The 54,822-nt window shown below is 65.5% G+C and carries 57 protein-coding genes (2 of these 57 cut by a window edge); 30 read left to right on the forward strand and 27 right to left on the reverse strand.

Annotated features, from left to right (window positions below):
- Nucleotides 1–752, reverse strand: the beginning of a protein-coding gene (locus BJ122_RS07650) for a glycosyltransferase family 39 protein (RefSeq protein WP_245407654.1). Its footprint begins 1,219 nt before the window's first position; only the first 752 of its 1,971 coding nucleotides appear in the window; the start codon lies at nucleotides 750–752; its stop codon lies beyond the left edge, outside the window.
- A 159-nt stretch (nucleotides 753–911) separates the two neighbouring features.
- The gene (locus BJ122_RS07655) at nucleotides 912–1,253 is read right to left on the reverse strand and encodes a PilZ domain-containing protein (RefSeq protein WP_110780513.1); all 342 of its coding nucleotides are present in this window, start codon (nucleotides 1,251–1,253) and stop codon (nucleotides 912–914) included.
- A 234-nt stretch (nucleotides 1,254–1,487) separates the two neighbouring features.
- Here BJ122_RS07655 and BJ122_RS07665 point away from each other — a divergent pair, with 234 nt between their 5' ends.
- The 4 genes from BJ122_RS07665 to tsaA all read left to right on the forward strand — a co-directional run bounded on the left by BJ122_RS07665 (nucleotide 1,488) and on the right by tsaA (nucleotide 4,215).
- A complete protein-coding gene (locus BJ122_RS07665; protein ID WP_110780593.1) occupies nucleotides 1,488–2,525 on the forward strand; it encodes a lytic transglycosylase domain-containing protein in 1,038 nt (345 codons plus the stop codon).
- A gap of 104 nt (nucleotides 2,526–2,629) precedes the next feature.
- Nucleotides 2,630–3,367: an AzlC family ABC transporter permease gene (locus BJ122_RS07670; RefSeq protein WP_110780515.1), complete on the forward strand. Its 738-nt coding sequence runs from the start codon at nucleotides 2,630–2,632 to the stop codon at nucleotides 3,365–3,367.
- Nucleotides 3,364–3,708: an AzlD domain-containing protein gene (locus BJ122_RS07675; protein ID WP_110780516.1), complete on the forward strand. Its 345-nt coding sequence runs from the start codon at nucleotides 3,364–3,366 to the stop codon at nucleotides 3,706–3,708. Before BJ122_RS07670 ends, BJ122_RS07675 begins: the two co-directional genes overlap by 4 nt.
- A 51-nt stretch (nucleotides 3,709–3,759) precedes the next feature.
- Nucleotides 3,760–4,215 carry a tRNA (N6-threonylcarbamoyladenosine(37)-N6)-methyltransferase TrmO gene (gene tsaA, locus BJ122_RS07680; RefSeq protein ID WP_027276817.1) on the forward strand — a complete coding sequence of 152 codons (456 nt, stop codon included), beginning with the start codon at nucleotides 3,760–3,762 and terminating at the stop codon, nucleotides 4,213–4,215.
- A 72-nt stretch (nucleotides 4,216–4,287) separates the two neighbouring features.
- On the opposite strand, the gene BJ122_RS07685 is transcribed toward tsaA, so the two are convergent.
- The 4 genes from BJ122_RS07685 to BJ122_RS07700 form a co-directional block, all read right to left on the reverse strand.
- Nucleotides 4,288–4,716: an HIT family protein gene (locus BJ122_RS07685; RefSeq protein WP_110780517.1), complete on the reverse strand. Its 429-nt coding sequence runs from the start codon at nucleotides 4,714–4,716 to the stop codon at nucleotides 4,288–4,290.
- Nucleotides 4,717–4,766: 50 nt separating this feature from the next.
- A complete protein-coding gene (locus BJ122_RS07690; protein WP_110780518.1) occupies nucleotides 4,767–5,993 on the reverse strand; it encodes a GNAT family N-acetyltransferase in 1,227 nt (408 codons plus the stop codon).
- Between the two features lie 76 nt (nucleotides 5,994–6,069).
- The gene (locus tag BJ122_RS07695; RefSeq protein WP_110780519.1) at nucleotides 6,070–6,831 is read right to left on the reverse strand and encodes a glycerophosphodiester phosphodiesterase; all 762 of its coding nucleotides are present in this window, start codon (nucleotides 6,829–6,831) and stop codon (nucleotides 6,070–6,072) included.
- Nucleotides 6,832–6,833: 2 nt separating this feature from the next.
- On the reverse strand, nucleotides 6,834–7,301 hold the full coding sequence (locus BJ122_RS07700) for a RidA family protein (protein ID WP_103010922.1): 468 nt from the start codon (nucleotides 7,299–7,301) through the stop codon (nucleotides 6,834–6,836).
- 156 nt (nucleotides 7,302–7,457) lie between these two features.
- Here BJ122_RS07700 and BJ122_RS07705 point away from each other — a divergent pair, with 156 nt between their 5' ends.
- A complete protein-coding gene (locus tag BJ122_RS07705; protein ID WP_110780520.1) occupies nucleotides 7,458–8,324 on the forward strand; it encodes a cell envelope integrity EipB family protein in 867 nt (288 codons plus the stop codon).
- A 48-nt stretch (nucleotides 8,325–8,372) separates the two neighbouring features.
- On the opposite strand, the gene BJ122_RS07710 is transcribed toward BJ122_RS07705, so the two are convergent.
- Both BJ122_RS07710 and BJ122_RS07715 read right to left on the reverse strand, forming a co-directional pair.
- A complete protein-coding gene (locus BJ122_RS07710; RefSeq protein WP_110780521.1) occupies nucleotides 8,373–9,671 on the reverse strand; it encodes a DNA polymerase IV in 1,299 nt (432 codons plus the stop codon).
- Entirely contained in the window at nucleotides 9,668–9,967 is a 300-nt protein-coding gene (locus BJ122_RS07715; RefSeq protein WP_110780522.1) for a DUF3572 domain-containing protein, read from the reverse strand. The genes BJ122_RS07710 and BJ122_RS07715 overlap by 4 nt, the downstream gene beginning before the upstream one ends.
- A gap of 128 nt (nucleotides 9,968–10,095) precedes the next feature.
- On the opposite strand from BJ122_RS07715, the gene BJ122_RS07720 reads away from it, so the two are divergent.
- Both BJ122_RS07720 and BJ122_RS07725 read left to right on the forward strand, forming a co-directional pair.
- Entirely contained in the window at nucleotides 10,096–10,461 is a 366-nt protein-coding gene (locus BJ122_RS07720; RefSeq protein ID WP_027276825.1) for a response regulator, read from the forward strand.
- Between the two features lie 8 nt (nucleotides 10,462–10,469).
- Entirely contained in the window at nucleotides 10,470–11,843 is a 1,374-nt protein-coding gene (locus tag BJ122_RS07725; protein WP_110780523.1) for a PleD family two-component system response regulator, read from the forward strand.
- 484 nt (nucleotides 11,844–12,327) lie between these two features.
- Here BJ122_RS07725 and rpmG read toward each other — a convergent pair whose 3' ends face one another.
- The 5 genes from rpmG to topA form a co-directional block, all read right to left on the reverse strand.
- Entirely contained in the window at nucleotides 12,328–12,495 is a 168-nt protein-coding gene (gene rpmG / locus BJ122_RS07730) for a 50S ribosomal protein L33 (RefSeq protein ID WP_110780524.1), read from the reverse strand.
- Nucleotides 12,496–12,610: 115 nt separating this feature from the next.
- Nucleotides 12,611–13,366 carry an NUDIX hydrolase gene (locus BJ122_RS07735; RefSeq protein ID WP_110780525.1) on the reverse strand — a complete coding sequence of 252 codons (756 nt, stop codon included), beginning with the start codon at nucleotides 13,364–13,366 and terminating at the stop codon, nucleotides 12,611–12,613.
- 30 nt (nucleotides 13,367–13,396) lie between these two features.
- A complete protein-coding gene (locus BJ122_RS07740) occupies nucleotides 13,397–13,831 on the reverse strand; it encodes a DUF983 domain-containing protein (protein WP_110780526.1) in 435 nt (144 codons plus the stop codon).
- Between the two features lie 2 nt (nucleotides 13,832–13,833).
- Nucleotides 13,834–16,200 carry a ribonuclease R gene (gene rnr, locus BJ122_RS07745; RefSeq protein WP_110780527.1) on the reverse strand — a complete coding sequence of 789 codons (2,367 nt, stop codon included), beginning with the start codon at nucleotides 16,198–16,200 and terminating at the stop codon, nucleotides 13,834–13,836.
- Nucleotides 16,201–16,204: 4 nt separating this feature from the next.
- Complete coding sequence (gene topA, locus BJ122_RS07750) at nucleotides 16,205–18,964, reverse strand: type I DNA topoisomerase (protein ID WP_110780528.1); 2,760 nt, start codon at nucleotides 18,962–18,964, stop codon at nucleotides 16,205–16,207.
- 249 nt (nucleotides 18,965–19,213) lie between these two features.
- Between topA and BJ122_RS07755 the strand changes: the two genes are divergently transcribed.
- A complete protein-coding gene (locus BJ122_RS07755; protein ID WP_110780529.1) occupies nucleotides 19,214–19,429 on the forward strand; it encodes a hypothetical protein in 216 nt (71 codons plus the stop codon).
- Between the two features lie 14 nt (nucleotides 19,430–19,443).
- Here BJ122_RS07755 and dprA read toward each other — a convergent pair whose 3' ends face one another.
- The 4 genes from dprA to BJ122_RS07775 all read right to left on the reverse strand — a co-directional run bounded on the left by dprA (nucleotide 19,444) and on the right by BJ122_RS07775 (nucleotide 23,644).
- A complete protein-coding gene (dprA, locus tag BJ122_RS07760; RefSeq protein WP_110780530.1) occupies nucleotides 19,444–20,589 on the reverse strand; it encodes a DNA-processing protein DprA in 1,146 nt (381 codons plus the stop codon).
- Nucleotides 20,590–20,736: 147 nt separating this feature from the next.
- Nucleotides 20,737–21,348, reverse strand: a complete 612-nt coding sequence (gene plsY / locus BJ122_RS07765) for a glycerol-3-phosphate 1-O-acyltransferase PlsY (protein ID WP_027276832.1) — start codon at nucleotides 21,346–21,348, stop codon at nucleotides 20,737–20,739.
- 36 nt (nucleotides 21,349–21,384) lie between these two features.
- Nucleotides 21,385–22,686: a dihydroorotase gene (locus BJ122_RS07770; RefSeq protein ID WP_110780531.1), complete on the reverse strand. Its 1,302-nt coding sequence runs from the start codon at nucleotides 22,684–22,686 to the stop codon at nucleotides 21,385–21,387.
- A 4-nt stretch (nucleotides 22,687–22,690) separates the two neighbouring features.
- Entirely contained in the window at nucleotides 22,691–23,644 is a 954-nt protein-coding gene (locus BJ122_RS07775; protein ID WP_110780532.1) for an aspartate carbamoyltransferase catalytic subunit, read from the reverse strand.
- Nucleotides 23,645–23,758: 114 nt separating this feature from the next.
- On the opposite strand from BJ122_RS07775, the gene BJ122_RS07780 reads away from it, so the two are divergent.
- A complete protein-coding gene (locus BJ122_RS07780; protein WP_110780533.1) occupies nucleotides 23,759–24,511 on the forward strand; it encodes a M15 family metallopeptidase in 753 nt (250 codons plus the stop codon).
- A gap of 28 nt (nucleotides 24,512–24,539) precedes the next feature.
- Here BJ122_RS07780 and BJ122_RS07785 read toward each other — a convergent pair whose 3' ends face one another.
- Both BJ122_RS07785 and ruvX read right to left on the reverse strand, forming a co-directional pair.
- On the reverse strand, nucleotides 24,540–25,466 hold the full coding sequence (locus BJ122_RS07785) for an AEC family transporter (RefSeq protein WP_110780534.1): 927 nt from the start codon (nucleotides 25,464–25,466) through the stop codon (nucleotides 24,540–24,542).
- A 3-nt stretch (nucleotides 25,467–25,469) separates the two neighbouring features.
- A complete protein-coding gene (gene ruvX / locus BJ122_RS07790) occupies nucleotides 25,470–25,964 on the reverse strand; it encodes a Holliday junction resolvase RuvX (RefSeq protein WP_110780594.1) in 495 nt (164 codons plus the stop codon).
- A 161-nt stretch (nucleotides 25,965–26,125) separates the two neighbouring features.
- Here ruvX and BJ122_RS07795 point away from each other — a divergent pair, with 161 nt between their 5' ends.
- The 17 genes from BJ122_RS07795 (at nucleotide 26,126) to BJ122_RS07875 (ending at nucleotide 42,404) form a co-directional block, all read left to right on the forward strand.
- Complete coding sequence (locus BJ122_RS07795) at nucleotides 26,126–26,347, forward strand: hypothetical protein (protein WP_110780595.1); 222 nt, start codon at nucleotides 26,126–26,128, stop codon at nucleotides 26,345–26,347.
- 94 nt (nucleotides 26,348–26,441) lie between these two features.
- On the forward strand, nucleotides 26,442–27,521 hold the full coding sequence (locus BJ122_RS07800; RefSeq protein ID WP_110780535.1) for an NAD(P)H-dependent flavin oxidoreductase: 1,080 nt from the start codon (nucleotides 26,442–26,444) through the stop codon (nucleotides 27,519–27,521).
- A 77-nt stretch (nucleotides 27,522–27,598) separates the two neighbouring features.
- Nucleotides 27,599–27,886 carry an Asp-tRNA(Asn)/Glu-tRNA(Gln) amidotransferase subunit GatC gene (gatC, locus tag BJ122_RS07805; RefSeq protein WP_110780536.1) on the forward strand — a complete coding sequence of 96 codons (288 nt, stop codon included), beginning with the start codon at nucleotides 27,599–27,601 and terminating at the stop codon, nucleotides 27,884–27,886.
- Nucleotides 27,887–27,913: 27 nt separating this feature from the next.
- Nucleotides 27,914–28,132, forward strand: coding sequence for a hypothetical protein (locus BJ122_RS07810; RefSeq protein ID WP_110780537.1), 219 nt, complete (start codon nucleotides 27,914–27,916; stop codon nucleotides 28,130–28,132).
- Nucleotides 28,129–29,607, forward strand: coding sequence for an Asp-tRNA(Asn)/Glu-tRNA(Gln) amidotransferase subunit GatA (gene gatA / locus BJ122_RS07815; protein ID WP_110780538.1), 1,479 nt, complete (start codon nucleotides 28,129–28,131; stop codon nucleotides 29,605–29,607). Before BJ122_RS07810 ends, gatA begins: the two co-directional genes overlap by 4 nt.
- Nucleotides 29,608–29,691: 84 nt before the next feature.
- Complete coding sequence (locus BJ122_RS07820) at nucleotides 29,692–30,792, forward strand: sensor histidine kinase (protein ID WP_110780539.1); 1,101 nt, start codon at nucleotides 29,692–29,694, stop codon at nucleotides 30,790–30,792.
- Nucleotides 30,793–30,928: 136 nt separating this feature from the next.
- The gene (locus BJ122_RS07825) at nucleotides 30,929–32,314 is read left to right on the forward strand and encodes a patatin-like phospholipase family protein (protein ID WP_110780540.1); all 1,386 of its coding nucleotides are present in this window, start codon (nucleotides 30,929–30,931) and stop codon (nucleotides 32,312–32,314) included.
- 74 nt (nucleotides 32,315–32,388) lie between these two features.
- On the forward strand, nucleotides 32,389–33,873 hold the full coding sequence (gene gatB / locus BJ122_RS07830) for an Asp-tRNA(Asn)/Glu-tRNA(Gln) amidotransferase subunit GatB (protein WP_110780541.1): 1,485 nt from the start codon (nucleotides 32,389–32,391) through the stop codon (nucleotides 33,871–33,873).
- 507 nt (nucleotides 33,874–34,380) lie between these two features.
- Nucleotides 34,381–34,545, forward strand: a complete 165-nt coding sequence (locus BJ122_RS07835) for a hypothetical protein (RefSeq protein ID WP_027276846.1) — start codon at nucleotides 34,381–34,383, stop codon at nucleotides 34,543–34,545.
- 929 nt (nucleotides 34,546–35,474) lie between these two features.
- Nucleotides 35,475–35,741 (forward strand): SEL1-like repeat protein, encoded by a 267-nt coding sequence (locus BJ122_RS07840; protein ID WP_110780542.1) that lies wholly within the window; start codon nucleotides 35,475–35,477, stop codon nucleotides 35,739–35,741.
- A gap of 148 nt (nucleotides 35,742–35,889) precedes the next feature.
- Nucleotides 35,890–36,336 (forward strand): cache domain-containing protein, encoded by a 447-nt coding sequence (locus tag BJ122_RS07845; protein ID WP_110780543.1) that lies wholly within the window; start codon nucleotides 35,890–35,892, stop codon nucleotides 36,334–36,336.
- A 474-nt stretch (nucleotides 36,337–36,810) separates the two neighbouring features.
- The gene (locus BJ122_RS07850) at nucleotides 36,811–37,395 is read left to right on the forward strand and encodes an NnrU family protein (protein ID WP_103010905.1); all 585 of its coding nucleotides are present in this window, start codon (nucleotides 36,811–36,813) and stop codon (nucleotides 37,393–37,395) included.
- 2 nt (nucleotides 37,396–37,397) lie between these two features.
- Entirely contained in the window at nucleotides 37,398–38,219 is an 822-nt protein-coding gene (panB, locus tag BJ122_RS07855) for a 3-methyl-2-oxobutanoate hydroxymethyltransferase (protein ID WP_110780544.1), read from the forward strand.
- Between the two features lie 162 nt (nucleotides 38,220–38,381).
- Nucleotides 38,382–39,035, forward strand: a complete 654-nt coding sequence (locus BJ122_RS07860) for a tetratricopeptide repeat protein (RefSeq protein WP_110780545.1) — start codon at nucleotides 38,382–38,384, stop codon at nucleotides 39,033–39,035.
- A 63-nt stretch (nucleotides 39,036–39,098) separates the two neighbouring features.
- Nucleotides 39,099–39,641, forward strand: coding sequence for a hypothetical protein (locus tag BJ122_RS07865; protein WP_110780546.1), 543 nt, complete (start codon nucleotides 39,099–39,101; stop codon nucleotides 39,639–39,641).
- Nucleotides 39,642–39,702: 61 nt separating this feature from the next.
- On the forward strand, nucleotides 39,703–41,085 hold the full coding sequence (gene der / locus BJ122_RS07870) for a ribosome biogenesis GTPase Der (RefSeq protein ID WP_110780547.1): 1,383 nt from the start codon (nucleotides 39,703–39,705) through the stop codon (nucleotides 41,083–41,085).
- Nucleotides 41,082–42,404, forward strand: coding sequence for a TCR/Tet family MFS transporter (locus BJ122_RS07875; RefSeq protein WP_110780548.1), 1,323 nt, complete (start codon nucleotides 41,082–41,084; stop codon nucleotides 42,402–42,404). The genes der and BJ122_RS07875 overlap by 4 nt, the downstream gene beginning before the upstream one ends.
- A gap of 178 nt (nucleotides 42,405–42,582) precedes the next feature.
- Here the strand turns inward: BJ122_RS07875 and BJ122_RS07880 are convergent, their stop codons facing one another.
- The 5 genes from BJ122_RS07880 to radA form a co-directional block, all read right to left on the reverse strand.
- A complete protein-coding gene (locus BJ122_RS07880) occupies nucleotides 42,583–42,999 on the reverse strand; it encodes a DUF2147 domain-containing protein (protein ID WP_103010900.1) in 417 nt (138 codons plus the stop codon).
- 104 nt (nucleotides 43,000–43,103) lie between these two features.
- Entirely contained in the window at nucleotides 43,104–43,847 is a 744-nt protein-coding gene (locus tag BJ122_RS07885; RefSeq protein ID WP_110780549.1) for an SDR family NAD(P)-dependent oxidoreductase, read from the reverse strand.
- Nucleotides 43,848–43,959: 112 nt separating this feature from the next.
- A complete protein-coding gene (gene purF, locus BJ122_RS07890) occupies nucleotides 43,960–45,477 on the reverse strand; it encodes an amidophosphoribosyltransferase (RefSeq protein ID WP_103010898.1) in 1,518 nt (505 codons plus the stop codon).
- Nucleotides 45,478–45,496: 19 nt separating this feature from the next.
- Nucleotides 45,497–46,126, reverse strand: coding sequence for a CvpA family protein (locus BJ122_RS07895; protein ID WP_027276857.1), 630 nt, complete (start codon nucleotides 46,124–46,126; stop codon nucleotides 45,497–45,499).
- Nucleotides 46,127–46,334: 208 nt separating this feature from the next.
- Nucleotides 46,335–47,798, reverse strand: a complete 1,464-nt coding sequence (radA, locus tag BJ122_RS07900; RefSeq protein WP_110780550.1) for a DNA repair protein RadA — start codon at nucleotides 47,796–47,798, stop codon at nucleotides 46,335–46,337.
- Between the two features lie 284 nt (nucleotides 47,799–48,082).
- Between radA and BJ122_RS07905 the strand changes: the two genes are divergently transcribed.
- Nucleotides 48,083–48,475 (forward strand): NifB/NifX family molybdenum-iron cluster-binding protein, encoded by a 393-nt coding sequence (locus BJ122_RS07905; RefSeq protein WP_110780551.1) that lies wholly within the window; start codon nucleotides 48,083–48,085, stop codon nucleotides 48,473–48,475.
- A 45-nt stretch (nucleotides 48,476–48,520) separates the two neighbouring features.
- On the opposite strand, the gene alr is transcribed toward BJ122_RS07905, so the two are convergent.
- Nucleotides 48,521–49,732: an alanine racemase gene (gene alr / locus BJ122_RS07910; protein ID WP_110780552.1), complete on the reverse strand. Its 1,212-nt coding sequence runs from the start codon at nucleotides 49,730–49,732 to the stop codon at nucleotides 48,521–48,523.
- Between the two features lie 266 nt (nucleotides 49,733–49,998).
- On the opposite strand from alr, the gene BJ122_RS07915 reads away from it, so the two are divergent.
- The gene (locus tag BJ122_RS07915) at nucleotides 49,999–50,568 is read left to right on the forward strand and encodes a TMEM175 family protein (RefSeq protein ID WP_110780596.1); all 570 of its coding nucleotides are present in this window, start codon (nucleotides 49,999–50,001) and stop codon (nucleotides 50,566–50,568) included.
- Nucleotides 50,569–50,587: 19 nt separating this feature from the next.
- Here BJ122_RS07915 and BJ122_RS07920 read toward each other — a convergent pair whose 3' ends face one another.
- Nucleotides 50,588–52,084: a replicative DNA helicase gene (locus tag BJ122_RS07920; protein WP_110780597.1), complete on the reverse strand. Its 1,497-nt coding sequence runs from the start codon at nucleotides 52,082–52,084 to the stop codon at nucleotides 50,588–50,590.
- Between the two features lie 393 nt (nucleotides 52,085–52,477).
- On the opposite strand from BJ122_RS07920, the gene BJ122_RS07925 reads away from it, so the two are divergent.
- Nucleotides 52,478–52,675: a hypothetical protein gene (locus tag BJ122_RS07925; RefSeq protein ID WP_110780553.1), complete on the forward strand. Its 198-nt coding sequence runs from the start codon at nucleotides 52,478–52,480 to the stop codon at nucleotides 52,673–52,675.
- A gap of 796 nt (nucleotides 52,676–53,471) precedes the next feature.
- Here the strand turns inward: BJ122_RS07925 and BJ122_RS19870 are convergent.
- Nucleotides 53,472–54,086, reverse strand: a complete 615-nt coding sequence (locus BJ122_RS19870; RefSeq protein ID WP_245407662.1) for a pentapeptide repeat-containing protein — start codon at nucleotides 54,084–54,086, stop codon at nucleotides 53,472–53,474.
- Nucleotides 54,087–54,548: 462 nt separating this feature from the next.
- On the opposite strand from BJ122_RS19870, the gene BJ122_RS07935 reads away from it, so the two are divergent.
- A protein-coding gene (locus tag BJ122_RS07935; RefSeq protein ID WP_110780554.1) for a TetR/AcrR family transcriptional regulator crosses the window boundary here: on the forward strand, nucleotides 54,549–54,822 show its beginning. The gene runs 332 nt beyond the window's last position; the window shows 274 of its 606 coding nt (coding positions 1–274); it begins with the start codon at nucleotides 54,549–54,551; its stop codon lies beyond the right edge, outside the window.

A 54,822-nucleotide genomic window follows, 5' to 3' on the forward strand; every position in this document is an offset into this window, starting at 1 on the left:
CCGATCAGCCAGATGAAATAGAACGTCACCAGGATCGAGGCGATCGCCAGCACGAAATGCGAGCCGATCCAGTGGAAGGTGAGTTGGTAGGCGATCTCCGTCAGCCACGGCTCAAGCGGCGGGTGCTTCCAGTAGCCCCACTGCATCTCCTTGCCGAACAGGAACATCTCGTAGCTGTCGAACGGCATGGCCGGGAAGCTGATGGTCGCGGCGAACCACAGCGCGCCATAGACCGCCATCACCCACAGCAGCAACCGGGCCGGCGAGTTGCGCAGCGCATCCAGGAAGGAGTCGCAGGTTTCCACAAATAGCGCGATGAAGCTGAATTCGCGGCCAGCCGCCGCACCGCCGCCCGGCGCGCTCGCGGCCAGCGCGGCCGGCCGGCTCTGGCCGCCGCCGGAGGTGCCAGTTGCCGGCTTGTTCTTGGCCGGCTTGCTCGCCGGCGCGGGCTTAATTTGCTGGGCGGGCTTGGCCTGCGGTGCGGGTTTTGCCTGCTGCGCGGGCTTATTTGGCTGCGCCGGCTTGGCTTGCTGCTGCGCAGGCTGCGCGGTCGTGGCGGGGGCAGGGCGTGGTGCCTCGGCCGCCGGACTGGCGTCCGCCGTGGTTTCGAGCTGGTCCGCCGGGACAGACGCGGGCGCGGCGACGCGCGCGGCCTGCTGGCCGCCACCCGTCCGCTTCTTCGGCCGGTTCCGCTGCTTCTTGCTGTGCTTTTTGATGGCTCGTGGTCCTTGGCGGTTCCGGGCGCCAGTCAACCGCCAGCGAGCCGGATATGGTCTTCCGGACCGAGGTTTTAGTGCATTCAGCGCAGCGACAAAATGATCGGCCGCGGCCAAGCGGCATCAAACCACCGCCGCTGCGGCGTTATGAACACCTGATGTAAGGGGAACCCGGGATCGCCCCAGGCTCGAGGCTCAATTGCCGAGCAGCACGTTCAGCCGGCGCTGCAATTCGCGCTTCTTGCGCTCGCTGCGCCGCAGCCGCTCTTCGAGGTCGGAGGCGTCGCCGCTGGTGTCAAACGCGACCCCGGCAACATTGTTGCGCAGCCACACGATGCGCGCCAGGAACGAGCGGCCCTTTTTGGCGATCTGCAGCCGTAGGGTGTCGGGCAGGCCGGAGGCGCTGCCGAATTCCAGCCGGGCACCGTGTTCGGAGATGTTGCGCACCACGCAATCACGGGTCGAGCCCTGGTCATTGACCGAGGCCACGGCACCCAACATCACCTTGTCTCGAGATTGCTGCCGTCGCTCGGTCATGCGGTCGCGCTCCACGGTCGAGACGCCGAATCTACTCCGGTTTGCGCCAGAGAGAAGCGGCGTCGCATCGGCCGTTGAGATTAACGTAAACGGCCAGACGGGCGTCACCAGCTACCGCAAGCGGCGCGGCGTGATGTCATCTGGCGGGCAGCCGGCCGAACTGTTTGGCATGGCGGTCCGGGCTTGCTAGGCATCAGGCCGTCGGGCGACGGTGTTGGACGCAAGTGCATGCGCATGACAGGCGACGTGCTACGGGCCGTGTTGATCCTGCTGGCGCTGGTGCTGCTGCCGATTGGCGCGGCGGCCGGCGAGGCCGTGCCGGAGGCTGCGCCGCCTTCGCCGCCAGCGGTACCTGCCGTGCCAGCTGCCGAGGCACCTTCTGGAGCGCCATCCGCCGAACCCGCGAATACTGAGCCCATCCAAGCTGAGCCCACCAAGCCTGCGGATCCGCAGCCGCCAGCCGCCGCGCAAGCCAATACCCGCGCGGCGATCTGCCTGATGATCGAATCCGCGGCCAAAGCGCATGATCTGCCGCTGGAGTTCTTTGCCCGGGTGATCTGGCAGGAGAGCCGCTTTCAGCCCGGCGCCATCGGCCCGGTGACGCGCAGTGGTCAGCGCGCCCAGGGCATCGCGCAGTTCATGCCAGGCACCGCGAGTGAACGGCGGCTGCTCGATCCATTCGATCCGGTGCAGGCGCTGCCAAAATCCGCCGAGTTTTTGGCCGAGCTGCGTGACCGCTTCGGCAATCTCGGCCTCGCGGCCGCGGCCTACAACGCCGGCCCGCGCCGGGTTCAAGAGTGGATCGCCGGCACCGGACCGATGCCGCTGGAAACCCGCAACTATGTGCTGGCGATCACTGGCGCCTCGGTCGACGATTGGGCCTCCGGCGCCAAGGCCAAGGCGCCCGAAACGCCGTCGCCGCGCGACTGCCGCTCTTTGATGGCATTGCTCGACCGCGCCCCCAATCTGTTTGTCAGCGAGCTGGCGCAGCGCGTGAAACTTGGCGTCGATCGGCCGTGGGGCGTGCAGCTCGCCGCCGGGTTCAACCGCGACCGTGCCTTGATGAGTTATGCGCGGGCGATGACGAAGCTCAGCAGCGTGATCGGTGATCAGGACCCGAGCCTGCTTGGCTCGCTGTTCCGCAGCCGCGGCACACGCACCTTCTATCAAGTGCGGATCGGCACCGACACGCGCGAAGCGGCCAACGAGCTGTGCACCAAGATCCGCCGCGCCGGCAGCGCCTGTCTGGTGCTGCGCAACCGCCCAGGCTAAGGATGACGCGCGTGTGCGGCGAGCGCAGAGCGCTCCGCGCCGAGCAGCCTTGACGATTAGCACTTTCGTGGCCGTTATGCGCGAAGCAGCAACCGACGGTCACCATGCGGCTTCCATCCCCCGAGTCGATGCGATGGCAACGACCATCCACTGCCTACGTGCTGGGCCTACGCTCGGCTGCAACCACCGTGCTGTCGCTGGTGCTGTTCGCGACCTATATCGGCATCGGCGCGCTGGCTCATGATACCGGCTTCAGCCTGTTCTGGGTGCTGGCCAGCACCGTGCTGGTGTGGGCTGGGCCGGCGCAGATCATCCTGATTTCGATGCTCAGCTCCGGCGCCACCTGGCTGCAGACCGCGATTGCGGTGACGGTCAGCGCCATCCGGCTGTTTCCGATGGTGGTGTCGGTGCTGCCGATGATGCGCACGCCCACCACCAAGAAATCGCAGCTGATCCTGCCGGCGCATTTCGTGGCGGTGACCATGTGGGTCGAGTGCTTTCGGCTGCTGCCGCAGGTACCACGCGAGCGGCGCATTCCGTTTGCACTCGGGCTCGGCACCGGCTTTGTAACGGTGTGCGTGTCGGCCAACGTCGTTGGCTACGGGCTCGCGGCCAATCTGCCGCAACTGTTCGGTGCGGCAATCCTGCTGCTGACACCGCTGACCTTTCTGCTATCCACCGCACGCAACTGCCGTGAACTCGCGGACTATCTGGCGCTGATCCTCGGGCTCGCGTTGTTTCCGCTGGCCGGAATGCTCAACACCGGCGTCGATATTCTGATCAGCGGCGTCGCTGCGGGCACGATCGCTTATGGCGTGCATCGCTGGAGGCGCAGCCGATGACCGAGCTGCTCGGCGAATGGCAGGCGCTGCTGGTGCTGCTGCTGGCAGGGTTCTTGCCTAACGAAGTCTGGCGGATGCTCGGCGTCTGGCTCGGGGGCGGGCTCGATGAAGGCTCGGAACTGCTGGTGTGGGTGCGCGCGGTGGCGAGTGCGATCCTCGCCGGCGTGATCGCGCAGATTCTGCTGATGCCACCGGGCGCGCTGGCAGCCGTGCCGCCGACGCTGCGCTTTGGTGCAGTGGTGGCGGGACTGATCATCTTCCTCGCGACCAAACGCTCGATCTTCATCGGCGTGCTGGGCGGCGAAGCGGTGCTGCTGTTTGGGCAATGGTGGATGGGTTGAAATTGGCCAGATCGCAGTCGCCAACATCACAACAAAAAAGAGAGGGACGACATGTTGGTTGAGGACGAGCTGCGCGAAGGCGAGGTCACGGTGGTGCCGCCGCCGCCCAATGATGCCGGGCTGGTGTTCATCGGCCGGATCCGCACGCCCTGGAGCTCGCGCAGCGAGACGCCGCGCCAGGGCCGCCATGATGGGCCGGTGTGCCGGCTGGAAATCTTCGAGCCCTGGGGGCAGGCGCTGCAGGGCATCGACCACTATGCGACGCTCGATGTGGTCTATTGGCTGCACCAGTCGCGCCGCGATCTGGTGCTGCAGCGCGGCCACCACGCCAGCGGCGTGCGCGGCACGTTTTCGCTGCGCTCACCGCTGCGGCCCAATCCGATCGGGATTTCATCGGTGGCGCTGGTCGGCGTCGAAGGCAACACCGTGCTGGTGCGCGGGCTCGATTGTCTCGACGGCACGCCATTGATCGATCTCAAGCCCGATCGCTGCAATCACTCGCTGTAACGGATCGCCTTGCGGCTGCAGTGAACATCAAATGAGAGTTTCGGTTCTGATTCCATCAGAACCGAAACAATTTTAGCCAGCCTGCAGCGCTGCGATCAGTTGCGCGGCGTGGCTCTCCAGCACCGCGGGGTCTTCCTTGCGGCTCTGGGGCGGCAGCAGCGCGACGCCGTCAAAGCGCGGCATCACATGCATGTGCAGGTGATAGACCACTTGCCCGGCAGCGGGCTCGCTGAACTGCTGCACGACAATGCCCTCGGCCTTGAAGGCGCGCATCGCGGCATGGGCGATGGTGCGCGCGCCGCGCGCCACATGCGCGAAATCCTCCGCTGAGATGTCGAGAATATTGCGCGCCGGCGCCTTCGGAATCACCAGGGTATGGCCGGGCGAGCGCGGCATGATGTCGAGAAAAGCAAATACGTGGTCGTTCTCATAGACCTTGTAGCACGGGAACTCGCCGCGCAGGATTTTGGCGAAGATGTTTTGCGGATCGTAAGCGGTCATGACGACTCCCAGATGTTACCGCGCGACTGTCGCCGCCGTGCGGGGCGCGGTCAAGTCGGCTCCTCGGCGGCCTTGCGAAACGGTCCGGCCTCGGTCAATTCGCGGGCGGCCGCGGCGACATAGGCGCGTTCCTGCTTAAGATATTCCGCCACCGCGCGGCGCAGCGCCGGATCGGCGATGTAATGCGCCGAATAGGTGGTCTGCGGCAGGTAGCCGCGCGCGATCTTGTGTTCACCCTGGGCGCCGGCTTCGACCCGGGTCAGGCGCTCGGCGATCGCAAAATCGATCGCCTGATAGTAGCACACCTCGAAATGCAGAAACGGGTGATGCTCGATCGCGCCCCAATGGCGGCCGAACAGCGTATCGCCACCGATGAAGTTGATGGCGCCGGCGATGTAGCGGCCGTTGCGCCTCGCCATCACCAAAAGCACCTGGTCGCTCATGGTGAGGCCGATCTCGCGATAAAATTCGCGGGTCAAATAGGGCCGGCCCCATTTGCGCGAGCCGGTCTCCATGTAGAACGCAAAGAACGCATCCCAGGCCTGTTCGGTGATCGCGGTGCCGCGCAGCCTCTCAATGCTGATGCCGTTGGCGACGGCATCGCGCCGCTCGCGCCGGATCGCCTTGCGATGGCGCGAGGCGAGGGTGGCGAGAAAGTCGTCAAAGCAGGCGTAGCCGGCATTGTGCCAATGGAATTGCTGATCGGTGCGCTGCAGAAACCCGCGCTGCGCCAGAAACCGCCATTCGCTTTCGCGCGCGAAGGTGACATGCACCGAAGACGCGCGGCTTCCCTCGCACAACGCGATCAACCCTTCGGCGAGCGCTTGGCTGACGCGCTCACCATCGGCATCGCCGCGGATCAATAGCCGCGGCCCGGTGGCCGGCGTGAACGGCACCGACACTTGCAGCTTTGGGTAATAGCGGCCGCCGGCGCGATGATAGGCGTCGGCCCAGCCGCGATCGAACACATATTCTCCGAGCGAGTGCGATTTCAGATAGCACGGCACGATGCCGACCACGCGGCCGCGCTGACGCGCGATCAGATGGCGCGGTGCCCAGCCGGTGTCGCGGCACGCCGATTGCGAGCTTTCGAGTGCGGCGAAGAAGGCATGGCTGACGAACGGATTGTAGGCGGACAGTGCCGGCTCAGCGCCGCCATTGCGGCTGGCGCTCGGCAGTCCCGGCGCGCAGAGCGAGGTCGCGCAGGCATCCCAATCATGGGCATCGATCAGTGTCACCGACGCCGCCGTCTCCAGGGTGATGTCAGCTGCGATCATGAAGCGGCAAAACCATCATCGGCTGGATCAAGCATGGTGGCTCCATGATCTCAAGATGTGGGGTCGGCGCGCTGGTTCAAGACGGCGTAGCGTCTGGAACAAATCCTTCAAAAATCATCTGGTCGGCATAGCGCGCGGCGCGCTCGCGCTGCTCGGGCGTGCGCACCGTCCAGGTCAAGAGCGGGCAGCCGAACAGATGGCGCGCCAGCCACGGCGCCGGCGCCGGCAATTGCTGCACCCAATAGGCAACGAAATGCGGCTGGGTGCGCAGGCTGTGACGCAGATAGAGCATGCTGTCGCGCTGCTGCGGCGTCAGCTTGACCCAATAGGGATCGTCATAGCTGCGCTGCGCGGTGATGCCGCGCGGCAGTTCCGGCATCGCCTGCCGCAGCGCCAGCACCTGATCGGGATCGAACGACATGGCCGCGACCGGCCCTCGATAAGAGGCCAGCACCTGCGTGAGCCGCTTCACCAGCTGGCGATCGCCATCGAAGTGACTCTTCACTTCGATGAGGAGCGGCACACGGCCGGCAACGAGATCGCACAGGTCGCCGACCGTCATCATGCGCTCGCTGGTGTCCTTGAAGCGCACGCGCTTCAGCTCTGCGGCGGACAGCGTCGCGAGCGCGCCACTGCCGTCGGTGAGGCGGCCGAGCTCATCGTCATGATGAACCATCGCCTCGCCATCGGCGCTGAGCTGAATGTCGACCTCGATGCCAAACCGGCCTTCGACCGCGGCGCTGATCGCGCCGGGCATGTTCTCGATCACGCCGCGGGCGTAATTATGCAGCCCGCGATGCGCAATCGGTCGTGCGGTCAGCCAGCCGGGCGCGCGCACGCTCAGGCGACCTCGAACAGCCCTTCGACCTCGACCGCGGCATCCGCCGGCAGCGAGGCGACGCCGACCGTGGTGCGGGCGTGGCGGCCCTTGTCGCCGAACGCGGCGACCATCAAATCGGAGGCGCCGTTCAGCACCTTGGGGCCATCGATAAAATCGGGCGCGGAATTGATGAAGCCGCCAAGGCGTACCACCCGCACCACCTTGTCGAGATCGCCGAGCGCGGCTTTGACCTGCGCCAGCAGATTGATGGCGCAGCCACGCGCGGCGGCATTGCCCTGATCGACGGTGACATCGGTGCCGAGCTTGCCCTTGGCGATCAGCTTGCCCTCGGCGTCGAAACACACCTGGCCGGACACGAACAGCAGATTGCCGGTGCGCACGAAGCTGACATAGTTGGCGACCGGGCTCGCCGGCTCGTGCAAATGAACGCCCTGCGCTGCGAGCTTCTGCTCAACCATGCCTGCCATAACTGATCCCCATTGTGTGTGAAGTCGTGCTGCTTTTTTGACCCAATGCCATGCGAGTTGCAAGCAATTGGGACTGGCAGGGGCTCGGGCAGGGGCGCGGTTGCGGCGCCCTTGGCGAGCCACTATTGTTGAACCAGTGAATTTAAGGGGACCGCAATGCGAGGCATTCGGCCGTTCTGGCGCTTCAATGTTTTGACTGTGGTGTTGCCGCTGGCGCTGATCGGTGCCGGCTGCGGCACCGCGACCGCCGGCGCCACGCCGCCTTTTCTGTCGCACCAGGCGCTTTATGAACTCAGCCTGTTGAAGGCGCGCGGCAATGTCGCGCTCAACAGCGTGCGCGGCCGCATTCTGTACAGTTTCTCCGGCAGCGCCTGCGAAGGCTACAGTTCCGAGTTTCGTCAGGTGTCGGAGCTCGACAGCGGCGAGGGCAAGAACGTGCTCAGCGATCTGCGCTCGACCAGCTGGGAAGACGGCGACGCCAAGAGCTACCGCTTCAAGATCGAAACCAAGATGAACGACACCGATCCCAGCGTGGTGGACGGGGTCGCGGAGCGCGACGGCGACCATATCTCGGTCAAGCTCAAGCAGCCGGCGGCGAAGAATTTTACGCTCGATGGAACCATCGTGTTCCCGACCGAGCAGATCCGGCGCATCATCGCTGCGGCGCAGCAGGGCAAGTCACTGCTGGAACTGACCGTCTATGACGGCTCGGACAATGGCGAGAAGGTTTACAACACGCTCACTGTGATCGGTCAGCCGATCCCCGGCGACCGCGCTGTGACCGCGCCCGATCCCTCGACGGCGTCGAACACCATGAAGTCGCTGACGCGCTGGCCGGTGACGGTCAGTTACTACGACCGCGAGGCCAAGACCAATAGCGGCGAGCAGACCCCGGTCTATGCGATGTCGTTCGAGCTGTATGAGAACGGCGTGTCGCGCGCGTTGGTGCTCGACTACAACGACTTCGTGATTGCCGGCGCGCTCGGCAAATTCGACGTCAAGGACAGCCGGCCCTGTAAGTAACGGCGTTCACGCCACTCCTCAGCTCAGCGCGCAACGCGCTGCTGCACGTCAGGTCGGCGGCTTCTCCGGCCCCTGATAGGCGATGCCACGGATCACCGCGGCGTCGCCGAATTTTTTGCGCAGGTCATCAATGGCGCGCTCGGCGCTCGCTTGGCGGCGATCGAGCAGATCGACATCGTCAGCGGTCGCCGAGCCCGGCTGCAAGGCGCTGACGCCGGTGCCGATCAGGCGGAACGCGGTGCCGTCGATCTCCTTGGCAAGCAGCTCGCGCGAAATCGCAAAAATCCGGGCGGCGAGCTGGGTCGGTGCGTGAATGGTCTGGGCGCGAGTGCGCTGCCGGAAATCCGCGGTCTTCAATTTCAGCGTCACGGTCGAACCGCATAGATCGGCACTCTTCAGCCGCGCCGACACCTTGTCCGACAGGCTCCAGAGGATGCGCTCCAGCGTCGGCAGGTCGCGGATGTCGTGCTCGAAGGTGACTTCGTTGGAAATGCTTTTGGCGCCGCGGTCAGGCTCGACACGGCGGTCGTCGATGCCGCGCGCCAGCCGCCATAGCCGCTGTCCTTCGGCGCCGAACTGCCGCATCAGGTCGATCTCGTCGGCGCGCTGCAGATCGCCGATGGTGCGGAAGCCGCGCTGCACCAGCCGTTCCTGGGTGGCCGGGCCGACGCCGAAGATGAATCCGACCGGCCGCTCCGCCAGCATGGCGCAGGCCTGCTGCTGATCGATCACCGCGAAGCCGCGCGGCTTGTCGAGATCGGAGGCGATCTTGGCCAGGAACTTGTTGCAGGACAGCCCGACCGACACCGTGATGCCGATCTGGCGCTCGAGATCGCGGGCAAAGCGCGCCAGGGTTTTGGCGGCGCTGGCGCCGTGCAGTCGTTCAGTTCCGGACAGGTCGAGAAACGCTTCGTCGATCGACAGCGGCTCGACCAGCGGCGTCAGCGACAGCATCGCTTGGCGCACCTCGCGGCCGACGCGCACATATTTCGCCATGTCCGGGCGGATCACCACCGCGTCGGGGCACAGATCGAGCGCCTTGAACATCGGCATCGCCGAGCGCACGCCAAAAGTCCGCGCGATGTAGCAGGCGGTCGACACCACGCCGCGCTTGCCGCCGCCGACGATCACCGGCCGATCGATCAGCTCGGGATTATCGCGCTTCTCGACGGTGGCGTAGAACGCATCGCAATCGATATGGGCCAGCGTCAGCGAGCCGAGCGCGCGGTGGCGCAGCAGTTTGGGCGAGCCGCAGGCGGCGCAGCGCGGCGCCGCCATTGGCTGGTCAGCCAGGCAGTCGCGGCAGAAGCAGCCGGGAACGAACGGCGCTGCGCCTGGTTGGTTCACGGCACGTCGCGCGCCGTCAAATGATCGTCGAGCGCCTGGCGGGCGGCGGCCACCGTGGTCGGGTGCAGGCCCGACGCCGCGGCAAAAGCCTGCACCGCTTCATCGTCGCGCAGCAGGAAGTCGAGCACCCCGGTCAAAAACTGCGGATCGGCGGCAGAGCTGCGCAGCGTGGACGGACCGATCCCGGTTTCCGCGAGGAACCGGGCCAGCCGCTCTGGCTGCGAGGCCAGGAACGACAGCGCTTGAACCGCTACGATTTCAGCCATTTGGCGGGCGTCGCGAGGGGGCTTTGGCATTGGCAGTGTTTGCCTTTCCGTAACTTATTAGCTCTATTTTGATCCATCATGCCCGAGTCAGTGCGGCGTGGCGAACGCAATCGCATGTCGCAGATGTCGGGCATTTTGTTTCCGGAATGGAGGGCGGGATGGCCAAGACCGTCCTGATCGTCGAAGATAACGAGCTCAATATGAAGCTCTTTCGCGACCTGCTGGAGGCCCATGGCTACCAGACCTCCGGTACCAGTAACGGTTACGAAGCGCTCGATCTCACGCGCAAGCTTCGCCCCGATCTGATCCTGATGGACATTCAGCTGCCGCAAGTCTCCGGCCTGGAAGTCACCCGCTGGATCAAAGACGATCCCCAGCTCCGTTCGATCCCGGTGGTCGCCGTCACCGCTTTCGCCATGAAGGGCGATGAGGAACGAATCCGCGAAGGCGGCTGCGAGGCCTATCTGTCCAAGCCGATCTCCGTTGGCAAGTTCATCGAAACGGTCCGGCGCTTCATCGGATAGGAGGGAGCATGTCCGCCCGTATCCTCGTGGTCGATGATATTCCCGCCAATGCCCGGCTGTTGGAAGCAAGGCTGACTGCTGAGTATTTCGACGTCATCACCGCCGCCAACGGCGCCGAGGCCTTGGAGGCCTGCGCGCGTTCGGAATGCGATCTGATTCTGCTCGACGTGATGATGCCGGATATGGACGGCTTTGAGGTGTGCCGCCGGCTCAAATCCAATCCGGCGACCCATTTCATCCCGGTGGTGATGGTCACCGCGCTCGATTCGCCGGCCGACCGTGTGCGCGGGCTGGAAGCTGGCGCCGACGATTTCCTCACCAAGCCGGTGTCCGACGTGGTGCTGATCGCGCGGGTGCGCTCGCTGACCCGGCTCAAGATGATGACTGATGAGCTGCGGATGCGCGCCATCACGTCCTACGAGATCGGCATGCAGCAGCCGGAGCGCGACGCCGTCGCCGAAACCGGCAAGGGCGGCCGCATTCTGCTGGTTGATGACCGGCCGTCGTCCTATGAGCGGCTGGTGCCGCTGCTCACCACCGAGCATCACGTCGATCTGGAAACCCGGCCCGAGGATGCGCTGTTTCAGGCCGCCGAGGGCAATTACGATCTGCTGATCGTGTCGCTCGGGCTCGAGCAATATGACGGCCTGCGGCTGTGCAGTCAGGCGCGCTCGCTGGATCGCACCCGGCATGTGCCGATCGTCGCGATCGCCGAGGCCGACAGCAACGCACGGCTGCTGCGGGGCCTGGAAATCGGCGTCAACGACTATCTGATGCGCCCGGTCGACAAGAATGAATTGCTGGCGCGGGTGCGCACCCAGATCCGCCGCCGGCGCTACACCGAGCAATTGCGCGATAACGTGCAGCACTCGTTCGAAATGGCGGTCACCGACGCGCTCACCGGGCTGCATAATCGCCGCTATCTGGAAAGCCACCTCAAGACGCTGTCCGAGCAGGCTTCAGCGCGCGGCAAGCCGCTGGCGGTGATGATGCTCGACATCGACTTCTTTAAATCGATCAACGACACCTACGGTCACGACGCCGGCGACGACGTGCTGCGCGAATTCGCGATGCGCATCCGCCGCTCGATCCGCGGCATCGATCTCGCCTGCCGCTTCGGCGGCGAGGAATTCGTGGTGGTGATGCCGGAGACCAATGTTCAGGTGGCCAGCATGGTCGCCGAGCGGCTGCGCGGCGCGGTCGCCAGCGAGCCGTTTGCGATCGAGAAGGGCGCGCGCCAGATCGACGTCACGATCTCGATCGGGCTGTCGACGCTGGAACGCAAGGGCGAGCCGATCGCCGATGTGCTGAAGCGCGCCGACACCGCGCTGTATCGCGCCAAGCACGACGGCCGCAACCGTGTGGTCGCCGCGGCGGCTTAAGCTCTTTCGGCGTCAGCGTTCAGTACGACAACCTCACCCAGCCATTCCGGGGCGCTCGCGATAGCGAGCGAACCCGGAAACTCAGGCGGTTTTGTCCTTCGTCACCATCTCGGGATTTCGGGTCTACGCGCTGACGCGCGTAGCCCGGAATGACGGTGCTTTGATCAGTGAGGTCGCGCTCGGCGGTTCATCGCCGCTCAGCAAGCGCGTAGCCGGATGGAGCGCAGCGCAATCCGGGGAGGGGCCGCGCACCCGCGGCGGTTCTCGGCCATTACTCCAGGTCATTCCGGGGCGCTCGCGATAGCGTGCGAACCCGGCATCTCAGGCGGGTTTGTCCTTCATCATCATCTCGGGATTCCGGGTCTACGCGCTGACGCGCGTAGCCCGGAATGACGGGCTGGGGAAGGCGCGGCATACCCACGCCACAAATGAAAAACGGGGCCGCAGGGGCCCCGTACATCCATCGTCAGTCAGCTGAGCCAGCTTACTTGATCTTGGCTTCCTTGAACTCGACGTGCTTGCGGGCGACCGGATCGTATTTCTTCTTGACCATCTTGTCGGTCATGGTGCGCGAGTTCTTCTTCGCCACGTAATAGAAGCCGGTATCCGCGGTCGACACGAGCTTGATCTTGATGGTGACCGCCTTGGCCATGGTGAAAACCTCGAAACAATGGGAATCGGGAGCCGGCCTAGGCGGCCTGCATTCGCGGCGCAACCTACTCGGCAATTCCGCAAAGTCAAGGTTTGCGCGCCGAGCGGGCTGTGGTTCAGCCGCCCGGCAAGAGGTCCATCTGCATCCGGCCGCCATAGAAATGGAAGAACGGCACCGGCGCATCGTGGCGCAGCGGTCCGGCGGAAAGCCGATTCTTCAATTCAGCCAATACCTTCTTGGTCATGGGGTGCATGGCCGCGAGCGGCTGCGAACCGATCTCGACCCAGGCCAGTTCCACCAGCTCGGCCTCGGCATGGACCACGCCGTCGATGCGATGGGCGATCGCCGAGGCGTCGGCGCTGAAGAATCGGGTGTCGAACCGCTTGATCCGGCCGGGCGGGGTGATGGCGCGGGCGATCAGAAACAGCCCGGACGGGTCCGGCAGCAGGCCGGCGGAGGCAAACGGCGCCCAGGGGCCGTCGAGGCTGGGTTTCGTGGCGCCGGGCGCGGCGCGGCCGAGGCACAGCCCGGTCTCCTCGCAGGCCTCGCGGATCGCCGCCACCGCCAGCGCGCGGGCGCGGGTCGCGGTGGTCTTCGGACTGCCTTTCAGCAGATTGGCCTGCAATTCGGCGCTGATCGGCGCCGCCACCGGCACGCGGTGGTCGGTCTTGTCGACCCGCCCGCCGGGGAACACGAACTGCCCGGGCATGAACACCACATTGTCGTGGCGCCGGCCGACCAGCACGCGCGGCGCCGTGCTGGAACGGTCGATCAGGATCAGCGTGGCGGCGTCTTTCGGGCGGCAATAGGGATGATGGCTCGGCTCCGTGATGATGTCGTCGCTCGCCGTGGGCGTTGCCGTCTCGGTCATTCCGTCCCCGCAATTGGTCTTGGCTTGGTGCTAGACCGCAGGGATATCGGAAGATCGCTGGTCGTCAAAGCCATGCATCCGCAACGCCCATTGCAATCCGATCACGGCTCCTTTCACCGGCTGCAGCAGCGCCAGTGAGCCCAGCAGCGTCACCGGCAGATAGATCGCCAGTTGCAGCCAGATCGGCGGCGCATAATGGGTCTCGAGCCACAGCGCGCTCGGCACCACCAGATGACCGATGATCACGATCACCAGATAAGCGGGCAAGTCATCGGCGCGGTGCGCCGTGAAATCGAGGCCGCAGGTGGTGCAGCGCTCGGCGGTCTTGAGAAAGGCGCGGAACAGATGGCCGTGGCCGCAGCGCGGGCAGCGGCCAAAGCAGCCGCGCTTCATCGCCAGCACGACGTTGCGCCGCGCGGGCGCCCGGTGCAACGGCACGACGCGGCTAGCGTCGCTATCATCCATGATCAGCCTTTGCGTGGCTTGCTGGCTTGGCCGGCGCGACCCGATTTCGCTTTGCTCGCCGCTGACTTGTTGGCCTTCTTGATACTGGCCTTGTTGGCGGCCTTCGACTTCTTGGTGGTCTTGCCGACGTGGCCGAGCTTTCGCTCCCCGCGGCCAACATGGGCCCGGCCGCGCCGGCTCGCAATGGTTCCACCGCCATCGATCAGTTCAAAACGAAGTGCACCGGCGATCGGCGCAGCTTCGACGAGGCGAACCTCGACGGCGTCGCCGAGCCGATAGACCACGCCGCTGCGGCTGCCGGTCAAGGCATGACGCGCTTCATCGTAATGGAAGTAATCGAGCCCGAGGCTGCGGATCGGAACCAGGCCGTCGGCGCCGGTCTCAGTCAGTTTAACGAACAAGCCAGCCTTGGTGACGCCGGAAATCCGTCCCGCAAAAGTGGCGCCGATCCGGTCGGCGAGGAAATGCGCGATCAGCCGATCGACGGTTTCGCGCTCGGCCTTCATGGCGCGGCGCTCGGTCATCGAGATCTGCGCGGCCACTTCGCCGAGCTGTTCCACGGTCTCGGTGGCGGGCAGGGCGCCGTCGCCAAGATTGAGCGCGCGCAGCAAGGCGCGATGCACCACGAGGTCGGCATAGCGCCGGATCGGTGAGGTGAAATGCGCGTAGCGGCGCAGATTGAGGCCGAAATGGCCATAATTCTCGGCGGCGTATTCCGCCTGCGCCTGCGAGCGCAGCACCACTTCGTTGACCAGCGGTTCCGCCTCGTGGCCTTTCACCATCGCCAGGATGCGATTGAACTGGGTCGGCCGCAGCGCGCCCTGTTTGGCGAATGACAGATCGAGCGTTTTCAGAAACTCGCTGAGATTGTGCACCTTCTCGACGCTGGGCTGATCATGCACGCGGTAGATCAGCGGCAGCGCCTTCTTTTCCAGCGCTTCGGCCGCGGCGACGTTGGCGAGGATCATGAACTCCTCGATCAAGCGATGCGCGTCGAGCCGCTCCGGCACGATCACCCGATCGACCGTGCCATCCGGCTTCAGCACGATCTTGCGCTCGGGCAGTTCCAGATCGAGCGGATCGCGCTCGTCGCGCGCGCGCTTCACCGCGGCATAGGCGTCGTACAGCGGGCGCAGCACGGTTTCGAGCAGCGGGCCGGTGATGTCATCGGGGCGGCCGTCGATCGCGGCCTGCGCCTGCGCATAAGCGAGCTTCGCCGCCGAGCGCATCAGGATGCGATGGAACGAATGCGAGCGCTTGCGGCCATCGGCACCGACCACGATCCGCACCGCCAGCGCGCCGCGCGGCTCGCCCGGTTTCAGCGAGCACAGATCGTTGGAGATGCGCTCCGGCAGCATCGGCACCACCCGGTCCGGGAAGTACACCGAATTGCCACGCTGCAACGCGTCGCGATCGAGCGCAGAGCCGGGGCGCACATAGTAAGCGACGTCGGCGATCGCGATGGTGAGGATGAAGCCGCCTTCATTGGCCGGATTGGAATCCGGCTCGGCATGCACCGCGTCGTCATGATCCTTGGCGTCCGGCGGATCGATGGTGATCAGCGGGACTTCGCGCCAATCCTCGCGGCCTTTCAGCGTCGCGGTCTTGGCATCGGCGACTTCGGCGAGCGCGGCCACCGAAAAATCCTGCGGGATTTCGTGGCTATGGATCGCGATCAGACTGACGGCTTTTTCGGTGGCGAGCGAGCCGAGCCGTTCGCGCACCCGGCCAGAGGCCAGCCCAAAACCGCGGCTGCGCACGATGGTGACGCTGACGAGGTCGCCGTCCTGCGCGTCGCCGGCGTCATGAGCGGCGATGTTCAGCTCGCGGCCGGCCTGTTTCTTGTCAACCGGCTGCAGCCGTCCGCCGCCGCCGGGCAGCGCGCGGAAGATGCCGAGCACGCGGCTCTTGCCGTGGTCGATCAGCTTGATGACGCGGCCACGATAGGGGATGCGGTCGCCGCGCTCGTTCGGCTCGACGCGCAGCAGCACGCGGTCGCCAACGCCGGGAATGAATTCTGGCCGCACCCGCCGCGGAATATGCAGCAGGATTTTGGGCGGCGTGCCGTCCTGCTCATCCCATTCGCTCGGGCTGGCGAGTAGTTCGCCGTCCTTGTCGCGGCTGGTGACGTCGGCGAGCAGGGTTGGCGGCAGCACCGCCGGCTCGGCAACGCGCCGGCCGTGCTTGCGAATGGTGCCGTCGTCGACCAGTTCGCGCAGCAGCTGCTTGAGCGCGACACGATCGGCATTCTTCAAGCCGAATTCGCGGGCGATCTCGCGCGTGCCGATCTTGCCAGGATGGGCCTTGATGAACGCGACGATCGCGTCGCGTTCGGGGAAGCTACTGTCGTCGCGCCGTTTGCTGCTCACATGCCTAGCCGCTGGCTTTGGATGCGGTCTTCTTCACCGCCGCCTTCTTGGCAGGCTTGGCCGCCGCGGCGGTCTTGGCGGTGCGGGCCTTGCTGGTGGTGGCGGTTTTTGCCGCGGCCTTCTTGGCAGGGGCCTTCTTAGCCGCCGCCTTTTTGGCCGGAGCCTTTTTGGCGGGTTTTTCGGCGCCATCGGCGCCGTCAGCCGCCTTGCTCTTGGCCGCCGCCTTCTTCTTGGCGCCGCCCTTCGCACCACCCTTGGCGGCGCGCTCGTTGATCAAAGCGATCGCTTCTTCCAGCGTGATGGTGTCGGGCGTCTTGTCGTTCGGAATGGTGGCGTTGACGCCGCCAGCGGTGACATAGGCACCGTAGCGGCCACTCTTGAGCGCCACCGCGCCGAGCGTCGGATGATCGCCGAGCGGCTTGCCGGGATCGGAGCCGAATTTGCGCTTGCTCGGGCCCTTGGCAATCTTCTCGGCAATCAGCGTCACCGCGCGGTTCAAACCGATCGTGAACACCTCATCGCCGGCCTCCAGGCTGGCATAGGTCTTTTCGTGCTGCACATAGGGGCCGAACCGGCCGATGCCGGCCTTGATCGGCTGGCCGGTTTCCGGATGCAGGCCGACTTCGCGCGGCAGCGACAGCAGTTTTAGCGCCAGATCGAGGTCGATATCGGCCGGCGAGATCGATTTCGGAATGCCGGCGCGCTTCGGCTTCTCGCTGTCCTGATAGTCCTTGGCTTCGCCGAGCTGGATATAGGGGCCGAACCGGCCCGATTTCAGCGCGACGTCGAGATCGGTGTCCGGGTCCTTGCCGAGCACGCGGTCGCCGCCCTCGGCGCCGCTATCGGCGGCGAGCGGGCGGGTGTAGCGGCATTCCGGATAGTTCGAGCAGCCGACAAAGGCGCCGAACTTGCCGGCCTTGAGGTTGAGCCGGCCTTCGCCGCAGCTCGGGCATTGCCGCGGGTCGCCGCCGTCTTCGCGCGGCGTATAGATATGCGGGCCGAGCATCTGGTCGAGCACGTCCAGCACCTGCGAGACGCGCAGATCCTTGATCTCTTCGACCGCGCCGGTGAAGTCGGTCCAGAAATCGCGCAGCACCTGCTGCCAGGAGATTTCGTTGTTGGAGATCCGGTCGAGGTCTTCTTCCAGCGCCGCGGTGAAGTCGTATTCGACATAGCGCGCGAAGAAGTTTTCCAGGAACGCGATCACCACGCGGCCCTTGTCCTCGCCGTGCAGCCGCTTCTTCTCGAGCCGCACATAGCCGCGATCTTTCAGCACTTGCAGGATCGAGGCATAGGTCGAAGGCCGGCCGATGCCGAGTTCTTCCATGCGCTTGACCAGCGAGGCTTCCGAGAAGCGCGGCGGCGGTTCGGTGAAATGCTGGGTGACGGCAAGCTCGCGGCGCTGCAGCGCTTCGCCTTCGCTCATCGCCGGCAGCCGGCGGCTTTCGTCGTCGTCGCCATCGTCGTCGCGGCCTTCCTGATAGACCGCCAGGAAGCCGTCGAACTTCACCACCTGGCCGGTGGCGCGCAGCTCCAAGTTGCGGGCGCCGACCTTGGCTTCGATGTCGACGGTGGTGCGCTCCAGCTCGGCGCTTTCCATTTGGCTGGCGATCGTGCGGATCCAGATCAGCTCATAGAGCCGGTACTGATCCTGATCGAGCCGGCTGCGCAGCGACGCCGGGCGGCGCGACAGATCGGTCGGCCGGATCGCTTCGTGCGCTTCCTGGGCGTTCTTGGCCTTGGCCTGATACTGGCGCGGCGCGTCGGGAACATAGGCGTTGCCATAGTCCTCGCCGATCACCTTGCGCGCCTGGGCGATGGCGGACGGGTCGATCTGCACGCCGTCGGTACGCATATAGGTGATCAGACCGGTGGTCTCGCCGCCGATGTCGATGCCTTCATAGAGCCGCTGCGCGATGCGCATGGTGTGCGCCGGCGCAAAGCCAAGCTTGCGGCTAGCTTCCTGCTGCAGCGTCGACGTGGTGAAGGGCGCCTGCGGATTGCGGCGCGCCGGCTTGGCTTCGACCGAGGCCACCGCGAACTGCGCGGCCTGCAGCGCCTGCTTAAAATCTTCGGCTTCGGCGCCCGAGCCGATGTCGAGCCGCTGAATCTTCTTGCCGTCGGCGCCGGTCAGGCGCGCTTCAAAGGTGTCGCCGCGCGGCGTCGCCAGCGTCGCCACCAGCGACCAATATTCCTGGGCAACGAACCGCTCGATTTCCTGCTCGCGGTCGCACACCAGCCGCAGCGCCACCGATTGCACCCGGCCGGCGGAACGGGCACCGGGCAGCTTGCGCCACAGCACCGGCGATAGCGTGAAGCCGACCAGATAATCGAGCGCGCGGCGCGCCATATAGGCGTCGACCAGCGCGCCGTCGATCTGGCGCGGGTTCTTCATCGCCTCGGACACCGCCTGCTTGGTGATGGCGTTGAACACCACGCGCTCGACCTTTTGGTCTTTTAGCGCGCGCTTCTGCTTCATCACCTCCAGCACGTGCCAGGAGATCGCCTCACCCTCGCGATCAGGGTCGGTTGCGAGGATCAGCTTGTCGGCCTCTTTCAGCGCCTTGGCGATGTCGTTGAGCCGGCTCGCCGCTTTCGGGTCGACCTCCCAGATCATCTGGAAATTGGCCTCGGGATCGACCGAGCCGTTTTTGGCGGGAAGGTCGCGCACATGGCCGAACGAGGCCAATACCTCGAACGAGCTGCCGAGGTACTTGTTGATCGTCTTGGCCTTGGCGGGCGACTCGACAATGACGAGATTCATGTCATTCCAATAGCTTAAGAGCAAAAAACCGACGCGGGCGACAGAGTCGCCGGCTCAGTTTGGGGGCGAACATGGGTGTAGAGCCGCCCACTGTCAAATCGGATGCGAGCAAATCACCCGATCGCGACCAGGATTTCAGGTTGTAATGACCGTAAAATAAAACTTCTAGTTGTATTTTTGAGCCTGTGCGTTCTATAGTGGTGTAGCAAAAGGTTCAGTCGGAACCCGGACAAGGGAGCCATTTTGACCATGGGGCGACGGGGCAGTTCATCCGACGCCAGCGCCGGTGACGGCGGGGCGCTGGAAGCAGCGGTCTATGTGGTCGAAACCACCACCAATCTGGCCTTCATGGCGCGCCGCCATCGGCTCGACATGCTGGGCTATCTGCTCGACATGGCGCGCATGGAGGCGGCGGAAATCGTCCGGCTGCATCAGGGCGGCGCCCCTTCGCCGGAACAGCGTTAGCCGCGCGCGGCCGATCAATCGGGCGTGGCCAGCGACACCATCGCATTGCCGTGGCGCACCAGGCGGCCCGCCAGTTCCAGTTCGAGCAGCACGGTGCGCACCACCGCGGCCGAGCAACCTGAGATACGGATCAGATCGTCCAGCGCGAGCGCGGTCGGTCCGAGCAAAGCGTTGATGCGATCGCGGTCGTTGTTCTCCGGCTCGAACAGCGGCAATTGGTCGTCGTCCTCGCGGATCGGCGGCGCGATCGGCCGTTCCAAAATCGGCGCCACCGCTTCGATGATGTCGGCGGCATTGGCGATCAGCAGCGCGCCTTGCTTGATCAGCGCATTGGTGCCGGCGGCGCGCGGATCGAGCGGCGAGCCCGGCACCGCGAACACTTCGCGGCCTTGCTCGGCGGCCATCCGCGCGGTGATCAGCGAGCCGGAGCGGTGCGCGGCTTCCACCACCACCACGCCGAGCGACAGGCCGGAAATCAGCCGGTTGCGGCGCGGGAAATCGCGGGCACGCGGCACGTGGCCGAGCGGCATTTCCGAAATCGCCGCGCCGCCTTGCGCCAGAATCTCGGCGAGCAGGCCGTCATGTTCGGGCGGATAGATCTGATCATGGCCGCCGGCCAGCACCGCCACCGTGCCGCTGGCAAGGCTGGCGCGGTGCGCGGCCTGATCGATGCCGCGCGCCAGTCCCGAGACAATGGTGAAGCCGGCCTGGCCGAGTTCGCGGGCGAGCAGCGCGGCAAATTTTTGACCTGCGCCGGACGCATTGCGCGAGCCGACCATCGCCAGTGCCGGCCGCATCAGGCAGGCGCGGGCGCCGCGGATCGCGAGCAGCGGCGGCGCGTCATCGAGCACCGCGAGGCGCGGCGGATAGCCGGTCTCGCCGGGCGCCAGCAGCCGCACGCCGATCCGGGCGCAGGCGGCGAGTTCGCGCTCGGCTTCAGCTGCGCTGACGATCCGGCCGGGCCGGGCGGCGCCGCCGCGCCGGGCCAGTTCGGGCAGCCGTTCCAAGGCGGCGCGAGCCGATCCGAAATGATTGATCAGCGAGCGGAAGGTGCGCGGCCCGACATTGTCGCTGCGGATCAGCCGCAGCCAGTCGAGCCGCTGCGCGTCGCTGAGAAGGATGGTTGCTTGTTGCCCGTCGTCCACGCACGCTCCCCCCATAGCGTTTTCGAGCGAAGTGGATGCCGGTTCGCGTCAAGAAAACGCTTCAGCTCTCACTGGGAGTGTGGCGCAACTTATGATTGCAGGCAAGCTGCTGGTCGAATGGGTGTGAAGGGCGGCGCTGCCGGCATGCGGCAGCGCCGGCCATTACTTCTTCTGGCCGATCTTGCCTTCGGCGCCGGCCATCAGCCGCTTGATGTTGTCGCGGTGCATGTAGAACAGCAGCACGGTCAGCACCGCGAACAGCGAGCCCATCGCGGTATGGCCGAACAGGAACAGCAGGATTGGGGTGGCGAGGCTGGCGATCAGCGCCGACAGCGACGAATAGCGGGTGGTGAAGGCGACGCCGAGCCAGATCAGGCAGAACGCCACCGCCGCCGGCCAGTACAGGCCGATCAGCACGCCGATATAGACCGCAACGCCCTTGCCGCCCTTGAACTTCAGCCACACCGGAAACAGGTGGCCGAGGAACGCGCCGAGCGCGGCCAGCATCGCAGCTTCGGCCGGAACCGCGCCGGTCAGCTTGGCGAGATAGCCGGCGAGCAGCACCGCCGCGGTGCCCTTGAGCGCATCGCCGAGCAAAGTGGCGGCAGCCAGGCCCTTGCGGCCGGTGCGCAGCACATTGGTGGCGCCGATATTGCCCGAGCCAATCGAGCGCAGGTCTTGGGTGCCGCCGATCTTGGTCAGGATCAGCCCGAACGGCACCGAGCCGAACAGGTAACCCAGAGCCAACGCGGCGAGATTGATCAGGATGGTCATCGGGATCACCTATCTCGGCGGCGCCAGCCGGCGCACTCACACGTGTTCATAAACCGTTCGGCCGCTGACAATGGTGCGGGCCACGCGGCCAGTAAACTTGGCCTCGTCGAACGGGGTGTTACGACATTTCGATTTCAGCTCGTTCGGGTCAAGCACCCACGGCACATCGGCATCGATCACGATCAGATCGGCAGGGCTGCCGGACCGCAGCGTGCCGCCCGGCAGGCCGAGCAGTTCGGCCGGGCGGGTCGACATCGCGCGGATCAGCGTCAGGAAATCGAGTTCGCCGCTATGGATCAGCCGCAGGCCGGCCGGCAGCATGGTTTCCAGCCCGATCGCGCCCGGCGCCGCCTCGGCGAATGGCAGCCGCTTGACCTCGACGTCCTGCGGGTTGTGATCGGACATGATCACGTCGATCACGCCGGCCGCGAGCGCGGCCACCAGCGCCTGGCGATCAGGCTCGGTGCGCAGCGGCGGCGACAATTTCAGGAACGAGCGATACGGGCCGATGTCGTTCTCGTTCAAGGTGAGATGATTGATCGAGGCCGAGGCGGTGACGCGCAGCCCGGCGTCGCGGGCACGCTTCAAAATCTCGATCGACTCGATGCACGACACCGAGGCGGCGTGATAACGGCCGCCGGTCAGCGCCACCAAGCGCATGTCGCGTTCCAGCACCACCGCTTCGGCGGCGGTCGGCACGCCCATCAGCCCGAGGCGCGAGGCGAATTCGCCTTCATTCATCACGCCTTCACCGACCAGATTGGGGTCTTCGGTGTGATGGACGATCAAGGCGTCGAAATCGCGGGCGTAAGTGAGCGCGCGGCGCATCACCAGCGCGTTCATCACGCTTCTGTCGCCATCGGTGAACGCGACCGCGCCGGCCGCTTTCAAAAGCCCGATTTCGGTCATCTCGGTGCCGCCGAGATCCTTGGTCAGCGCCGCCATCGGATGGATGTTGACGATCGCGGTGTCGCGGGCACGGCGCAGCACGAAATCGACGGTCGCCGAATTGTCGATCACCGGCGACGTGTCGGGCTGGCAGATGATGGTGGTGATGCCGCCTGCCGCCGCGGCCTGGCTCGCCGAGGCAAAGGTCTCGCGGTGGCCAGCGCCGGGCTCGCCGACGAAGGCGCGCATGTCGATCAGGCCGGGCGCGACCACCTTGCCGGCGCAATTGATGATGTCGGTGCCTTCCGGCACGCCGGCGGCGCCGATGCCGCGCCGCGCGTCGCGGATCAGGCCGTCGGCGATCAGCACGTCGCCGATGCCATCGAAGTCGCGTGACGGGTCGATCAAGCGGGCGTTGGCGAGCAGGATCGGGCGGCGGTCTGTGAGCATGGGGTTACGCATTGGGCAAATTGCGTGCGAGCGCTTCGAGCACAGCCATTCGGACCGCGACGCCCATTTCGACCTGTTCGCGGATCACCGATTGCGCGCCATCGGCGACGGTGGAGTCGATTTCAACGCCGCGGTTCATCGGACCGGGGTGCATCACCAGGGCGTCGGGCTTGGCATAAGACAGCTTCTTCTGGTCCAGCCCGAAATACTGGAAGTATTCCTGGGAGGAGGGCACAAACGAGCCGTTCATCCGTTCGCGCTGCAGCCGCAGCATCATCACGATGTCGGCGCCGTTCAGGCCTTCGCGCATGTCGCGCGCGACATCGACGCCCATGCGCTCAATGCCGGGCGGCAGCAGCGTCGAGGGCGCCACCACGCGCACCCGGGCGCCCATCAGATTGAGCAGCAGAATGTTGGAGCGGGCGACGCGCGAATGCATGACGTCGCCGCAGATCGCCACGGTCAGCCCTTCGATCCGGCCCTTGTTGCGGCGGATGGTGAGCGCGTCGAGCAGCGCCTGGGTCGGGTGCTCATGGGCACCGTCGCCGGCATTGACCACCGAGCCATCGACCTTGCGCGCCAGCAGCTCGACCGCGCCGGAGGCGTGATGCCGCACCACCAGGATATCGGGGTGCATGGCGTTCAGCGTCACCGCGGTGTCGAGCAGGGTCTCGCCCTTGCGCATCGACGAGGACGACACCGACATATTCATGACGTCGGCGCCGAGCCGCTTGCCGGCGATCTCGAACGAGGATTGGGTGCGGGTCGAGGCCTCGAAGAACAGGTTGACCTGGGTGCGGCCGCGCAGGCTGGTGCGCTTCTTATCGACCTGACGGTTCAGCTCGACATATTCTTCAGCCAGATCAAGCAGGCCGGTGATGTCGGCGGCGGAAAGCCCATCGATGCCCAGCAAATGCCGGTGACCGAGGACGAAACTAGATTTCGGTGCTGGGGTCATTAAAGCCAGAGCTATAGGGAGAGACGAAAGGCCGGGCAAGGACGAATTCCCGACGGCGGAGTTTTCCCCCGGTCAGTCGGGGCGGAGCAGGGGAACGTGGTGAATATGACATGGATGGGGCGGCGGCCGGCGCTGGTGGTGCTGGCCTTGGTGGCGCTGGGCGGCGGCCCCGGCCATGGCCAGGAACTGCCCGGCGACTTCGTGCTGCTGTCGCAGATCGACCCCAGCATTCAGCAGGACCTGCGCTATGCCGGCCGTCACAATTTTATGGGGCGGCGGATCGCCGGCTACGACGGTAACGAGTGTGTGGTCAAGCGCGCGGTCGGCGCCGCGCTGCGCGAGGTGCAGCGCGAGCTGCGGCCGCGCGGGCTGTCGCTGAAAATGCTCGATTGCTACCGCCCGGTGCGGGCGTCGCGCGACATGGTGGCCTGGGCGCAGGACGGCCGCGAGACCGCGGCGGAGCGGCGCTACAATCCCGGCTTCAGCAAGGCCGAGCTGTTTCGGCTCGGCTATATCGCCGAGCGCTCCGGCCATTCCACCGGGGCGGCGGTCGATCTGACGCTGGTCGATCTGCGCGCGCCCAAAGGCCCGCCGTTCGATCCGTCGCGCGACTATGCCGACTGCACCGCGCCCGCGGCGCTGCGCGCGCCGGAAGGCAGCGTCGATATGGGCACCGGCTATGATTGTTCCGATGCCAAGGCCCACACCGCGGCGCGTTCGATCAGCGCCGAGCAGCGCCGCTGGCGCACCATCCTGGTCGGCGCGATGACGCGCCAGGGCTTTGTGAACTATTCAAAGGAGTGGTGGCACTTCTCAATGCCGGGCGTCGCGAGCGGCGCCTATGATTTCCCGGTGCCGCGCCGGTGAGGCGATTAGTTGTGATGCGCGCGTGCGTTCAGCCCGCGAGCGCGATGAACACCGGCATGGTCAGCACCGCGAACGCGGTCTGCAACGTCAAAATCTGGGCGAGCAGCGGCGCGTCGCCGCCCATCTGCCGCGCCAGCACATAGCCATTGGACGCGCTCGGCACCGAGGCGCAGCACGCCACCACCGCGAGGTGAGTGCCGGTCAGCCCAAACGCCCAGCCGAGCGTCAGCGCGATCAGCGGCATCACCGCCAGTTTCAGCGTCACCGCGATCAGCGCCGCCGGCCGTGGCCGCAACACCCCTTCGAGATGCAGCCCGGCACCGACGACCAACAGGCCGAGCGCCAGCGAGCAGCGGCCGAGCGCGTCGGCAAATTCATGCGCCGGCTTTGGCATCCGCAAGCCGGTCAGATTGAGCGCGAGCCCGATCAGGCACGCCCAGATCAGCGGATTGCGCAGGATCGCGAGCACGATCCGGCTCCAGGCCAGGCGCTGCGGCGCCGCGTAATGCGCCAGCACCGCGACGCTGAACACATTGAGCAGCGGGATCATCGCCACCATGGCGACTGAGGCGAGCGCGATGCCGATCTCGCCGAACAGGCTGCCGGCGACCGATAGCGCCACAAAGGTCTGCCAGCGGGTCGAGCCCTGAAATACCGAGGTGAAGGCCGGTCCATCGACGGCCAACATTGAGGCCAGCCAGGGCAGCAGCAGCAGGCACAGCGCCGACATCGCCAGCACCGACAGCAGCAGCGCGCCGCCGACGCCGGCCACCGGCACGTCGCCAAGCGGGGCGCGCGCCAGCGTGTCGATCAGCAGCGCCGGAAACAGCACGTAGTAGACCAGCTGTTCGATCGCGGTCCAGTGGCTGCCGTCCTTGATCAAGCTGCGGCGCAGCCCATAGCCGAGCACGATCAGCAGAAAAACCGGGACCAGCGCGGCGAACACCGCCAGCATGGCTCAGGCGGGCCCTGAACTTTGCTGCCGCAGCACTGTCAGCCGGTCGAGCGCGCCTTGCAGAATGAAGATCGCGGCGTGCTGGTCGATCACCTTGGCGCGCTTGGCGCGGCTGACGTCGTTGGCGATCAGTTCGCGCTCGACCGCCGCGGTCGAGAGCCGTTCGTCCCAAAATCCGATCGGCAGTTCGGTGAGCTTGGCCAGATTGCGCGCGAACGCACGGGTCGATTGCGCGCGCGGCCCCTCGCTACCGTCCATGTTGAGCGGCAGGCCGAGCACCCAGCCGACCACCGCGCGCTCTTGCGCGAGCGCCAGCAGCCGCGCGGCATCGGCGGTGAAGTTTTTGCGCAGCACGGTTTCGACGCCGGTGGCGAGCCGGCGCGCCGGATCGGACACCGCTACGCCGATGGTTTTGGTGCCGAGATCGAGACCGATCAACGCGCCAGTGGCAGGCCACAACGCGGCGGTTTCAACGAGAGGATGGATAGGGGCAGGCATGGCGTCGCATAGCATGAGCGACGCCATGGAAGCAAAGCCGAACCAGCGCGGCGTGCGCTGGCATCGATGCCGCTAGCGGATCGCGACCGGATTGATCATGCTGTGCAGCGCGCCGCGATCGACCACGGCGAGCCAATTTCATTGTGCGGAAGATCATCGAGATGGATGCGCTGACCTGGTTCGGACTGTTTGCCGTGAGCGCGATGCTGCTGTGCTACGCGTTCGAGGATCGCAGTCACTGGTTCGTGCTCGGCTTCTCGGCGGCGTGTGCATTCGGCTCGCTCTATGGCTTTCTGCAAGGAGCGTGGCCGTTCGGCGTGGTCGAGGCGATCTGGGCCGGTGTGGCGCTGCGCCGCTGGATCTTGCGCGCGCATAGCGGGTAATCGCTGCGCTAGCTTGCCAGAACGGTACATGGTTGCTTTCATTTGATCGGGAGCGTCGCTGGTGACGTCTCCATCAACTGAGAGCAATGTTGAAATGTGGCCAGACCGCCGTCTTATCGATCTCTTCGGTATCGAAACTCCGATCATTCAGGCCCCGATGGCTGGCGTGACGGATGCCGAGCTGATGATCGCAGCGGCGAAAGGCGGCGCACTTGCGTCGCTGCCTTGTGCGATGCTGCCGCCGGATAAAGTGCGCGAGCAGGTGGCGGCGTTTCGAAGCGCGGTCAAAGCGCCGATCAATCTGAATTTCTTCAGTCACCAGGCCGTGCCGTCCGATCCGGAGATCGAAGCGAACTGGCGGGTGCGGCTGAGCGGCTACGCCGAGGAACTCGGGTTGCGCGCCGATTATCCGGCGCCGGCGGCAAGCCGCGCGCCGTTCGATGAGGCGATGTGCGCGCTGGTCGAGGAGCTGCGGCCCGAAGTGGTCAGCTTCCATTTCGGCCTGCCGGCTGAGCCGCTGCTGGCGCGGGTGAAAGCGGCGGGGGCGCTCGTGCTGTCGAGCGCCACCATCGTGCGCGAGGCGATCTGGCTCGAGCAGCACGGCGTCGATGCCGTGATCGCGCAGGGCGCCGAGGCCGGCGGTCACCGCGGCATGTTCCTGACCGATGACACCGCGGCGCAGCCCGGGCTGTTCGCGCTGCTGCCGCAGGTGGTCGATGCGGTGAAGGTGCCGGTGATTGCCACCGGCGGCATCGCCGATGGCCGCGGCATCGCGGCGGCGTTCGCGCTCGGCGCGGCCGGGGTGCAGCTCGGCACCGTCTATATGCATTGTCCGGAGGCCAAGGTCAGCGCGCTGGCGCGGGCGGCGATGCAGCAGGCCGGCGATGACTCGACCGTGCTGACCAATATTATGACCGGGCGGCCGGCGCGCGGCATCGCCAACCGGGTGATGCGTGAGCTCGGGCCGTTGTCGGCCGATGTGCCGCCATTCCCGCATGCGTCGGGCGCGCTCGGTCCGTTGCGCGCGGCGGCGGAGCAGCGCGGCAAGGTGGACTTCAGCTTCCTGTGGGCCGGGCAGGCGGTTCGGATCGGAACCGGGCAACCTGCCGAACAATTGACGCGGGAGCTGGCCAAAGCGGCACAGCAGCGGCTCAAGCAGCTCGGTGCGGCCTAAGGGCCGCAGTTGCGGCGCGAAAGCCGGGTCTGCTATAGGGCAGCTTTGCTGAATTCCACGCCGAAAGAACTGGTTCCATGTCCGTCGATGCCGCCACCGTTCGCCGTATCGCGCATCTCGCGCGCATTGCGGTGACCGACGATGAGGTTCCCCATTTGCAAGGGGAGCTCAATGCCATGCTGGCTTTTGTCGAGCAGCTGTCGGAGGTCGACGTCGAAGGCGTCGAGCCGATGACCTCGGTGACGCCGATGGAAATGAAGAAGCGCGCGGACGTGGTCGACGATGGCGAGATCGCCGACAAGGTGGTGGCCAACGCGCCGGCCACCGAAAACCACTTCTTCCTGGTGCCGAAGGTGGTTGAATAACCCGACCGAAGCGGCGAGGGACTGCCGATGTGCCTGCTGTGTGACGACGAGACCGCTTACCGCGCCTATATGGACTTTCTCGACGCCATGCAGCGCGAGGGTAAGACGGCTGATCCCGACAAGCTGCTGGACGCGGTCCTCGACAAACTGGAAGCCGACGCCAAGACCCGGCCGCGTCACATGTTTGATGCCCCTGAAAACGATAAGACGCTGTCTCCGTTCTTCTGCAGCCCGGTAAATAAATGACTGAACTCACTTCGTTGACGCTCAGCGAGGCCCGCGAGGGTCTGGCCAACAAATCCTTTTCCGCGTTGCAGTTGACCGATGCCTATCTCAAGGCGATGGCTGGCGGCCGGGGGCTGAACGCCTATGTGCTGGAGACGCCGGATCAGGCGCGCGCCATGGCCAAGGTTGCCGATGAAGCGCTGGCGCGCGGCGAGGCCGGACCGCTGACCGGCATTCCGCTCGGCATCAAGGATCTGTTCGCGACCGAGGGCGTGCGCACCACGGCCTGCTCGAAAATTCTCGGCGAGTTCAAGCCGCCGTACGAATCGACCGTGACCACGCAGTTGTGGCGCGATGGTGCGGTGCTGCTCGGCAAGCTCAACAACGACGAATTCGCGATGGGCTCGTCCAACGAGACCTCGTGCTTCGGTCCGGTGATCAATCCCTGGCGCCGTGAAGGCTCAAAAACCAAGCTGGTGCCGGGCGGCTCGTCCGGTGGCTCGGCAGCGGCGGTTGCCGCCAATCTCTGCCTCGGCGCCACGGCGACCGATACCGGCGGTTCGATCCGGCAGCCGGCGGCGTTCACCGGCACGGTCGGCGTCAAGCCGACCTATGGCCGCTGCTCGCGCTGGGGCATCGTGGCGTTTGCCTCCTCGCTCGATCAGGCCGGTCCGATCGCGCGCACCGTGCGCGATGCCGCGATCCTGCTGCGCTCGATGGCCGGTCACGATCCCAAGGACACCACCTCGGTCGATCGCGCCGTGCCCGATTACGAGGCGGCGGTCGGTCGCTCGGTCAAGGGCATGAAGATCGGCATTCCGAAGGAATACCGCATCGAGGGCATGTCGCCGGAGATCGAAGCGCTGTGGAAGCGCGGCGCCGACTGGCTGAAGGCCGCGGGTGCCGAGCTGGTCGAAGTGTCGCTGCCGCACACCCGCTACGCGCTGCCGGCCTATTACATTGTCGCGCCGGCGGAAGCGTCGTCCAATCTCGCGCGCTATGACGGCGTGCGTTACGGCGCGCGCGTGCCCGGCCACAACATCGTCGAGATGTATGAAAACACCCGCGCCGCCGGTTTCGGCGCCGAGGTGAAGCGCCGCGTGATGATCGGCACCTATGTGCTGTCGGCCGGCTATTACGATGCTTATTACCTGCGCGCCCAGAAAGTGCGAACGCTGATCAAGCGCGATTTCGAAACCTGCTTTGCCAATGGCGTGTCCGCGATCCTGACCCCGGCGACGCCGTCGGCGGCGTTCGGCATCGGCGAGAAGGGCGGCGCCGATCCGGTCGAGATGTATCTGAACGACATCTTCACCGTGACCGTGAACATGGCCGGCCTGCCGGGCATTGCGGTTCCCGCGGGCCGCGACGTGCAGGGGCTGCCGCTCGGCCTGCAATTGATCGGCCGGCCGTTTGATGAAGAGACGCTGTTCTCGCTCGGCGAAGTGATCGAGCAGGCCGCGGGACGTTTCATCCCCGAAAAGTGGTGGGCCTGATCGCGGCGCGATCAGGTCCCGCCGTTTGGCGTTGCCTTTCAAGCGCCGCTTGGTCATGCTTTGCCGATCACAAGGTTTGCGTGCATGAGTGCTGACGAGGGGGGACCGCCGGCGTCCGAACAGGTCGATCAGATTCTGGGATCGACCAAGCTCGCCGCGGCGATCGAGAACGATCGTTACAAACACCTGCTCGATCACGTGCCGGTCGCGGTCGCCGTGTCGCGCGGCGCCGCCGGCGATCAGCGCATCGCCTATGTCAACGCGGCGTTCGAAACCCTGCTCGGGGTGACGGCGAGCGAGGTCGAGGGCCAGCCGTGGCACAGCCTTGACCAGTTCGTCGATGAGGATGACCCCAGCCGCACGCTCGGCAGCGCCATCAGCGATGGCGAGGAGTTTATCGGCGTGTTCCGGCCGCAGTCGCCGTCCGAGCGGCTGGTGATCGTGCAGGCCTATGCCGCCGTGATCGAGAACGACGACGGCCAGCAGAGCTTTCGGATCGCGGCGATGGTCGATATCGGCAGCCGCGAGCGCGCCCAGATCGAAGAGTTCGAGATCCAGATCCGCGACCGCGACATGCTGCTGCGCGAGCTGCAGCATCGGGTGAAAAACAATCTGCAACTGATCACGGCGCTGATCCGTCTTGAGGCCCGTTCGGCCGCGGAAGGTGAGGCGGTGGCACTGGCGCGGCTCGCCAGCCGGATCGACGCGCTCACCGCGCTATATCGCATCCTGTCCGCCGAAGAAGCCAGCAGCCTGCTCGATCTTGGCCAATATCTCTCCGATATCGCCGCCGCCGTGCAGCAGGCTCATGCCGTCGACGGTATCGAGTTCGACATTCAGGTCAGCTACTGCCCGCTATCGGTCAATGTCGCGATGCCGGCCGGGCTTTTGGTCAATGAGATGCTCACCAACGCGCTGAAATACGCCTTTGTCGGCCGTAGCGCCGGCAAGGTGCGCTTGATCTGCAAGCAAGAGAATGGCCGCGCCACCGTGGTTGCGGGCGATGATGGCGTTGGGCTCGCCGATGCCGCCAATTGGCCGGCGCCGCGCAAGCTGAGCGCGCTGATTCTGCAGACCTTGAAAGAGAACGCACGCAACGTCGAATTTCGCGCCGAAAGCATCAGCGGCCAGGGAACCTTTTTCACATTCAGCTTCGACGTGCCGCCGGTGCCGGCGGCGAATTAGCCGACGCCTTGCTAACGCCATGTTGATCAGGCGCATCTGGCGCCAAATCTGCTATTAAGCCGCCTTGAACTTTTCCAACCGATGGTCGGACCGCTCCGATCGCGAACCCGCCGCAGTATAGTTTGGTAGTATTGATATGAAATGGGTGCATTTGGTCCTGGCGGCCGCGACGGCGAGCTTGGCTCTCGTGGGCTGCGCGTCAGTTTACAACATGCCGGTCAATGTGCCGGTGTCCGGCAGCGTCGCTGAACGGCTGCGGATCGGCTCCGATGACGTCGCCCATGCCGACGAATACCTGATCGGGCTGTCATTCTCCGGCGGTGGCACGCGCGCCGCGGCGTTCTCGTTCGGCGTGCTCAGCGAGATGGACCGTTCCCCGGTCCGTGGCGCTTCCGCCTCGATGCTGGACCGGATCGACTTCATCTCCGGCGTGTCTGGCGGCTCGGTGACCGCGGCCTATTTCGGCCTGAAAAAGCGCGCCGCGCTCAGCGATTTCCGCGAGCGCTTCTTGCTGCGCAATGCCGAGGAGGGGCTGCAGACCACGCTGTCGCTCAGCACCGTCACCAAGGCGTTCTCGGGCGGCATCAACGACGCCACCGGCTTCACCAACTGGCTCGATGCCAATCTGTTCGAAGGCGCCACCTTCGCTCAATTCCGGACCATCGGCCGGCCGCGGGTCTTGATCAACGCCTCCGACATTTACAATCGCGTGCCGTTCGTATTCGGGCAGACCGCGTTCTCGGCGATCTGCAGCGATCTCAGCACCTATCCGTTGTCCAACGCCGTTGCCGCCTCGGCAGCGGTGCCGATCGCGTTTGCGCCGATGGTGGTGCAGGCGTTCCCGGGCAGCTGCAACGATCCGCTGCCGGCCTGGATCAAGCGCGCCGCCAGCGACCGCAACGCCTCGCCGATGCTCAGCGCCTATGCCAAGGCGATCACGCGCTACCGCGAAGGGGCGGTGCCGTTCATCAAGCTGCTCGACGGCGGTCTGGTCGACAATTACGGCGTGTCCGGTTTCACCATCGCCCGTGAATCCTCCGAGACGCCCTATGGCCCGCTGTCGCCGGCGCAGGCGGTCAAGCTGCGCCGGGTGATGTTCTTGGTGGTCGATGCCAAGATCGGCGTGTCCGGCAATTGGGTGAACACCGTAGAAGGGCCGAGCGGGGTCGAGCTGATCAAGGCCACGGTCGATACCACCATCGATGCCAGCGTCGGCGCCAGCTACACCGCGTTCGACCGCACCATGAATGATTGGCGCGAATCGCTGGTGCGCTGGCGCTGCGGTTTGTCGGCCGCCGATCGCGCCCGCTATGGCGCAGGGCCGGGCTGGAATTGCCGCGACCTCAAGTTCTTCGTCGGCCGGCTCGGCTTCGATCAGCTCGATAGCTCGCGCGCCGCGGTGCTGGAAACCATCCCGACGCGATTCGTGCTGCGGCCCGATCAGGTCGATGAGCTGATCGCCGCCGGTCGCGACTCGCTGCGCATGAGCCCGGTATTTCGCGCCTTCGCGGCCAGCCTGTAGGCCGCCTTCAACGATGACATTGTCGCGCGCGGCGGGGGTTTCCTCGGCTGCGCGCTCGGAGTAAAAGCCGGTCCATGAACGCACCTGTCAAAACGTCAAAGCTCATCAAGGGCGCAACCGGCGATTGGGAAGTGGTGATCGGGCTGGAAGTCCATGCCCAGGTCTCGTCCAACGCCAAACTGTTCTCCGGCGCGGCCACCGAATTCGGCGGTGAGCCGAACGCCCATGTGTCGCTGGTCGATGCCGCGATGCCGGGCATGCTGCCGGTGATCAACGAGGAATGCGTCCGCCAAGCGATCCGCACCGGGCTCGGCCTCAATGCGCAGATCAATCTGCGCTCGGTGTTCGATCGCAAGAACTATTTCTATCCCGATCTGCCGCAGGGCTATCAGATCAGCCAGTACAAGTCGCCGGTGGTCGGCGAGGGCCAGGTCAAGGTCGATCTGCCGGATGGCGAGAGCATCGTCGTCGGCATCGAGCGGCTGCATCTGGAACAGGATGCCGGCAAGTCGCTGCATGATCAGCACCCGACCGCGTCCTATGTCGATCTCAATCGCTCCGGCGTGGCGCTGATGGAGATCGTGTCCAAGCCGGACCTGCGCTCCTCGGAACAGGCCAAGGCCTATGTCTCCAAGCTGCGCACCATCCTGCGCTATCTCGGCACTTGCGACGGCGACATGGAGAAGGGCAGCCTGCGCGCCGACGTCAACGTGTCGGTGCGTAAGCCCGGTGATGCGCTCGGCACCCGCTGCGAGATCAAGAACGTCAACTCGGTGCGCTTCATCGGCCAGGCGATCGAATACGAGGCACGCCGCCAGATCGGCATTCTTGAAGATGGCGGCACCGTCGATCAGGAGACCCGGCTGTTCGATGCCGTGAAGGGCGAGACCCGCTCGATGCGCTCCAAGGAAGAGGCGCACGACTATCGCTACTTCCCCGATCCCGACCTGCTGCCGCTCGAATTCAGCCAGGACTATGTCGACGCGCTCAAGGCGGAACTGCCGGAACTGCCGGACGCCAAGATGGCGCGCTTCATCGCCGAATTCGGCCTGTCGGCCGACGATGCCGGCGTGCTGGTCGCCGAACGCGAGAGCGCCGAGTTCTATGAAGCGGTGCTGGCGGTGCTCGGCAATCGCGAGCGCGACGGCAAGCTTGCCGCCAATTGGGTGATCAACGAGCTGTTCGGCCGTCTCAACAAGGAGAGCCTGGCGATTGCGGCGTCTCCGGTGAGCGCGGCGCAGCTCGCCGCGATCATCGATCTGATCGGCGAGGGAACCATCTCCGGCAAGATCGCCAAGGATCTGTTCGAGATTATCTGGGTCGAGGGCGGCGATCCGCGCGAGGTGGTCGAAGCGCGCGGCATGAAGCAGGTCACCGATCTCAGCGCCATCGAGAAGGTGGTCGATGACATCATCGCCGCCAATCCCGACAAGGCGGCGCAGGTCGCTGCCAAGCCGGCGATGATCGGCTGGTTCGTTGGTCAGGTCATGAAATCGTCGGGCGGCAAGGCCAATCCGCAGGCCGTCAACGATCTGCTCAAGAGCAAACTCGGCCTCTGATCACGCTCCGCAACAACGCCGTTGCGACCGTGTTCCCTGCTGGAAAGGGGGCGCGGACGCAGCGGCGAGTGACGCGAATCGGCTTTGGTGAAGGCGTTTGCGTGCCCTGGTGGGCTCCGATGGCGGCGTTCCGTGCCGCTGATCCCAAAATATTTTAGCTGCCAAAGTTTCGGATTCGGAAAGTGCCGGCGGCGTTTCTTCCGCATCCGCCGGCGCGTGCGTCCATTTCGTTGCGATTAGTTGCGGTTGCGATTAGTTGTCGGATTCGTCTTGTCTAGAAGCAGATTCCGCATTTCAGCCATTTGCTGAGCGCGCGTCACCGCTTCCGGGGCGCGGCGCGATGAGCGCAAGAATCGCTTAGACGCGCTGTCTGAGCGCGCTGCCGCGGGTCAACACTTCCTTAAGTAGGACGCTGTTTTTTCTTGCATGTTGGTGTATGCGGGAAGTGGTGCACGTCGATTCCCGACTGCACGCAGCGATCAGGCCATCTCATGATTGGAGAGCAACATGGTGAAGAAGGCTAAGACTGCGAAGAAGGCGACCAAGACTGTCAAGAAGGCCAAGACTGCGAAAACCGCCAAGACTGCCAAGAGTGCGGTGAAGAAGACGGCCAAGAAGACCAAGAAGGTCGCCGCGAAGAAGGCCACCAAGAAGGTCGCCAAGAAGAAGTAAGTTGCTCACTTAAGTTGGCCGACGGCGTTAGCCGGCGGCGCGTCACACGGGCCCTCCGGTCCGGCTTGCTTCTCAGTAGTGCTTGATTTCCACGAAGCTCAAGCCGCCCGTTTGCTGCCCTGGTCGACGAAGAGGGTGTCGGCGGAACATTAGGTCAAACGGCCAGATTGAGAAGTTTGCAGCGGAGCTATCCGCTCGAACCCGGGTCAGGCCCGAGAAACGGTTTTTCTTCACCAGATGCGGTTTACCCGTTCCGAGTTGTCACTGGCGGGGCTGCAGCAGTGAATTTTGATCCTGGCGTGATCGCCGACCCCCTCGTTTCGGATTTGACGTTTTTTGAGCACGGCGTTTTTTGAGTGCCGCGTTTTTCAGTGCCGCGTGTTTTGAGACCCGCGTGCTGAGTAAGGCCAAGCGACCGCGCCTTGAGATTGCTGCGCTGTGAGTAGGGCGCGTGCCGCCGCCGCGAGCGGCGATCCCTTCACTGATCGAAGCCCCTGCACTGATCAAAGCCCCTTCACTGATCGAAGCCCTTCACTGATCGAAGCCCCTTCACCGATGGTCTGCTCGCGGTTCGCCGTGCCTTCGCGCTGCCGCGTCCGTTGCCTGTGCGTCGCATCCCCCCCCCCCCGCAAGGGGCGCGCCGCGCGTTGTGCGCCGCGACCGTGTGCGATGGTTATCGCGGTGCCAACCAGCACGGTAAACCGCTTCTATAAAGTCGACGAAAACCCGCGATTTTCGCGGGGTTTTCCGGTCGTCAGCGTTTTTGAAACCATGGCGCTTGAGGTTCGATTCATCGCGTTACTTAAACTGCCATTCAAGTTTGACCGAGATGATCGCCTCAACAACACGCCAGCACAGGCGGGTGGGGAGAGGTCAAACGAGTGGACGGGAGCCGCGCCCTCAAAGGGACGGCAGAAGGGGAGCGACAGATGTTTCAGGGTGATTTCGGTCTTGAACAAGCGGTTCCGGTTGAAGCTGCGGATAGCGCCGACGCGCTGTTCGATCTCGGCATGCTGTACGCCAGCGGCCGCGCCGGTGGTATCGACCTGGTATCCGCGCATAAATGGTTCAATCTCGCGGCGCTCAAGGGCCGGGCGGATGCCATTGTGCATCGCCGCGAACTAGCCGAGCTGATGTCGGAAGGTGAGATCGCCCGTGCGCAGCGCGAAGCTCGCGCCTGGGTTACTGCTCACTAAGCTCTGCACCGCAGCAAACGCTGTCAGGCATAGCAACGTGTCAAGCTTAGGTCCGGACGGATTGGTCATAAGTTGCGCAGACGGTCGCGGCAGGCGGCGTTAGTGTTTCTCCCAGCTCCGCATAAGGAGCGTTTCAAGGAGGAATGCCATGCAAAGGAAGACCCTGTTTCCGTTCGCCGCCCTGGTGGGTGTTCTCGCCGCTTCGGTTGCGACGGCCGGTGAGTTCGGAACAGCTGATGAAGCCAAGGCCATGCTGAACAAGGCGGCCGCTGCCGTGAAGGCCGACAAGGCCGCGGCGCTGGCGCAGTTCGCCAAGGGCGAAGGCGGCTTCAAGGATCGCGATCTCTATCCGTTCTGCGCTGGCGCGGACGGCATGTTCACCGCCCATCCGACGCTGACCGGCAAGAGCCTCAAGGATCTGAAGGACAAGACCGGCAAGCCGCTCGGCGAGGAAATCCTCGCGGCCGGCGCGGAAGGCAAGATCAACGAAGTGAGCTACATGTGGCCGCGCCCGGGCCAGACCGATCCGGTGCAGAAGGTCAGCTTCGTGACCAAGATCGGCGACCAGACCTGCGCGGTCGGCTACTACAAGTGATCTGATCTGTCGGATCAGTCCTTGAACTGTGGCGGCGGCGTGGACCGTCGCCACAGGCTCGCGCATACCACTGGCGCTTGCCGCCATCCCGTACGCTGCATTGCAGCACGGGCGGGCTCGGTCTGCCGTGATGATCGCTCCCCTTCAATCGCTTCGCTTCGATGATGTGACCGGGCGACCTGATCGGTCGGCCTGATCCCGATCGGTGCCGCTGGCTGATGCCGCGCCGTGTTGGCGTGCCGCCGCGAACAAGCTGTCATCAACTCGTCGTCATCGAGCGGCCTAAGCCCCGCGCGCCGGCCGTATCAGGCCCGCCATTGGCGCTGCCCTGGGCGTATGTGGCATTGCGTCATAACTGGAAACAATGATAGGCGGGACAGTCCGCGCGGCTAGCTATCGTCCGCCGGTGACGCGGACCATCACGCTTAATTCACGGCTGCGGAATTCGCGGCAGGATCGTGCAAGGGGGTATCGATGGGACTTGCGATCATGATCCTCGGTCTGGCGCTGTTTGTCGGCGTCCATGGCATCACCACACAACGCGACCTGCGCGCCCGGCTGATCGGCATCGGCGGCGAGGCGGTCTATAAGATGGTCTATGCAGTGCTCGCGATTGCCGGGCTGCTGCTGATCGGTTTCGGCTTCGGCATGTATCGTGAGGCCGGTCTCATTCACATTTGGCAGCCGCCGGCCTGGACCAAGCACGTCGCCGCGCTGCTGATGGTGCTGGCGTCGATCCTGCTGGTCGCCGCCTATGTCCGTGGCCGGATCTATGTCGTGGTCAAGCATCCGATGCTGGCCGCGGTCAAAGCCTGGGCGGTGGCGCATCTGATCGCCAATGGCGATCTCGGCTCGATCATCCTGTTTGGCACCATGCTGACCTGGGCGGTGCTCGACCGCATCTCGCTGAAGCGGCGTAGCGACGCCGGCGCCCCGCCGATCCCGGTCGGCGGCTGGAAGAATGATGCGATCGCGGTGGTCGGCGGCATCGTGCTCTATCTGGGGCTGGCCTATGCGTTCCACCCGTTGGTGATCGGGGTCTCTCTGGTTGGAGCGTAAGCATGTCGGTGCAGTCCACGATCAAGCGCAAGACCGCACCGGATATCCTGGCCCGCAAGGGCGGCGATCCGGTGGTGATGCTGACCTCCTATCACGCGCATACCGCAGCGCTGGTCGACCGCTATTGTGACGTCATCTTGGTCGGGGACTCGCTCGGCAACGTCATGCACGGCTTTGAAACCACCGTGCCGGTCACGCTCGACATGATGATCATGCAGGGCCTCGCGGTGATGCGCGGCTCCAAGGAAGCGCTGGTGGTGGTCGATCTGCCGTTCGGCTCCTATGAGGCTTCCAAGGAGCAGGCCTTTCATTCCGCGGCGCGGGTGATGAAGGAGAGCCTGTGCGGCGCGGTCAAGCTCGAGGGCGGCGTCAAGATGGCCGAGACCATCCGCTTCCTCACTGAGCGCGGCGTGCCGGTGATGGCCCATATCGGGCTGACGCCGCAGTCGATCAACACGCTCGGCTCGTTCCGCGCGCAGGGCCGCGAGGAAAACAGCTGGGCGCCGATCGAGGCTGATGCCCGCGCGGTGACCGAGGCGGGCGCGTTCTCTGTGGTGATCGAAGCGGTGGCCGAACCGCTGGCGCGCAAGATCACCCAGGACATTGCGATTCCGACCATCGGCATCGGCGCCAGCGCGGCCTGCGACGGCCAGGTGCTGGTGCTCGAAGACATGCTCGGCCTGTCGCCGCGCGCGCCGAAATTCGTCAAACGGTTCGGCGATCTCGGCCCGGGGATCGAGGCGGCGATCAAGGCCTATGCCAGCGAAGTGCGCTCGCGCGCCTTTCCGGGGCCGGAACACGTCTATGGCATGAAGAAGGGCTGATGGTGAGGCGGCCGGGCGCGGCCGCTTCGTCGCATCTCAACACTCTGATCTTGCTTGTTTTGCCTTGCGTCCGCCATATCGCTAGGGTACGCCGCGCGCGGCATCCGGCGGGCGCGCAACAGGCGGCGCCCAGCATGGCGCGTGGGGACGGGATAATCTTAAGTGTCAGAAATCTTTAACGAAATCGATGAAGACCTGCGCCGCGAACGGCTCAAGAAGCTGTGGGATCGGTATTCGCTGCTGATCATTGGCGGCGCGCTCGCGATCATCATCGGGGTCGGTGGCTGGCGCGGCTATCAGTATCTTGAGGGGCAGAAGGCCGCCGAGGCCGGCGCGGCCTTCAACGCCGCGGCCGAGCTGTCGGAACAGAACAAGCATGCCGAGGCGGAAGCCGCGTTCGCCAAGATCGCGGCCAGCGCGCCGTCCGGCTATCGCACGCTGGCGCGGCTGCGGCTCGCCGGCGAACTGGCGCTGCGCGACGTGCCGGCTGCGGTCAAGGCCTATGACGAAGTGGCGGCCGACAATTCGGTGCCCGCCGTCGATCGCGAACTCGCCAAGGTGCGCGCCGGCGGCCTGCTGCTGGAAACCGCTAGCTTTGCCGACATGACCCAGCGCCTTGAGGCCTCTGCCGCTGGCACCGGCGCCTATCGCCACACCGCGCGCGAATTGCTGGCGCTGTCGGCCTGGAAGGCGGGCGACGCCGTCGCTGCGCGCAAATGGCTGCAACTGATCGCCACCGATGTCGAGACGCCGTCCAGCCTGCGCCAGCGTGCCGAAGCGCTGCAGGCGCTGCTGCCGCCGGCGGCCAAGAGCTGAAACTGATGTGATAGCGCTGCGCCGGGCTGATCGCGCGCTGCGCCAACCGAGTATGAGACCCCGATGCGCCGCACGCCTCGATTGATTTCCGCCGCAGTGCTGATCGCGCTGGGAAGCGCGCTGTCAGGCTGCGGCAGCACCTCGGGCTTGGACCCGACCGACCTGCTGGACTTCCTCGACACCAAGAAGCCGCTGCCCGGCGAGCGCAAGCCGGTGTTCCCGGAAGGCGTGCCCGGCCTTGAGCAGGGCGTGCCCAAGCATCTCTATCGCGGTGCCAATAACGAACCGGCCATGGCCGAACCGCCGCCGGCGCCCGCCGCGGTCGAGGAGCCGAAGCCGTCGCGCGCCGCCAAGCAGAAGCGGGCCAGGCCGGCCGCCGCCCAGCCGGCGCCGCAGCCCGACGCCGCCGAAGCGCCGCCGGTCGAGGAAGAGGGCAGCATTGCCGCCGCGCCGCCGGCGCCGAAGCCGGCCAAGCAGCAGACCCGCCGTCGCAGCGTCACCGCGCCGCCGCCGGATCCGGAGCCGCAGGCCACCACCACGGCTCCCGCCGCGCCGAGCAGCTCGCCGTTCCCGGCACCGCTGCCCGGTGGCAGTTTCCAGCGCTGATCCAGCTCCCGTGAGCTGAGCGCGATTGACAGGCCGCCATAACTCAGGCCACGGATCGCCGATGTCCTATACGTTTGCAATCATCGGCCGGCCCAATGTCGGCAAGTCGACCCTGTTCAACCGTCTGGTCGGGCAAAAGCTCGCGCTGGTCGACGATACCCCGGGCGTGACCCGCGACCGCCGCGAGGGCGAAGCCCGGCTCGGCGATCTGCGCTTCACCATCATCGATACCGCGGGGCTCGATGAGGGCCCCAAGGGCTCGCTGACCGCGCGCATGCAGCAGCAGACCGAGACGGCGATCGAACTCGCCGACGCGCTGTTTTTCGTGATCGACGCCCGCGCCGGCCTGACACCGAACGACCGCGCCTTTGCCGATTTCGCGCGCCGCGCCAACAAGCCGGTGATCCTGCTCGCCAATAAGAGCGAGGGCAAACAGGGCGAGATCGGCGCCATGGAGTCCTATGCGCTCGGGCTCGGCGATCCGGTGATGATCTCCGCCGAGCACGGCGAGGGCATGGGTGAACTCTATGACGCGGTGCGCGAGCTGTTGCCCGAACCGCCCGAAGAGGACGAGGAGCCGGAAGCACTTGGCGAGCTGACCGACGAGGAAATCGCCAAGCGCCCGATCCGGGTTGCGATCGTCGGCCGGCCCAATGCCGGCAAATCGACCACCATCAATCATCTGCTCGGCGAGGAACGGCTGCTGACCAGCCCGGAGGCCGGCACCACGCGCGACTCGATCGCGGTCGAGGTGGTCTATCGCGGCCGCCGCTTCAAAATCTTCGACACCGCCGGGCTGCGCCGCCGCTCGCGCATTGAGGAGAAGCTGGAAAAGCTGTCGGTCGCCGATGCGCTGCGCGCGGTGCGCTTTGCCGAAGTCGTGGTCTTGATGCTCGATTCGCAGACCAAGTTCGAAGAACAGGATTTGCGCATCGCCGATCTGATCGAGCGCGAGGGCCGCGCGCTGGTGATCGCGGTCAATAAATGGGATCTGGTCGATCGTCAGCCCGGCCAGATCGGTGCGCTGCGCACCGAGGCCGATCATTGGCTGCCGCAGGTCAAGGGCGTGCCGATCGTGGCGATGTCCGGGCTGATGGGCGAGGGCATCGAGCGCCTGATGAAGGCGATCGAGGAAGCCTATGCGATCTGGAATCGGCGCATCCCGACCGCGGCGCTCAATCGCTGGTTCGAACAGGCTGTTCAGACCAATCCGCCGCCGGCGGTGTCGGGCCGCCGCTTAAAACTGAACTACATCACCCAGACCAAGGCGCGGCCGCCGAGCTTTGTGGTGTTCTGCTCGCGCGCCGATGCGGTGCCTGAATCCTATCTGCGCTATCTGATCAACAGCCTGCGCAGCGGCTTTGATTTGCCCGGCACGCCGGTGCGCATCACGCTGCGCGAAAAGGCCAATCCGTTCGCCCATAAGCGCAAGCGGCCGTCATGAGCGCAGGAAGCCCGGCCGCCGACGTTATCACGCCGCCACCCGCGGGGCCGCGGCGCGCGGCGGTGGGCTTCATCTTCGTCACCATCCTGCTCGACATGCTGTCGATCGGGATGATCCTGCCGATCCTGCCAAAACTGGTCGAAAGCTTCGCCGACAACAACACCGCCGATGCGGCGCGCATCTACGGTCTGTTCGGCACCGCCTGGGCGCTGATGCAGTTCTTCGCATCGCCGCTGCTCGGCGCTCTGTCCGATCGCTTCGGCCGCCGCCCGGTGATCCTGCTCTCCAATTTCGGCCTCGGTCTTGATTACGTGCTGATGGCACTGGCGCCGTCGCTGGTCTGGCTGTTCATCGGCCGGATGATCTCCGGCGTCACTTCGGCCAGCATCGCCACGTCATTCGCCTATATCGCCGACGTCACGCCCGCGGAGAAACGCGCCGCGGTGTTCGGCAAGGTCGGCGCCGCGTTCGGGATCGGCTTCATCGTAGGGCCGGCGGTCGGCGGTCTGCTCGGCGGCGTCGATCCGCGGCTGCCGTTCTGGGTGGCGGCGGCGCTCAGCCTCGCCAATGCCGCCTATGGCTTCTTCGTGCTACCGGAATCGCTGCCCAAGGAGCGGCGCGCGCCGTTCCGCTGGCGCAGCGCCAACCCGCTCGGCGCGGTCCGGCTGCTCGGCTCGAACCGCACGCTCGGCGCGCTCGCGGTGGTGCGGTTTTGCGCCGATGTCGCGCATATCTCGCTGCCGGCGACCTTCGTGCTGTACACCACCTATCGCTATGGCTGGGATCAGACCACGGTCGGTCTGGCGCTGGCGTTTGTCGGGCTGTGGACCGCGATCGTGCAGGGCGGCCTGGTCGGGCCGGCGCTGAAGAAGCTCGGCGAGTTTCGGGCGATCGTGATCGGCTATAGCGGCGGTGCGCTCGGCTTCCTGATCTATGCGCTGGCACCGAACGGCACGCTGTTCTGGGTCGGCATTCCGATCATGACGATCTGGGGCATCGCCGGGCCGGCGACCTCCAGCCTGATGACGCGCCTCGTGCCCGCCGATCAGCAGGGCGCGCTGCAGGGCGCCAATACCAGCGTGCATTCCATTGCCGAGCTGGTCGGCCCGTTTGTGTTCACGATGATCTTTGCGGCGTTCATCAGCGCCGGCGCGCCGCTGTTGCTGCCGGGCGCGCCGTTCCTGCTGGCGGGCGCGCTGCTGCTGGTGTCAATGGTGGTCGGCGCCTATGCGGTGCGATCGATGCCGCCGTCGCTGGCGCTCAAGCCCGCTCAGGAGCAGCCGGTGGCTGCAGCTGACAGCAAGGCGGCTCAGAGCTGATAGCAGACACTGCACCCACTCATAGCATCGGGTCGTATCAATGACCGCCATGCCCGCGCTTGTCGCGGGTATCGACGCCTTGAAATCGCTGCAAGATCAAAAACGTCGATGGCCGGGACGTGCCCGGCCATAACGTGATTGATATCAATCGATGGTGGATTGAGGGCGTTGGCGCCGCTTAGTTGGTGCGGGTCCAGGTCGATGATTTGCAGATCATGCCGCCCATCGCGCAGCCCTGGGTGGTGAGGGTGCCGCCGGACAGGCTCATCTTGCCGGTGTAGGTCTTGCCGTCTTCGGGATTGAAAGCGCTACCATTCCAGGCATTTTGCCCGGCCGGCTTCATTTCCGAAAACACCCGCTGACCGACCTTGGCCGGCGTTTCGATGCCGGGCTTCAGCCAGACGATGGTGCCGCACAGCGCGCCGCCGCACGGCGCGAACTTGACCTTGGACGCGCCGGTATCGCGCAGCCAGACGCCGGTCACCTCGTCGGCGTGTGCCGAACTGGTCGCCACCGTCGTCAGCGCGGCCGCAAACAGCCCGAACCCCGCCACCAAACCAACGCTGGCGCAACGAAACGCCCACTTGCTTCGCATGTCCCCTCCCGATTGCTTTTTTCACGCGGCGGTTGCCGCTTGTGATTAGTCAATCGCGGCGCGTGCGCTGAGTCAATCGGAAGGAGAAAGCTGTCGCTACCGGATTACGTAGCCGCGGCGAAATCCCGCAGCTCGCCGGTCTGGTACTCATAGACCTTGCCATTGTCCTGCCAATCGGGCTGGCACATCGGCACGATCATCTCGGCAACCTGCTTCGGGCTATCGAGCGTCGCCGGATCTTCGCCGGGCATCACAGTGGCGCGCAGCTTGGTGCGCACCGGGCCCGGATCGAACAGATTGACGCGCAGCGAGGTGGTGGCGTTCTCGGCGGCCCACACCCGCGCCAGCGTATCGAGCGCAGCCTTGGAGACCGCAGCCGGGCCGCGATAGGCCGGGGCGCGCTGGCCTTCGGAGCAGGTCAGCAGCACCGCGCGGCCGGCGTCGGAGGCGCGCAGCAGCGGCTCCATGCAGCGGATCAGCTGGAAATTGGCATTGAGGTTGATCGCCATCACCTCATCCCAGGATTTTGGCTCGATGTGGCCGAGCGGCGACGACGGGCCGGCGATCGCGGCGCAGCTGACGAAGGCGTCGATCTTGCCATGGCGCTCATGGAGCGCGGCGCCGAGCCGTGCGACGCCGTCGAGATCGGTCAGATCGAGCGGCACCAGCGTCGACATATGGCCGGTGGCGGTGCGGATCTCGTCGTCGAGTTCTTCGAGGCCGCCTTGGGTACGGGCCACGGCGACGATGTGCGCGCCGGCCTTGGCGAGCGCCAGCGCGGTGGCATAGCCGATGCCGCGCGAGGCGCCGGTGACGAGAGCGATGCGAGAGGCGAGGGGAAGGGTCATGTCTGCAGTCGTTCCGGCTTTAAGATATATCGTAGCTTCATACGCGGGCTTGGCTCGCGTATCCATCGCTAAAATAGCAATCCCGAAGACAGCGCCCGGCTGCGCCTGGCGGTCAGCTCGCCTCGGCGAGCAGCGACAACTGCCGCGGCGCGTCGATCTCGTTCATGTCGGTGAGCGGGGTCGGGTAGTCGCCGGTAAAACAGTGGTCGGTGAATTTCGGATTGGCGGGATCGCGGCCCGGTTCACCCATCGCGCGGTAGATGCCATCGACCGACAGGAACGCCAGCGAATCGGCGCCGATCAGCTGGCGCATCTCTTCGAGGCTATGGGTCGCGGCGAGCAGGTTAGCGCGGTCCGGGGTGTCGATGCCGTAATAGTCGGGATGGGTGATCGGCGGCGAGGCGATCCGGAAATGCACTTCGCTGGCGCCAGCCTCGCGCATCATCTTGACGATCTTCTTCGAGGTGGTGCCGCGCACCAGACTGTCGTCGATCAGCACGATGCGCTTGCCGGCGATCGCCGCCTTGTTGGCCGAATGCTTCATGCGCACGCCGAGTTCGCGCACGCTCTGGGTCGGCTGGATGAAGGTGCGGCCGACATAGTGATTGCGGATGATGCCGAGTTCAAACGGCACGCCGGACTGCCGCGAATAGCCGATCGCGGCCGGCACGCCCGAATCCGGCACCGGCACCACCACGTCAGCGGGCACGTGGCTTTCGCGCGCCAGTTCGGAGCCGAACGCCTTGCGCATGTCGTACACCGAACGGCCGCCGACCACGGAATCGGGACGGGCGAAGTAGATATATTCGAAGATGCAGGGCCGCGCCGGCATCGGCGGGAACGGCTTGTGGCTGGTGACGCCGTGGCGGTCGAACACGATCACTTCGCCGGGCTCGATGTCGCGCACATAATTGGCGCCGATGATGTCGAGCGCGCAGGTTTCCGAGGCCAGGATCGGGCAGCCATCGAGTTCACCCAGCACCAGCGGGCGGATGCCGAGCGGATCGCGCGCGCCGATCAGCTTCTTGTTGGTGAGCGTCACCAGCGAGTAGGCGCCTTCGAGTTCGCGCAGCGCTTCGATGAAGCGATCGATGAAATGCGGGCGCTTGGAATGCGCCACCAGATGCAGGATCACCTCGGTATCGGTGGTCGATTGCATGATGGCGCCGTTGCGCACCAGCTCGCGGCGCAGCGACAGGCCGTTGGTGAGGTTGCCGTTGTGGCCAACGGCAAAGCCGCCGGCATTCAGTTCGGCAAACAGCGGCTGCACGTTGCGCAAAATGGTTTCGCCGGTGGTCGAATAGCGCACATGGCCGACCGCGGAATTGCCCGGCAGGCGGGCGATCACATCGGAGCGGGAGAAGGTGTCACCGACGAGGCCGAGCCGGCGCTCGGAATGGAACCGGCCATTGTCGAATGACACGATGCCGGCGGCTTCCTGGCCGCGGTGCTGCAAAGCGTGCAGCCCGAGCGCGGTGATCGCCGCGGCGTCGGGGTGGCCGAAGATGCCAAACACGCCGCATTCTTCGCGCAGCGTGTCGCCCTCGAGATCGCTGTCGAGCAAGTAGCTGGCCGAACCTTCGTCGTCCGTCGGGGCGGCGTCTCGGCAAGGGTTGAAGTTCTTGGCCATCACGCCTCTCCGTTGGGGATCATTGTCCTGACGATTTCTCAATTTGCTTCTTCAAGCCGTCTCGCGACGATTTCGAATAGCCTTCGCTCGGGCTTGGTGCCGCGGGGGCCGCTTCGCCTTGCTCTTCTTCCGGCTTGTTCTTCTTGAATTTCTTCAAGATGGTGTTCTCGGGATCATCCGGCAAGAGCGACATCAGCCAATCGCCGGTGCCTTGCAGCATGGTGCGCGACTTGGCTTCAGTGACCCAATCGGGGCGCTGCTTGTCCGGCACCAGCCAGATGAAGAACAGGAACGCCACCACCACGATCAACAGGCCGCGCGCCAGGCCGAACAGGAAGCCGAGCGTGCGGTCGAGCGCGCCGATCCGCGAATCCAGGATCATGTCGGAGATGCGCACGGTGATGATCGACACCACGATCAGGGTGCCGATGAACACGCCGGCGATCACCGCGATGCTGGCCACGGTTTCGCTGTCGAAGTAGGTCTTCGCGGTCGGCAGCAACTTCTGGTAGCTGTACAGCGTCACCAGCGCAGCCGCGCCCCAGGCCGCGATCGACAACACTTCGCGCATAAAACCGCGAACCATCGCCAGCAGGCCGGAAATCAACATCACCGCGAGCAGGACGAAGTCGAGAATCGTAATCGGCATGGATCGGTCAGGCCCGCTCGTAGGTCCAACAGGCAAAGCAGCGCTCAGCCGCGCCGCTTCGGGTTTCGGTCATATCGCACGGCTCGCACAGACGAACCACCGCAAACCGGGCTGGCATCGCAGCAATGCTCCGATCGCTTAACGGTCGGTGTCGTTCGTCGGCTTGGCTTGTCGCGCGCGCGTTGTATAGCGGTGTCGCCGCGCGAGGTCAGCCCTCCTGACGCCGGAATCGCGCGGTTGCGGCATTTTTCTCCTGATTTGTGCTTTTGACGTTGTCGCGGCCGGGCTTGGGCGTGCCGCGGGCAGCGATATCAGCGACCAGAGCGGTGAGGCCGCCTAGCGTATTCAGGGACAAGCCGCCGTCGCCGCCGCCATCGCCGCGCGCGGCTTCCGGCAGAAAGGCGCGGGCAAAGCCGAGCTTGGCGGCTTCCTTGAGCCGGGCCGCGGCTTGCGCCACCGGCCGCACCGCGCCGGACAGCGAGATTTCGCCAAAATAGACCGCGTCGGGCGGCAGCGGCGCGTTGGCGAGCGATGACACCAGCGCGGCGGCGGCGGCCAGATCGGCGGCCGGCTCGTTGATGCGCAGACCGCCGGCGACGTTGAAATACACGTCGTAGCCGGCCAGTTTCACGCCGCAATGCGCTTCCAGCACCGCCAGCACCATCGACAGCCGCGAGGAATCCCAGCCAACCACGGCACGGCGCGGGGTGCCGAGCGTGGTCGGCACCACCAGTGCCTGCAATTCGCACAATACCGGCCGGGTGCCTTCCATGCCGGCAAACACCGCGGTGCCGGGTGAGCCGAGATCGCGCTCCGACAAAAACAATTCTGACGGGTTGGAGACTTCGCGCAGGCCCAGCCCGGTCATCTCGAACACCCCGATCTCGTCGGTCGGCCCAAAACGGTTTTTGACCGCGCGCAGAATCCGGAACTGCTGCGAGCCTTCGCCCTCGAATGACAGCACGGCATCGACCATGTGCTCGACCACGCGCGGCCCGGCGATCTGGCCGTCCTTGGTGACGTGGCCGACCAGAATGATGGCGGCGCCGGATTTCTTGGCAAAGCGGATCAGGGCCTGCGCCGAGGCGCGCACCTGGGTGACGGTGCCGGGCGCCGATTCCACGGTGTCGGTCCACATGGTCTGGATCGAATCGATCACGATCAGCCGCGGCGGCTTGCCGTCCGATAGCGTGGCGATGATGTCCTCGACCGAGGTTTCGGCGGCGAGCTGCACCGGCGCGTTGGCAAGCCCGAGCCGTGCCGCGCGCAGCCGCACCTGCGCCACCGCTTCCTCGCCGGAGATGTAGACGATGCGATGCCCGGCCTTGGCCATCAGGCTGGTGGCCTGGGTCAGCAGCGTCGATTTGCCGATGCCGGGATCGCCGCCGACCAGCAGCACCGAGCCGCGTACAAAACCGCCGCCGGTGACGCGGTCGAGCTCGGCCAGGCCCGAGGCGAGCCGCGGCGCATCCGGGCTTTGCCCGGCCAGCGTTTCCAGCTGGAATTGCCGGCCGCGGCGCTTGGAGCGGATCGAGGCCGGCACCGAGGCGGCGCCGGTGACGTCTTCCTCCGACAGCGTGTTCCACTCGCCGCAGGCCTCGCATTTGCCCTGCCAGCGGTTATAGGCCGCGCCGCAGTTCTGGCAGACGAACGACAGGGAAGCTTTGGCCATGGCTCGCGCAGCACTCTTCAAGGATTAGTGTTCGCTTTTTGTTCTGCAGCGACCCGGAAGTCAAGGCGATTGAGGTCGCGGGTCCACGTTGCCCCGGAGTTTATGCAGCACGCTGGGGCTGGGGAGGTGCGCTCGGACCGCTGCAAAGCAATGGGCGTAGCTGCCGATTGCGTGGGCAGTCCGCGCCAAGATTTCATCTTGCCCCGGCGATCCACGCCCCACATCCTTCCATCAAAATGGCCGCATGCGCCGTGGCGCGCGGCGCTGTCGATGGAAGGACGAGTATGAAAATCGCGATCCCCACAACGGATTGGGCCACCGTCAGCGGCCATGCCGGGCAGGCGCGGTGCTGGATGCTCTATGATCTCAGCCAGTATCACCAAGGCACGCCCTTGCCGACGCCAGCGCGGGTGGAACTGCAGAAGGAACAGCTGCCGCATTATTTCAAGGATGACGGCCCGCATCCGCTCGACGGCGTCGAGATCATCGTGGCCGGCAGCGCGGGCGACGGCTTTGTGCGCCATATGAAGAAACGCGGCACCGATGTGCTGCTCACTGGCGAGACCGACCCTGCGACCGCGCTCGACCTGCTGCTCAAGGGTGAGACGCTGCCCGATCAGCGTTTTGATATCACCACCACCATCTGCCGCTTGCGCGATCTGCTGTCGCGGCACTGATGCTGCTGCGCACGATTCCCACGCAGCGCAGCTCCGTTCGGGATTTTACGCCGCGGGTGCGGGCTCGCTCGGCGCAGTGGTCGGCTCGCCGCCTTTGTAAGCGCGCTGATAGCGCGCGCCGAGGCTGGTGAGCACCTCATAGCCGATCGTGCCGAAATGGTGGCCGAGTTCGTCGACGGTGATGCCGTCGCCGAGCAGGGTCGCGAGCTGGCCGCGGCGTACCGCGCCCTGCGGCAGTTCGGTGATATCGACCGCGATCAGGTCCATCGAAATCCGGCCGGCGATCGGGCAGCGCTGCCCGGCAATCACCACATCGGCGCCGCGGGTGCCATCGCTGCCGCCGGCGGCGCGGAAATAGCCGTCGGCATAGCCGGCCGACAGCACCGCGAGCCGGGTCGGGCGCTTGGCGGTCCAGGTGGCGCCATAGCCGACGCTGTCGCCGCGTTCGACGTTGCGAACCTGCAGAATGCGGGCGCGCAATTCCACCACCGGCTGCATCGGATTGTCAGCCTCGGGGGTCGGATTGATGCCGTATAGCGCCGCGCCCGGCCGCACCAGATCGAAGCTGAACTGCGAACCGAGATAAATGCCGGAGGAGGCCGACAGCGAGGCCGGCACGCCAGTGAACTGGCTGGCAATCTCGCGGAAGGCGTGGACCTGCTTGCCGTTGAGCGGATGGTTGAGCATTTCGGCGCAGGCGAGGTGGCTCATCACCAGTGAGATGCCGTGATCGCCGGCATGGATGCGCGGCACCAGCGCCTCGGCTTCGCCGATGGTCAGGCCAAGCCGGCTCATGCCGGTGTCGATATGGATCGCGGCGCCGCCGCGCCAGCCCGAGCGGCGGCAGAACACGTCCCACTCCGCCAGCTCATCCAGGCTGCCGATCACCGGCTGGGCGTTGATGGCGGCCAAGGCTTCGCCGCAATTGGGGAACAGCCCGTTCAGGACATAGATCGCCGCGTCCGGCGCGACGGCGCGCACTTCGCGCGCTTCTTCGAGCGTCGCCACAAAGAAGGTTTTGCAGCCAGCCGCCGCCAGCGCCTTGCTCACCGGACCGGCGCCGCAGCCATAGGCATTGGCCTTGATCACGCCGGCGCATTCGGCCGGCACCGCGGTCTTCTCCAGCTTGCGCCAATTGGCGACCAGCGCGTCGAGATCGATGGTGAGGGTGCCGATCGCGCTGGCCTGGTCGGCCTCCGGCGATGACGAAAGCACACGGCCGGCCTCGACCGACTTCGGGTTGGCTGCAATGTTCATGAGATTCGAAATGTCCTGCTGTTCGCTCCGGTGTGGCCGGCGAACGCGGCAACATTATGCGCCCGGCAGCGGTGGTTCAACCAGGTCAAGAACGGCGCACCGCTGTGAGCCCTTGGAAAAGAAGCCGTCCCGTGCGCGATCAACGTGCTTTGATGACCTTTTCAAGGGGCGCCGCGACATATTCGATCAGATGTGCGTCCGCGATCGGCCGGTGCGTCGGCGGCTTTTGAGGGGGGAAGCGCGTGAAGCAGATCGGTCTGTTCGAGATGCGCCGATTGGAAGCGCTCAGCAACACCATTTTCGGCGTTGCCATGACGCTGCTGGCCTATGACCTGCCCAAAGCCCGCAGTTTTGCGAGCGCGCCGTCCTGGATCGACCTGGTGCGCACCTACGCGCAACCGATTATCGCGCTGATGATCAGCTTCATCGTCGCCGGGCTGTTTTGGCTGAGCCATCATCGGCGGCTGGCTTTTGCGCCAGAGGGCAGCCGCGGCGTCGTGTTCCTCAATCTCTTGTTTCTGCTGTCGATCGTGCTGCTGCCAGTGACCAATGGACTTTATGGCGCGTACCGGCTCGATGACGTCGTCGCCGTCAGTTACGGCTGCCATCTGACGATGATTGCCGGCCTCAATGCGCTGCTGTGGCTACTGGCGCTGCGCGGAAGCCACCATCCGGAGTTGCTGGCGAGCGCGGTGTTTCCGGTCGTCGTGTTCGTGCTTGGCACGGCGATCGCGTTCGTTGCGCCTGCCATTGCGCAATACATCTGGTGCCTGGCGTTCGGCTCAATGGTGGTGGGCTGGGTCGCAGCCCGCCGCCAGCCATCGCAACCCAGCTGACGCGATCACGCGGCGCGGATCACATCCGATCGGGCAGTTGGCTGTCGTCGGACAGGTCGCTGAAGCGGGTGAACTGGCCCTCGAACTGCAGATCGACGGTGCCCGTGGGGCCGTGACGCTGTTTGGCGATGATCACTTCTGCCTTGCCGTGCACCAGGTCCATCTCGGTGGTCCATTTTTCGTGCTCGGGCGTGCCGGGGCGCGGCTCCTTGTTCTGCAGATAGTATTCTTCGCGGTACACGAACATTACGACGTCGGCGTCCTGCTCGATCGAGCCGGATTCACGCAGGTCGGCGAGCTGTGGGCGCTTGTCGTCGCGGCTTTCGACCTGACGCGACAGCTGCGACAGGCCGATCACCGGCACGTTCAATTCCTTGGCCAGCGCTTTTAGGCTGGTGGTGATCTCGGTGACTTCCTGCACGCGGTTGTCGGAGCGCTTGCCCGAACCTTGCAGCAGCTGAATGTAGTCCACGATGATCAGATCAAGACCCTTCTGCCGCTTCAGCCGGCGGGCGCGCGCGCACAGCTGGGCGATCGACAGGCCGCCGGTTTCGTCGACGAACAGCGGCAGCGATTGCAGCTCGATCGCGTAATCGCGGATCTTGTCGAAGTCGCGCTCGGTGATGCCGCCGCGCCGGATCGAGGCCGAGGAAATCCCGGTCTGCTCGGCGAGAATACGGGTGGCGAGCTGTTCGGCCGACATTTCGCAGGAGAAGAACCCGACCACACCGCCATTGACGGTCTTGTTGGTGCCGTCGGCCTGGGTCTCGCTGCGATAGGCCTTGGCAACATTGTAGGCGATGTTGGTGGCGAGCGCGGTTTTGCCCATGCCGGGACGGCCGGCGAGGATGATCAAGTCGGAGTGCTGCAGACCGCCCATGCGCATGTCGAGATCGCGCAGCCCGGTGGAAATGCCGGACAGCTTGCCGTCGCGCTGATAGGCGGCGGCCGCCATATCGACCGCCACCGCCAGCGCCTGCGAAAAGCGCTGGAAGCCGCCGTCATAGCGGCCGGATTCGGCGAGTTCATACAGCCGGCGCTCGGCATCCTCGATCTGCGCCTTGGGCGCGAAATCGACCGGGGCGTCATAGGCGACATTGACCATGTCGGTGCCGATGCCGATCAGGTCGCGGCGCAGCGCCAGGTCATAGATGGTGCGCCCATAATCATGGGCGTTGATGATGGTGGTGGCTTCCGCGGCGAGCCGCGCCAGATATTGGCCGACCGTCATGCCGCCGAGGTCGGTGTCGGCCGGCAGGAAGGTTTTCAGCGTCACCGGGGTGGCGACCTTGCCGGCGCGGATCAGGCTGGCCGAGGTGTCAAAGATCGCCTGGTGCACCGGCTCGAAAAAATGCTCGGCGCGCAAAAAGTCCGACACCCGGTAGAAGGCGTCGTTATTGACCAGGATCGCGCCCAGCACGCTCTGTTCCGCCTCGATATTGTGCGGTGCGGTCCGATAGGCGGGCGATCCCGCTTCGGGAGCGAGTTTGAGGACGTTCGAATCAGTGGCCATGATCAAGTGGCGGTCCAAATTCCGGCAGTTGCGCGGCGATTATAAATCGCTTCGCGTGCGGCAAAGGGAAGGGTGGGGCGCCCTATATGCCCGATTCACACAAACTGCAGCCAAGGAAATGCGGTCTCTGACAATCGTGCTTGACCGCGGCGCAAAAGGCGCAGCCCGGCTTTGAACCAGAGCGGCTGTGCCGTCGACCCATCGATAAGGCCGATCGCTAAGGTCAGAACCATGCTGGCAACCAAGCGTTAGGCTCATGCGCGGCGGCTGCCAAATGCGGTCGCAGCATTAAGCGTTCCGACACCGTTGGACCGCTATGCGGAATAGAAACTCGGTCGTCAGCCGGGGAACCAGACAACGCCGCATTCGTTGAATGACGGCAACAGGGACGGTGAGATGGCAGAGCGGCTGGAGTGGCATTCGTCGTTGCATGCCGAGCAGGCGTGGCTTGCGGCGCTGGTCGATGCGTTTGAGCAGGTCGCCGCTACCGAGAGCACGGCCGGCTGCGATCCGAACGCGCTTGCCGCCTGCGCGCGTTATCTGGCCCGGCCGAGTGTTGGTGCCGTGGGTGCGGTGTCGCGTCTGCTGAACTGAGATCTTCTGACGAATTGATCCGCTGACCTACTGCGACTGACTGAACCTCCGCGACTGATCCGCTGCGATCGCCCGACGCTGCGCGCAAAAGTCGCGTGATCTGGACGAACTTCGTCCATGTTCGGCCGGCAATGCCTTTCACATGATGACCTGCATGGCTAGCTGCTGATGCCGTTGACGCATCGGCTCGGCTGGGCCGCGTGCGATCATTGGCTGCTGCTCATCTTGCGGGCAGCAGCCAGCGCGATCTGCATGCTTCCATTCGCAGCGCAATAGGCTAAAAGGTGGGCGCCGCGCTGCCGGCGATTTTCCCGCGACTGGAGGAGTGAATGTCGAGCCGAGCGCTCAGTTTAGCGACGGTGTTCGGTCTAATCGTCTGCTCTGCGACGACTGGACGAGCTGAAAACCTCGAGGCTGGCAAATCGCCGGCGCAGATTTTTGCGGGCACTTGTGCGGTCTGTCACAAGAGTGCGCGTGGCCTAGTACGCACCGTGCCGCCGTCGTCGCTGCCCTCATTCCTGCGGCAACATTACACGACCAGCGCCGACATGGCCGGGATGCTGAGCTCCTATCTGATGGGCAGCGGCGGCACCGATCCGCGTGGCCGCGGTGGCTTGACCCGGCAGGGCGAGGAAGCCAAGTCCGGCCGCGGCGCCGAGCCGGCCGAAGCTGCGCCGGGACGCCGGATGCGCGAAGCGCCGCCGCAGGCACCGGGCGCCGAAGCGGCCCGCCCGGCCGCCGAAGGGCAGGCCGACCAGCCGCCGCCGCGCAACCGCCGCGATTCCAAGCGCAAGCGTCAGGAACTGGAAAGCCAGCCGCCGGCGAGCGATGCGCCCGCCGCGACCGCCGCTGAGGAACAGCCGCAGCAGCCGCCGCGCAAGCGCAAGAAGGACAAGCAGCAGGCCAAGCCCGAGCCTAAGCCCGAGCCCACCGAGGCCGGCAAGACTGAAGCTGGCAAGACCGAACCTGGCAAGACCGAAGCTGGCAAGGCTGAGGCTGGCAAGCCTGAGGCTGGCAAAACCGAAGCGGGTAAGGCTGACGCTAAGCCGGAACCCAAGGCGGACGCCAAGTCTGAACCGGCCAAGTCTGAACCGGCCAAGTCTGAACCCGCCAAGGCTGAGCCGGCTAAGTCCGAGCCGGCCAAGTCGGAACCGGCGAAGTCGGAACCGGCTAAGTCCGAACCTGCGAAGGCGGAGCCGGGCGAGGCAGCTAAGCCCGTGCCCGCGGTGCCGGCCAAGCCGGACGCCGCGCATGACGAGCCGGCCAAGGTGCAGGCTAAGCCCGATGCCGCCGACAAGGCGGAGCCGGCAGCGGCCCCCGCCGCGGCCGAGACCGTGAAGCAGCCGGAGGCGCCCAAGGCAGAGCCGGCCAAATCCGAAACGCCGAAGGCCGACGCTCCGAAGCCGGACACCCCGAAGGCGGAGACCCCGGCCAAGGCCAAGTCGGACGATCACGACACCGCCAAGCCGGAGCCGGGCCACGACGCCAAGCCTGATGCCAAACCCGATGCCAAATCGGACGTGAAGTCGGAGCCGAAGTCGGATGTGAAGACCGACGCCAAACCGGAGCCCAAGCCGGAAGCCGCTCCGGCGCCGCGCTCCGATGACAGCGCCGATCGTCCGGCTGCGCCCGCCAGCAGCGAGCCGGCCGCGCGCCCGGCCGCGTCAACGGCGCCCGCGCAGCCGGTGGCGCCGCCGCCGGTGCCCGGTCCGCCGCCGCCGCCGGTCGAACCCGGCGCGCCCCCGGATCTGCCGATCTCGAAGTAACGCGATCCCATCAATCACCAACCGGCGCGGCCCCAGGCTGCGCCGGTTTTGTTTGTTGCCCACATTGGAGTAGCGCTCTAGAGTAATGCTCCAAGGTGGGCGGGCCGATGAGCGCAGTGCGGGATCAGGTATTGGCGGCGGGCCTGGCGGTGTTCGACCGCGACGGGCTGGAGAGCGGCACGGTGGCCGCGATCCGGCAGCGCGCCGGGCTGTCGAACGGCAGTTTCTTCCATCTGTTCAAGAGCAAGCAGGAACTGGCCGGCGCGTTGTTCGTCGACGTGCTGCGCCGCTACCACGCGGCGATCATGGCGCCGCTCGATGGTGCCGCGATCGGCGCCGCAGCGGGCATCGAACGGCTGATCCGCGCCCATCTCGATTGGG

It is taken from the genome of Rhodopseudomonas faecalis (genome assembly GCF_003217325.1).
GTDB lineage: Bacteria > Pseudomonadota > Alphaproteobacteria > Rhizobiales > Xanthobacteraceae > Rhodopseudomonas > Rhodopseudomonas faecalis.

Bases quoted from the DNA above. Each gene is read 5' to 3' on its own strand.
- BJ122_RS07655 (WP_110780513.1), bottom strand. From the start codon at position 1,253: ATGACCGAGCGACGGCAGCAATCTCGAGACAAGGTGATGTTGGGTGCC.
- BJ122_RS07665 (WP_110780593.1), top strand. From the start codon at position 1,488: ATGACAGGCGACGTGCTACGGGCCGTGTTGATCCTGCTGGCGCTGGTG.
- BJ122_RS07670 (WP_110780515.1), top strand. From the start codon at position 2,630: ATGCGGCTTCCATCCCCCGAGTCGATGCGATGGCAACGACCATCCACT.
- BJ122_RS07675 (WP_110780516.1), top strand. From the start codon at position 3,364: ATGACCGAGCTGCTCGGCGAATGGCAGGCGCTGCTGGTGCTGCTGCTG.
- tsaA (WP_027276817.1), top strand. From the start codon at position 3,760: ATGTTGGTTGAGGACGAGCTGCGCGAAGGCGAGGTCACGGTGGTGCCG.
- BJ122_RS07685 (WP_110780517.1), bottom strand. From the start codon at position 4,716: ATGACCGCTTACGATCCGCAAAACATCTTCGCCAAAATCCTGCGCGGC.
- BJ122_RS07690 (WP_110780518.1), bottom strand. From the start codon at position 5,993: ATGATCGCAGCTGACATCACCCTGGAGACGGCGGCGTCGGTGACACTG.
- BJ122_RS07700 (WP_103010922.1), bottom strand. From the start codon at position 7,301: ATGGCAGGCATGGTTGAGCAGAAGCTCGCAGCGCAGGGCGTTCATTTG.
- BJ122_RS07705 (WP_110780520.1), top strand. From the start codon at position 7,458: ATGCGAGGCATTCGGCCGTTCTGGCGCTTCAATGTTTTGACTGTGGTG.
- BJ122_RS07715 (WP_110780522.1), bottom strand. From the start codon at position 9,967: ATGCCAAAGCCCCCTCGCGACGCCCGCCAAATGGCTGAAATCGTAGCG.
- BJ122_RS07720 (WP_027276825.1), top strand. From the start codon at position 10,096: ATGGCCAAGACCGTCCTGATCGTCGAAGATAACGAGCTCAATATGAAG.
- BJ122_RS07725 (WP_110780523.1), top strand. From the start codon at position 10,470: ATGTCCGCCCGTATCCTCGTGGTCGATGATATTCCCGCCAATGCCCGG.
- rpmG (WP_110780524.1), bottom strand. From the start codon at position 12,495: ATGGCCAAGGCGGTCACCATCAAGATCAAGCTCGTGTCGACCGCGGAT.
- BJ122_RS07735 (WP_110780525.1), bottom strand. From the start codon at position 13,366: ATGACCGAGACGGCAACGCCCACGGCGAGCGACGACATCATCACGGAG.
- BJ122_RS07740 (WP_110780526.1), bottom strand. From the start codon at position 13,831: ATGGATGATAGCGACGCTAGCCGCGTCGTGCCGTTGCACCGGGCGCCC.
- topA (WP_110780528.1), bottom strand. From the start codon at position 18,964: ATGAATCTCGTCATTGTCGAGTCGCCCGCCAAGGCCAAGACGATCAAC.
- BJ122_RS07755 (WP_110780529.1), top strand. From the start codon at position 19,214: ATGGGGCGACGGGGCAGTTCATCCGACGCCAGCGCCGGTGACGGCGGG.
- dprA (WP_110780530.1), bottom strand. From the start codon at position 20,589: ATGGGGGGAGCGTGCGTGGACGACGGGCAACAAGCAACCATCCTTCTC.
- plsY (WP_027276832.1), bottom strand. From the start codon at position 21,348: ATGACCATCCTGATCAATCTCGCCGCGTTGGCTCTGGGTTACCTGTTC.
- BJ122_RS07770 (WP_110780531.1), bottom strand. From the start codon at position 22,686: ATGCTCACAGACCGCCGCCCGATCCTGCTCGCCAACGCCCGCTTGATC.
- BJ122_RS07775 (WP_110780532.1), bottom strand. From the start codon at position 23,644: ATGACCCCAGCACCGAAATCTAGTTTCGTCCTCGGTCACCGGCATTTG.
- BJ122_RS07780 (WP_110780533.1), top strand. From the start codon at position 23,759: ATGGGGCGGCGGCCGGCGCTGGTGGTGCTGGCCTTGGTGGCGCTGGGC.
- BJ122_RS07785 (WP_110780534.1), bottom strand. From the start codon at position 25,466: ATGCTGGCGGTGTTCGCCGCGCTGGTCCCGGTTTTTCTGCTGATCGTG.
- ruvX (WP_110780594.1), bottom strand. From the start codon at position 25,964: ATGCCTGCCCCTATCCATCCTCTCGTTGAAACCGCCGCGTTGTGGCCT.
- BJ122_RS07795 (WP_110780595.1), top strand. From the start codon at position 26,126: ATGGATGCGCTGACCTGGTTCGGACTGTTTGCCGTGAGCGCGATGCTG.
- BJ122_RS07800 (WP_110780535.1), top strand. From the start codon at position 26,442: ATGTGGCCAGACCGCCGTCTTATCGATCTCTTCGGTATCGAAACTCCG.
- gatC (WP_110780536.1), top strand. From the start codon at position 27,599: ATGTCCGTCGATGCCGCCACCGTTCGCCGTATCGCGCATCTCGCGCGC.
- BJ122_RS07810 (WP_110780537.1), top strand. From the start codon at position 27,914: ATGTGCCTGCTGTGTGACGACGAGACCGCTTACCGCGCCTATATGGAC.
- gatA (WP_110780538.1), top strand. From the start codon at position 28,129: ATGACTGAACTCACTTCGTTGACGCTCAGCGAGGCCCGCGAGGGTCTG.
- BJ122_RS07820 (WP_110780539.1), top strand. From the start codon at position 29,692: ATGAGTGCTGACGAGGGGGGACCGCCGGCGTCCGAACAGGTCGATCAG.
- BJ122_RS07825 (WP_110780540.1), top strand. From the start codon at position 30,929: ATGAAATGGGTGCATTTGGTCCTGGCGGCCGCGACGGCGAGCTTGGCT.
- gatB (WP_110780541.1), top strand. From the start codon at position 32,389: ATGAACGCACCTGTCAAAACGTCAAAGCTCATCAAGGGCGCAACCGGC.
- BJ122_RS07835 (WP_027276846.1), top strand. From the start codon at position 34,381: ATGGTGAAGAAGGCTAAGACTGCGAAGAAGGCGACCAAGACTGTCAAG.
- BJ122_RS07840 (WP_110780542.1), top strand. From the start codon at position 35,475: ATGTTTCAGGGTGATTTCGGTCTTGAACAAGCGGTTCCGGTTGAAGCT.
- BJ122_RS07845 (WP_110780543.1), top strand. From the start codon at position 35,890: ATGCAAAGGAAGACCCTGTTTCCGTTCGCCGCCCTGGTGGGTGTTCTC.
- BJ122_RS07850 (WP_103010905.1), top strand. From the start codon at position 36,811: ATGGGACTTGCGATCATGATCCTCGGTCTGGCGCTGTTTGTCGGCGTC.
- panB (WP_110780544.1), top strand. From the start codon at position 37,398: ATGTCGGTGCAGTCCACGATCAAGCGCAAGACCGCACCGGATATCCTG.
- BJ122_RS07865 (WP_110780546.1), top strand. From the start codon at position 39,099: ATGCGCCGCACGCCTCGATTGATTTCCGCCGCAGTGCTGATCGCGCTG.
- der (WP_110780547.1), top strand. From the start codon at position 39,703: ATGTCCTATACGTTTGCAATCATCGGCCGGCCCAATGTCGGCAAGTCG.
- BJ122_RS07875 (WP_110780548.1), top strand. From the start codon at position 41,082: ATGAGCGCAGGAAGCCCGGCCGCCGACGTTATCACGCCGCCACCCGCG.
- BJ122_RS07880 (WP_103010900.1), bottom strand. From the start codon at position 42,999: ATGCGAAGCAAGTGGGCGTTTCGTTGCGCCAGCGTTGGTTTGGTGGCG.
- BJ122_RS07885 (WP_110780549.1), bottom strand. From the start codon at position 43,847: ATGACCCTTCCCCTCGCCTCTCGCATCGCTCTCGTCACCGGCGCCTCG.
- purF (WP_103010898.1), bottom strand. From the start codon at position 45,477: ATGGCCAAGAACTTCAACCCTTGCCGAGACGCCGCCCCGACGGACGAC.
- BJ122_RS07895 (WP_027276857.1), bottom strand. From the start codon at position 46,126: ATGCCGATTACGATTCTCGACTTCGTCCTGCTCGCGGTGATGTTGATT.
- radA (WP_110780550.1), bottom strand. From the start codon at position 47,798: ATGGCCAAAGCTTCCCTGTCGTTCGTCTGCCAGAACTGCGGCGCGGCC.
- BJ122_RS07905 (WP_110780551.1), top strand. From the start codon at position 48,083: ATGAAAATCGCGATCCCCACAACGGATTGGGCCACCGTCAGCGGCCAT.
- alr (WP_110780552.1), bottom strand. From the start codon at position 49,732: ATGAACATTGCAGCCAACCCGAAGTCGGTCGAGGCCGGCCGTGTGCTT.
- BJ122_RS07915 (WP_110780596.1), top strand. From the start codon at position 49,999: ATGCGCCGATTGGAAGCGCTCAGCAACACCATTTTCGGCGTTGCCATG.
- BJ122_RS07925 (WP_110780553.1), top strand. From the start codon at position 52,478: ATGGCAGAGCGGCTGGAGTGGCATTCGTCGTTGCATGCCGAGCAGGCG.